General features: G+C 70.4%; 59 protein-coding genes and 1 pseudogene (1 of these 60 cut by a window edge). 43 read left to right on the top strand and 17 right to left on the bottom strand.

Annotation, left to right across the window (positions count from 1 at the left end; genetic code table 11):
* The 4 genes in view from ACF1A1_RS00960 to ACF1A1_RS00945 are tightly spaced (at most 40 nt apart) and all read left to right on the top strand, a layout consistent with a single transcriptional unit that may run on beyond the window.
* Positions 1-1,362: the 3' portion of a glycoside hydrolase family 13 protein gene (locus ACF1A1_RS00960; protein ID WP_391644040.1), read on the top strand. Its footprint begins 267 nt before the window's first position; the window shows 1,362 of its 1,629 coding nt (coding positions 268-1,629); its start codon lies beyond the left edge, outside the window; its stop codon occupies positions 1,360-1,362.
* Positions 1,363-1,402: 40 nt separating this feature from the next.
* Entirely contained in the window at positions 1,403-2,731 is a 1,329-nt protein-coding gene (locus ACF1A1_RS00955; protein WP_391644038.1) for an ABC transporter substrate-binding protein, read from the top strand.
* Between the two features lie 6 nt (positions 2,732-2,737).
* Positions 2,738-4,096 (top strand): ABC transporter permease subunit, encoded by a 1,359-nt coding sequence (locus ACF1A1_RS00950; protein ID WP_391644036.1) that lies wholly within the window; start codon positions 2,738-2,740, stop codon positions 4,094-4,096.
* Positions 4,093-4,932, top strand: coding sequence for a carbohydrate ABC transporter permease (locus ACF1A1_RS00945; RefSeq protein WP_391644034.1), 840 nt, complete (start codon positions 4,093-4,095; stop codon positions 4,930-4,932). The genes ACF1A1_RS00950 and ACF1A1_RS00945 overlap by 4 nt, the downstream gene beginning before the upstream one ends.
* A 64-nt stretch (positions 4,933-4,996) precedes the next feature.
* Here ACF1A1_RS00945 and pgl read toward each other — a convergent pair whose 3' ends face one another.
* From pgl to tkt, 5 genes are read right to left on the bottom strand one after another with little or no spacing between them, the layout of a single operon-like run.
* Entirely contained in the window at positions 4,997-5,779 is a 783-nt protein-coding gene (gene pgl, locus ACF1A1_RS00940; protein ID WP_391644032.1) for a 6-phosphogluconolactonase, read from the bottom strand.
* Positions 5,776-6,903, bottom strand: a complete 1,128-nt coding sequence (gene opcA, locus ACF1A1_RS00935; RefSeq protein WP_391644030.1) for a glucose-6-phosphate dehydrogenase assembly protein OpcA — start codon at positions 6,901-6,903, stop codon at positions 5,776-5,778. The genes pgl and opcA overlap by 4 nt, the downstream gene beginning before the upstream one ends.
* Positions 6,900-8,423, bottom strand: coding sequence for a glucose-6-phosphate dehydrogenase (zwf, locus tag ACF1A1_RS00930; protein ID WP_391644028.1), 1,524 nt, complete (start codon positions 8,421-8,423; stop codon positions 6,900-6,902). Before zwf ends, opcA begins: the two co-directional genes overlap by 4 nt.
* Before the next feature lie 4 nt (positions 8,424-8,427).
* Positions 8,428-9,546 (bottom strand): transaldolase, encoded by a 1,119-nt coding sequence (tal, locus tag ACF1A1_RS00925; protein WP_391644026.1) that lies wholly within the window; start codon positions 9,544-9,546, stop codon positions 8,428-8,430.
* A gap of 33 nt (positions 9,547-9,579) precedes the next feature.
* Positions 9,580-11,688: a transketolase gene (gene tkt / locus ACF1A1_RS00920; protein ID WP_391644024.1), complete on the bottom strand. Its 2,109-nt coding sequence runs from the start codon at positions 11,686-11,688 to the stop codon at positions 9,580-9,582.
* A 398-nt stretch (positions 11,689-12,086) separates the two neighbouring features.
* Between tkt and ACF1A1_RS00915 the strand changes: the two genes are divergently transcribed.
* From ACF1A1_RS00915 to ACF1A1_RS00905, 3 genes are all read left to right on the top strand, one after another.
* Positions 12,087-13,055: a heme o synthase gene (locus ACF1A1_RS00915; protein WP_391644022.1), complete on the top strand. Its 969-nt coding sequence runs from the start codon at positions 12,087-12,089 to the stop codon at positions 13,053-13,055.
* Between the two features lie 108 nt (positions 13,056-13,163).
* Positions 13,164-13,496 (top strand): hypothetical protein, encoded by a 333-nt coding sequence (locus ACF1A1_RS00910; RefSeq protein ID WP_391644020.1) that lies wholly within the window; start codon positions 13,164-13,166, stop codon positions 13,494-13,496.
* Positions 13,497-13,587: 91 nt separating this feature from the next.
* Positions 13,588-14,694 (top strand): amidohydrolase family protein, encoded by a 1,107-nt coding sequence (locus ACF1A1_RS00905; protein ID WP_391644018.1) that lies wholly within the window; start codon positions 13,588-13,590, stop codon positions 14,692-14,694.
* 40 nt (positions 14,695-14,734) lie between these two features.
* Here ACF1A1_RS00905 and ACF1A1_RS00900 read toward each other — a convergent pair whose 3' ends face one another.
* The 4 genes and pseudogenes from ACF1A1_RS00900 to ACF1A1_RS00885 all read right to left on the bottom strand — a co-directional run.
* Positions 14,735-15,745 carry a heme A synthase gene (locus tag ACF1A1_RS00900; protein WP_391644016.1) on the bottom strand — a complete coding sequence of 337 codons (1,011 nt, stop codon included), beginning with the start codon at positions 15,743-15,745 and terminating at the stop codon, positions 14,735-14,737.
* 45 nt (positions 15,746-15,790) lie between these two features.
* On the bottom strand, positions 15,791-16,507 hold the full coding sequence (locus tag ACF1A1_RS00895) for an ABC transporter permease (protein ID WP_391645294.1): 717 nt from the start codon (positions 16,505-16,507) through the stop codon (positions 15,791-15,793).
* Positions 16,508-16,557: 50 nt separating this feature from the next.
* Positions 16,558-17,481 carry an ABC transporter ATP-binding protein gene (locus ACF1A1_RS00890; protein WP_391644014.1) on the bottom strand — a complete coding sequence of 308 codons (924 nt, stop codon included), beginning with the start codon at positions 17,479-17,481 and terminating at the stop codon, positions 16,558-16,560.
* 31 nt (positions 17,482-17,512) lie between these two features.
* A pseudogene (locus ACF1A1_RS00885) lies at positions 17,513-17,952 on the bottom strand (AAC(3) family N-acetyltransferase); the annotation flags it as partial.
* Positions 17,953-18,216: 264 nt separating this feature from the next.
* Between ACF1A1_RS00885 and ACF1A1_RS00880 the strand changes: the two are divergent.
* From ACF1A1_RS00880 to ACF1A1_RS00845, 8 genes are read left to right on the top strand one after another with little or no spacing between them, the layout of a single operon-like run.
* Positions 18,217-18,951: a helix-turn-helix transcriptional regulator gene (locus tag ACF1A1_RS00880; RefSeq protein ID WP_391644012.1), complete on the top strand. Its 735-nt coding sequence runs from the start codon at positions 18,217-18,219 to the stop codon at positions 18,949-18,951.
* The gene (gene sufB / locus ACF1A1_RS00875; protein ID WP_391644010.1) at positions 18,948-20,369 is read left to right on the top strand and encodes a Fe-S cluster assembly protein SufB; all 1,422 of its coding nucleotides are present in this window, start codon (positions 18,948-18,950) and stop codon (positions 20,367-20,369) included. The genes ACF1A1_RS00880 and sufB overlap by 4 nt, the downstream gene beginning before the upstream one ends.
* A 59-nt stretch (positions 20,370-20,428) precedes the next feature.
* Positions 20,429-21,610: a Fe-S cluster assembly protein SufD gene (gene sufD, locus ACF1A1_RS00870; RefSeq protein WP_391644008.1), complete on the top strand. Its 1,182-nt coding sequence runs from the start codon at positions 20,429-20,431 to the stop codon at positions 21,608-21,610.
* Positions 21,610-21,930, top strand: coding sequence for a non-heme iron oxygenase ferredoxin subunit (locus tag ACF1A1_RS00865; RefSeq protein WP_391644006.1), 321 nt, complete (start codon positions 21,610-21,612; stop codon positions 21,928-21,930). Before sufD ends, ACF1A1_RS00865 begins: the two co-directional genes overlap by 1 nt.
* Positions 21,931-21,937: 7 nt before the next feature.
* A complete protein-coding gene (gene sufC, locus ACF1A1_RS00860) occupies positions 21,938-22,702 on the top strand; it encodes a Fe-S cluster assembly ATPase SufC (RefSeq protein WP_128437116.1) in 765 nt (254 codons plus the stop codon).
* A complete protein-coding gene (locus ACF1A1_RS00855) occupies positions 22,699-23,955 on the top strand; it encodes a cysteine desulfurase (RefSeq protein ID WP_391644004.1) in 1,257 nt (418 codons plus the stop codon). The genes sufC and ACF1A1_RS00855 overlap by 4 nt, the downstream gene beginning before the upstream one ends.
* A 16-nt stretch (positions 23,956-23,971) precedes the next feature.
* The gene (gene sufU / locus ACF1A1_RS00850; protein WP_391644002.1) at positions 23,972-24,436 is read left to right on the top strand and encodes a Fe-S cluster assembly sulfur transfer protein SufU; all 465 of its coding nucleotides are present in this window, start codon (positions 23,972-23,974) and stop codon (positions 24,434-24,436) included.
* Complete coding sequence (locus tag ACF1A1_RS00845; protein WP_094214784.1) at positions 24,433-24,765, top strand: metal-sulfur cluster assembly factor; 333 nt, start codon at positions 24,433-24,435, stop codon at positions 24,763-24,765. The genes sufU and ACF1A1_RS00845 overlap by 4 nt, the downstream gene beginning before the upstream one ends.
* A gap of 69 nt (positions 24,766-24,834) precedes the next feature.
* On the opposite strand, the gene ACF1A1_RS00840 is transcribed toward ACF1A1_RS00845, so the two are convergent.
* Positions 24,835-25,242, bottom strand: a complete 408-nt coding sequence (locus ACF1A1_RS00840) for an AbfB domain-containing protein (RefSeq protein WP_391644000.1) — start codon at positions 25,240-25,242, stop codon at positions 24,835-24,837.
* Between ACF1A1_RS00840 and ACF1A1_RS00835 the strand changes: the two genes are divergently transcribed.
* From ACF1A1_RS00835 to ACF1A1_RS00800, 8 genes are all read left to right on the top strand, one after another.
* Complete coding sequence (locus ACF1A1_RS00835) at positions 25,229-25,492, top strand: hypothetical protein (protein ID WP_391643998.1); 264 nt, start codon at positions 25,229-25,231, stop codon at positions 25,490-25,492. The genes ACF1A1_RS00840 and ACF1A1_RS00835 overlap by 14 nt on opposite strands.
* 386 nt (positions 25,493-25,878) lie before the next feature.
* Entirely contained in the window at positions 25,879-26,199 is a 321-nt protein-coding gene (locus tag ACF1A1_RS00830) for a DMT family transporter (RefSeq protein WP_391643996.1), read from the top strand.
* 323 nt (positions 26,200-26,522) lie between these two features.
* Positions 26,523-27,512 carry a 2,3,4,5-tetrahydropyridine-2,6-dicarboxylate N-succinyltransferase gene (gene dapD / locus ACF1A1_RS00825; protein WP_391643994.1) on the top strand — a complete coding sequence of 330 codons (990 nt, stop codon included), beginning with the start codon at positions 26,523-26,525 and terminating at the stop codon, positions 27,510-27,512.
* A 634-nt stretch (positions 27,513-28,146) separates the two neighbouring features.
* Positions 28,147-28,668: a toll/interleukin-1 receptor domain-containing protein gene (locus tag ACF1A1_RS00820; protein ID WP_391643992.1), complete on the top strand. Its 522-nt coding sequence runs from the start codon at positions 28,147-28,149 to the stop codon at positions 28,666-28,668.
* A 355-nt stretch (positions 28,669-29,023) separates the two neighbouring features.
* Positions 29,024-29,782, top strand: coding sequence for a hypothetical protein (locus ACF1A1_RS00815; protein WP_391643990.1), 759 nt, complete (start codon positions 29,024-29,026; stop codon positions 29,780-29,782).
* 15 nt (positions 29,783-29,797) lie between these two features.
* Positions 29,798-30,328: a TIR domain-containing protein gene (locus tag ACF1A1_RS00810; protein ID WP_391643988.1), complete on the top strand. Its 531-nt coding sequence runs from the start codon at positions 29,798-29,800 to the stop codon at positions 30,326-30,328.
* A complete protein-coding gene (locus ACF1A1_RS00805) occupies positions 30,328-31,203 on the top strand; it encodes a DUF4231 domain-containing protein (RefSeq protein WP_391645292.1) in 876 nt (291 codons plus the stop codon). Before ACF1A1_RS00810 ends, ACF1A1_RS00805 begins: the two co-directional genes overlap by 1 nt.
* Positions 31,204-31,617: 414 nt before the next feature.
* A complete protein-coding gene (locus ACF1A1_RS00800; RefSeq protein ID WP_391643986.1) occupies positions 31,618-32,178 on the top strand; it encodes an HDIG domain-containing metalloprotein in 561 nt (186 codons plus the stop codon).
* On the opposite strand, the gene ACF1A1_RS00795 is transcribed toward ACF1A1_RS00800, so the two are convergent.
* Both ACF1A1_RS00795 and ACF1A1_RS00790 read right to left on the bottom strand, forming a co-directional pair.
* Positions 32,166-32,636, bottom strand: coding sequence for an NUDIX hydrolase (locus tag ACF1A1_RS00795; RefSeq protein ID WP_391643984.1), 471 nt, complete (start codon positions 32,634-32,636; stop codon positions 32,166-32,168). The two genes, ACF1A1_RS00800 and ACF1A1_RS00795, sit on opposite strands and share 13 nt — an antisense overlap.
* Before the next feature lie 28 nt (positions 32,637-32,664).
* Positions 32,665-33,396 carry an XRE family transcriptional regulator gene (locus ACF1A1_RS00790; RefSeq protein WP_356671732.1) on the bottom strand — a complete coding sequence of 244 codons (732 nt, stop codon included), beginning with the start codon at positions 33,394-33,396 and terminating at the stop codon, positions 32,665-32,667.
* 156 nt (positions 33,397-33,552) lie between these two features.
* On the opposite strand from ACF1A1_RS00790, the gene ACF1A1_RS00785 reads away from it, so the two are divergent.
* The 13 genes from ACF1A1_RS00785 to ACF1A1_RS00725 all read left to right on the top strand — a co-directional run bounded on the left by ACF1A1_RS00785 (position 33,553) and on the right by ACF1A1_RS00725 (position 41,021).
* Entirely contained in the window at positions 33,553-33,909 is a 357-nt protein-coding gene (locus ACF1A1_RS00785) for a hypothetical protein (protein WP_161368211.1), read from the top strand.
* 2 nt (positions 33,910-33,911) lie between these two features.
* On the top strand, positions 33,912-35,267 hold the full coding sequence (locus ACF1A1_RS00780) for an FtsK/SpoIIIE domain-containing protein (RefSeq protein WP_391643982.1): 1,356 nt from the start codon (positions 33,912-33,914) through the stop codon (positions 35,265-35,267).
* 84 nt (positions 35,268-35,351) lie between these two features.
* Positions 35,352-35,510, top strand: a complete 159-nt coding sequence (locus ACF1A1_RS00775) for a hypothetical protein (protein ID WP_167396220.1) — start codon at positions 35,352-35,354, stop codon at positions 35,508-35,510.
* The gene (locus ACF1A1_RS00770) at positions 35,510-36,178 is read left to right on the top strand and encodes a DUF2637 domain-containing protein (protein ID WP_391643980.1); all 669 of its coding nucleotides are present in this window, start codon (positions 35,510-35,512) and stop codon (positions 36,176-36,178) included. Before ACF1A1_RS00775 ends, ACF1A1_RS00770 begins: the two co-directional genes overlap by 1 nt.
* 22 nt (positions 36,179-36,200) lie before the next feature.
* Entirely contained in the window at positions 36,201-36,392 is a 192-nt protein-coding gene (locus ACF1A1_RS00765) for a mobile element transfer protein (protein ID WP_161368208.1), read from the top strand.
* Between the two features lie 11 nt (positions 36,393-36,403).
* A complete protein-coding gene (locus tag ACF1A1_RS00760) occupies positions 36,404-36,562 on the top strand; it encodes a hypothetical protein (RefSeq protein WP_184564812.1) in 159 nt (52 codons plus the stop codon).
* A 19-nt stretch (positions 36,563-36,581) separates the two neighbouring features.
* Positions 36,582-36,890 carry a SpdD-like protein gene (locus ACF1A1_RS00755; RefSeq protein ID WP_391643978.1) on the top strand — a complete coding sequence of 103 codons (309 nt, stop codon included), beginning with the start codon at positions 36,582-36,584 and terminating at the stop codon, positions 36,888-36,890.
* 93 nt (positions 36,891-36,983) lie between these two features.
* Complete coding sequence (locus ACF1A1_RS00750; RefSeq protein WP_391643976.1) at positions 36,984-37,535, top strand: GGDEF domain-containing protein; 552 nt, start codon at positions 36,984-36,986, stop codon at positions 37,533-37,535.
* Between the two features lie 85 nt (positions 37,536-37,620).
* Entirely contained in the window at positions 37,621-37,806 is a 186-nt protein-coding gene (locus ACF1A1_RS00745) for a hypothetical protein (RefSeq protein WP_391643974.1), read from the top strand.
* On the top strand, positions 37,799-39,172 hold the full coding sequence (repSA, locus tag ACF1A1_RS00740) for a replication initiator protein RepSA (protein ID WP_391643972.1): 1,374 nt from the start codon (positions 37,799-37,801) through the stop codon (positions 39,170-39,172). The genes ACF1A1_RS00745 and repSA overlap by 8 nt, the downstream gene beginning before the upstream one ends.
* Entirely contained in the window at positions 39,166-39,375 is a 210-nt protein-coding gene (locus ACF1A1_RS00735) for a helix-turn-helix transcriptional regulator (RefSeq protein ID WP_391643970.1), read from the top strand. The genes repSA and ACF1A1_RS00735 overlap by 7 nt, the downstream gene beginning before the upstream one ends.
* Positions 39,375-40,616, top strand: a complete 1,242-nt coding sequence (locus ACF1A1_RS00730; protein ID WP_391643968.1) for a tyrosine-type recombinase/integrase — start codon at positions 39,375-39,377, stop codon at positions 40,614-40,616. The genes ACF1A1_RS00735 and ACF1A1_RS00730 overlap by 1 nt, the downstream gene beginning before the upstream one ends.
* Before the next feature lie 159 nt (positions 40,617-40,775).
* Positions 40,776-41,021: a hypothetical protein gene (locus ACF1A1_RS00725; RefSeq protein WP_391643966.1), complete on the top strand. Its 246-nt coding sequence runs from the start codon at positions 40,776-40,778 to the stop codon at positions 41,019-41,021.
* A 102-nt stretch (positions 41,022-41,123) separates the two neighbouring features.
* Here the strand turns inward: ACF1A1_RS00725 and ACF1A1_RS00720 are convergent, their stop codons facing one another.
* The gene (locus ACF1A1_RS00720; protein ID WP_391643964.1) at positions 41,124-41,627 is read right to left on the bottom strand and encodes a hypothetical protein; all 504 of its coding nucleotides are present in this window, start codon (positions 41,625-41,627) and stop codon (positions 41,124-41,126) included.
* Positions 41,628-41,705: 78 nt separating this feature from the next.
* On the bottom strand, positions 41,706-42,629 hold the full coding sequence (dapA, locus tag ACF1A1_RS00715; RefSeq protein WP_391643962.1) for a 4-hydroxy-tetrahydrodipicolinate synthase: 924 nt from the start codon (positions 42,627-42,629) through the stop codon (positions 41,706-41,708).
* A gap of 290 nt (positions 42,630-42,919) precedes the next feature.
* On the opposite strand from dapA, the gene ACF1A1_RS00710 reads away from it, so the two are divergent.
* Both ACF1A1_RS00710 and ACF1A1_RS00705 read left to right on the top strand, forming a co-directional pair.
* Entirely contained in the window at positions 42,920-43,339 is a 420-nt protein-coding gene (locus tag ACF1A1_RS00710) for a phage holin family protein (RefSeq protein WP_391643960.1), read from the top strand.
* Entirely contained in the window at positions 43,336-43,899 is a 564-nt protein-coding gene (locus ACF1A1_RS00705) for a DUF3618 domain-containing protein (protein WP_391643958.1), read from the top strand. Before ACF1A1_RS00710 ends, ACF1A1_RS00705 begins: the two co-directional genes overlap by 4 nt.
* 89 nt (positions 43,900-43,988) lie before the next feature.
* Here the strand turns inward: ACF1A1_RS00705 and ACF1A1_RS00700 are convergent, their stop codons facing one another.
* Both ACF1A1_RS00700 and ACF1A1_RS00695 read right to left on the bottom strand, forming a co-directional pair.
* The gene (locus ACF1A1_RS00700; protein WP_391643956.1) at positions 43,989-45,005 is read right to left on the bottom strand and encodes a YihY/virulence factor BrkB family protein; all 1,017 of its coding nucleotides are present in this window, start codon (positions 45,003-45,005) and stop codon (positions 43,989-43,991) included.
* A 99-nt stretch (positions 45,006-45,104) separates the two neighbouring features.
* Positions 45,105-46,931: an endonuclease/exonuclease/phosphatase family protein gene (locus ACF1A1_RS00695; protein WP_391643954.1), complete on the bottom strand. Its 1,827-nt coding sequence runs from the start codon at positions 46,929-46,931 to the stop codon at positions 45,105-45,107.
* A gap of 249 nt (positions 46,932-47,180) precedes the next feature.
* Between ACF1A1_RS00695 and ACF1A1_RS00690 the strand changes: the two genes are divergently transcribed.
* From ACF1A1_RS00690 to ACF1A1_RS00670, 5 genes are all read left to right on the top strand, one after another.
* Positions 47,181-48,608, top strand: coding sequence for a hypothetical protein (locus ACF1A1_RS00690; RefSeq protein ID WP_391643952.1), 1,428 nt, complete (start codon positions 47,181-47,183; stop codon positions 48,606-48,608).
* A 492-nt stretch (positions 48,609-49,100) separates the two neighbouring features.
* Positions 49,101-50,684, top strand: coding sequence for a TROVE domain-containing protein (locus tag ACF1A1_RS00685; protein WP_391643950.1), 1,584 nt, complete (start codon positions 49,101-49,103; stop codon positions 50,682-50,684).
* Positions 50,685-50,763: 79 nt separating this feature from the next.
* Positions 50,764-51,426, top strand: coding sequence for a GntR family transcriptional regulator (locus ACF1A1_RS00680; protein ID WP_391643948.1), 663 nt, complete (start codon positions 50,764-50,766; stop codon positions 51,424-51,426).
* A gap of 19 nt (positions 51,427-51,445) precedes the next feature.
* A complete protein-coding gene (locus ACF1A1_RS00675) occupies positions 51,446-52,474 on the top strand; it encodes a 1-aminocyclopropane-1-carboxylate deaminase (protein ID WP_391643946.1) in 1,029 nt (342 codons plus the stop codon).
* Positions 52,475-52,876: 402 nt separating this feature from the next.
* The gene (locus ACF1A1_RS00670) at positions 52,877-53,446 is read left to right on the top strand and encodes a TetR/AcrR family transcriptional regulator (RefSeq protein WP_391643945.1); all 570 of its coding nucleotides are present in this window, start codon (positions 52,877-52,879) and stop codon (positions 53,444-53,446) included.
* Between the two features lie 46 nt (positions 53,447-53,492).
* Here the strand turns inward: ACF1A1_RS00670 and ACF1A1_RS00665 are convergent, their stop codons facing one another.
* A complete protein-coding gene (locus ACF1A1_RS00665; RefSeq protein ID WP_391645290.1) occupies positions 53,493-54,704 on the bottom strand; it encodes a TerD family protein in 1,212 nt (403 codons plus the stop codon).
* Between the last annotated feature and the right edge of the window lie 256 nt (positions 54,705-54,960).

Here is a 54,960-nt window from a genome sequence, read left to right as displayed (position 1 = left end):
GCCGCCCGGCGGCTCGGCATCAAGGTGCTGCTGGACATCGTCCCCAACCACTGCTCCAGCGAGCACCCCTGGTTCCAGGAGGCGCTCGCCTCGGCCCCCGGCAGCACGGCCCGCGCCCGCTTCCACTTCGCCGACGGCCGCGGCCCCGACGGCGGCGAGCCGCCCAACAACTGGCACGCCATGTTCGGCGGCCCGGCCTGGAGCCGGGTGACCGAGGCGGACGGCCGCCCCGGCCAGTGGTACCTGCACATGTTCACGCCCGAACAGCCGGACTGGAACTGGCGCAACCCCGAGGTCGCCGCCCACTTCGACCAGGTGCTGCGCTTCTGGCTGGACCGGGGCGTCGACGGCTTCCGCATCGACGTCGCCGCCGGCCTCTTCAAGCACCCGGACCTGCCCGACTCCCCGGACCCCGAGGCCGACGCCCGCACCCGCGACTCCGTCAACCCGCTCGCCTGGAACCAGCCCGAGGTGCACGACGTGTGGCGGCACTGGCGGTCGGTCTGCGAGGAGTACGCCGCCCGCGACGGCCGTGAACGCCTGCTGGTCGGCGAGGTGTCCGTCCCCACCGCCCGCGAACACGCCAAGTACGTCCGCCCGGACGAACTCCACCAGGCGTTCTTCTTCGACCTGCTCAGCGCCCCCTGGAACGCCGACGCCTTCCGCAAGGTCATCTCCGAGGCCATGCAGGACATCGCCGGCACCGGCTCCACGGTCACCTGGGTCCTCAACAACCACGACCAGGTCCGCACCGTCACCCGCTACGGCGAGCCCGCCACCGAGGGCAGCGGCCTCGGCGCCGCCCGCGCCCGCGCCGCCGCGCTGCTGATGCTGGCGCTGCCCGGAGCCGCGTACATCTACCAGGGCGAGGAACTCGGCCTGCCCGAGGTCGTCGACCTGCCCGACGACGTGCTCACCGACCCGATCTTCCGCCGCACCGGAAGCCGTGCCCGGATCCGGGACGGCTGCCGGGTGCCGCTGCCGTGGTCCGGGCAGGCGTCCCCGTTCGGCTTCACCTCCGGCGCCGAGGGCGCCAAGCCGTGGCTGCCGCAACCGGAGTGGTTCGCCGAGCACGCCACCGAGCGGGCCCTCGCCGACACCCGCTCCTTCTGGCACCTGTACCGCGACGGCCTCCAACTGCGCTCCGCGCTGCCCCAGTTGGGCGAGGGCCCGCTCCGCTGGCTGGACACCCCGCCCGGAGTCCTCGGCTTCGTCCGCGGCGACGACCTCGTCTGCGCCGTCAACTTCGGCACGGCGCCCACACCGGCGCCGGTCTCCGGCACCCCCCTGCTGTCCAGCGGCCCGTGCCCGGCCGGGGTGCTGCCCGGCTCGACGGCCGCCTGGTGGGTCAACGACCTCTGACGTTCCGCCAACCCCGATTCTCCGTGAAGGGACATCAACGATGATGCGACGACGTACGACCCTGCTCACCGGCTGCACCGCCCTCGTCCTGGCGCTCGGCGCGACCGCCTGTGGTGGTGGCGGCCCGGTCTCCGCCGGCGGTGGCGACAAGGCACTCAGCGGCCAGACGGTCACCGTGGCCGGTGTCTGGTCCGGCAGTGAGCAGAAGAACTTCCAGAAGGTGCTGGACGCGTTCACCGAGAAGACCGGCGCCGGGACGCAGTTCGTGTCCACCGGGGACAACGTCTCCACCGTCGTCGGCAGCAAGATCGAGGGCGGCAACGCCCCCGACGTCGTGATGGTCCCGCAGGTCGGCGTGCTGAAGCAGTTCGCGCAGAACGGCTGGCTCAAGCCACTGTCCACCAAGACCCAGCAGTCCGTCGACGCCAACTTCGCGCCCGTCTGGAAGAACTACGGCAGCGTCGACGGCACCCTCTACGGCCTCTACTTCAAGGCCGCCCACAAGTCGACCGTGTGGTACAGCCCCGACGCCCTCGCCCAGGCCGGAGTCGAGCCGCCGAAGACCTACGACGAGATGCTGACGGCCGGACACACCGTCTCCGACTCCGGACTCGCCGCCTTCTCGGTGGCCGGCCAGGACGGCTGGACCCTCACCGACTGGTTCGAGAACGTCTACCTCTCCCAGGCCGGGCCCGAGAAGTACGACGCCCTCGCCGCTCACCGGCTGAAGTGGACCGACGCGAGCGTGGTCGAGGCGCTCACCACGCTCGGCAAGCTCTTCAAGGACAAGCAGCTGATCGCGGGCGGCCAGAAGGAGGCTCTGAACACCGACTTCCCGGGCTCGGTGGAGAAGGTGTTCGGACCCAAGCCGGAGGCCGCCATGGTCTACGAGGGCGACTTCGTCGCCGGGGTCGCCAAGGACCAGTTCGGCAAGACGATCGGCGAGGACGCGAACTTCTTCCCCTTCCCGGCGGTCGGGGGCGGCAAGGCGCCGGTGGTCAGCGGCGGTGACGCGGCGGTCGTCCTGAAGGACGGCAAGAATCAGAAGGCCGCCCAGGCCCTCCTGGAGTACCTGGCGACCCCCGAGGCCGCGGCCGTGTGGGCGAAGGCGGGCGGCTTCCTCTCCCCGAACAAGAGCCTCGACCTCGCCTCCTACGGCGACGACGTCACCCGCGCGACCGCCAAGTCCCTCGTGGCGGCCGGGGACTCCGTCCGCTTCGACATGTCGGACCAGGCCCCGGCGGCCTTCGGCGGCACCAAGGGCGCGGGCGAGTGGAAGCTCCTCCAGGACTTCCTGCGCGACCCGTCGGACCCGAAGGGGACCGCGGCGCGGCTGGAGGCCGCGGCGGCCCAGGCCTACAAGGGCTGACCGGTCATGACCGCGACCCTGGTGAAAGAGACCGGTCCGCCGCCCGTCGGCCTCGCCGAGCGCGCGCGGCGCTCGCGGCGGCGCGGCCGCGTCGTCGCCCTGCTGTTCGTCCTCCCCGCACTGCTCCTGCTCGGCGCGCTCGTCGTCTACCCCGTGCTGTTCTCCATCGGCCGCAGTCTCTTCGACGCGTCCGGCACCCGTTTCGTGGGCGGCGAGAACTACACCGAGATGTTCCGCGACCCGGCGACGGTCAAGGCCATCCGCAACACGGCGATCTGGGTCGTCGTGGCGCCGGCCCTGCTGACCGGCCTCGGCCTGATCCTGGCCGTGCTGGTGGAGAAGGTCCGCTGGGCCACGGCCTTCAAGCTCCTGCTGTTCATGCCGATGGCCGTGTCCTTCCTCGCGGCAGGCATCATCTTCCGGCTGGCCTACGACGAGGACCCCGACAAGGGCGTGCTGAACGCCGCCGTCGTCTCCGTCCACGACGCCTTCGAGGGCACGTCGTCGTACCCGACCGCCAGGGCCCGCGACGGCCAGGGCCTCACCAAGGAGGCGGACGGCTCCTACGGGACGAGCGCGAACGTGGCGCCGGGGCACACCGTGACGCTCGGCCTGGTCGGGGTGCTGCCCGACGACCTGCCCGGGGACGCCCGGCCGGCGTACGCGGCGGCGGGCCGCAAGGCCGCCCCCGACGAGCTGAGCGGCGTCGTCTACCTGGACTTCACCCCCGGTGGGGGAGGGGAACAGGGCAAGGTCGACCGGCGGGAGAGCGGGCTGCCGGGGATGAAGGTCGAGGCGGTGCGCGAAGGGAGGACGGTCGCCACGACGAGCACCGCGCCCGACGGCTCCTTCCGCTTCGAGGGGCTGGCCGACGGCTCGTACGGGCTGCGGCTGCCGGCGTCGAACTTCGCCCCGCCGTACGACGGGATCTCCTGGCTCGGGCCGGCGCTCGTCACACCGGCGATCATCGGGGCGTACCTGTGGATCTGGACCGGGTTCGCCATGGTGCTGATCGGCGCCGGTCTGTCGACACTGCCCCGGGACGCGCTGGAGGCGGCGCGGATGGACGGCGCCAACGAGTGGCAGATCTTCCGGCGGATCACGGTCCCGCTGCTGGCACCCGTGCTGACCGTGGTCTTCATCACCCTCGTGATCAACGTGATGAAGGTCTTCGACCTCGTCTACATCATCGCGCCCGGGCCCGTGCAGGAGGACGCGACCGTACTCGCGACGCAGATGTGGCTGGTGTCGTTCGGCGGCGGCAACAACCAGGGGCTGGGGAGCGCCCTGGGCGTGCTGCTCCTGCTGCTGGTCGTCCCCGCGATGGTCTTCAACGTCCGCCGCTTCCGAAGGAGTCAGCGATGAACGCCGTCAGGCGCGGGCTGGGCAACGGACTCGTCCAGGCCTTCCTCGTGGTCGTCGGGCTGGTGTGGATGACACCGCTGGCCGGCCTGTTCCTGTCGTCACTGCGATCCGCCGAGGACACCGCGAAGGGCGGCTGGTGGACGGTGTTCACCAGCCCCGGACAACTGTCCTTCGACAACTACTCGGCGCTGCTGGAGAACGCCGGTATCACCCAGGCGTTCTGGAACACCGTCCTGATCTCGGTGCCGACGACGGTGCTGGTCGTGGTCCTCGCGGCACTCGCCGGATACGCCTTCGCCTGGCTGGACTTCCCCGGACGGGAAGCGGTCTTCCTCGCCGTGGTGGCGCTGCTGGTGGTGCCCGTGCAGATCGGCCTGCTGCCGGTCGCCAAACTCTTCGGGCAACTCGGGCTGTTCGGCACCATCCCCGGTGTCGTGCTCTTCCACGTCGCCTACGGGCTGCCGTTCGCGGTGTTCCTGCTGCGCAACTACTTCGCCGAGATCCCGAAGGAGATGCTGGAGGCGGCGCGGATGGACGGCGGCAGCGAGTGGCGGATCTTCACACGCCTGGTGCTGCCGGTGGGACGCCCGGCCCTCGCCAGCCTGGCCATCTTCCAGTTCCTCTGGGTCTGGAACGACATGCTGGTGGCGCTGCTCTTCGCCGACAGTTCCTCACAGCCGCTGACCGTCGCCCTCCAGTCGCAGATACGGCAGTTCGGCAGCAACATCGACGTGCTGGCGCCGGGGGCGTTCCTGTCGCTGATCGTGCCGGTGGCGGTGTTCTTCGCGTTCCAACGGCACTTCGTGCAGGGGGTGATGGCGGGGTCGGTCAAGTAACGCGAGGAACCCGGGAAGAAGTGGGGCGGTGGAGGTCGACGAGAACCTCCACCGCCCCTTTCCGTCACGGCGAAGCCGGCGGGTACAGCGTGCGTGGGAGCTGGGAGGCGGCTGCCGCGTCCAGGAGCCACAGGGTGCGGGAGCGGCCGTGGGCGCCGGCCGCCGGGGCCTGGATCTCGCCCGCGCCCGAGAGGGCGATGGCGGCCGCCCGCGCCTTGTCCTCGCCGGCCGCGAGCAGCCACACCTCACGGGCCGACCGGATCGCCGGGAGGGTGAGGGTGACACGGGTCGGCGGGGGCTTGGGCGCGCCGCGGACGCCGACCACCGTGCGCTCGGTCTCCCGCACCGCCGGCAGCTCCGGGAAGAGCGAGGCGACGTGGGTGTCCGGACCGACGCCCAGCATCAGGACGTCGAAGGTGGGGACGGCGCCGTGGTTCTCGGGGCCGGCAGCCCGGGCCAGGTCCTCGGCGTAGGCGGCCGCGGCCGCCTCCACGTCGGTGCCGTACGGACCGTCGGACGCGGGCATGGCGTGCACGCGCTCGGGGTCCAGGGGGACGGAGTCCAGCAGCGCCTCGCGGGCCTGGGTGATGTTGCGCTCCGGGTCGCCCTCCGGCAGGAAGCGCTCGTCACCCCACCACAGGTCGAGCCGGCCCCAGTCGACGGCGTCCCGGGCCGGCGCGGCCGCGAGCGCGGCCAGCAGGCCGTTGCCGTTGCGGCCGCCGGTGAGGACCACGGACGCGTGACCCCGGGAGGCCTGCGCGTCCACGACCTTCGTGATCAGACGGGCCGCGGCGGCCTGCGCCATCAGGTCCTTGTCGTGGTGCACGACGAGCTGCGGAGCACTCACTTCGCCGTCGCCTTCTTCGCGGGGACCTTCCGGGCGGTCTTCTTCGCCGCCTGCTGCGCGGGCGCCTTCGCGGCCTCCTCGACGGGCGTCTCCACCGCGACCGGCTCCTCGGAAGCCGCCGGTTCCCCGGCGGCGGCCGACCGCTCGGAAACCGGCGGCTGTCCGGCGGCGGCGGTCTCCCGCTCCCCGGCGGTGGCCGACGCGTTCAGCCGCTCCACCCCGAACCGCAGCGCCGACGCGTACGTGTCGTCCGGGTCCAGCCGCCGCAGCTCCTCCGCGATCAGTTCGGCCGTGTCCCGGCGCTTGAGCGCCACCGCACGGTCGGGCTGGCCCTCGATGGAGAGGGTGGCCAGCGAACCGTCGGCCCGGTCCAGCACGATCGAGCCGCAGTCGGTGGCCATGCGCACCGCCGTGAGCCCGGGCCCGCCGGACAGCGAGCGCTTGACGGGGACGCCCAGCCGGTCGCCCAGCCACATCGCCAGCAGCTCGCAGCTCGGGTTGAACTCCTCGCCCTCCACCTCGACCGACTCCACCTCGCAGGTGATCTGGTCCAGGGCGGCGGCCAGCATGGAACGCCAGGGCGTGATGCGGGTCCACGACAGGTCGGTGTCGCCGGGGGTGTACGCCTTGGAACGGGCCACCAGGTCCCGTACCGGCTGCTCGGCGGCGTAGGTGTCGGTGACGCGGCGCTGGGCCAGCGCGCCCAGGGGGTCGGAGGCCGGGTCGAGGGGCGCGTTCACCGGCCACCAGACGACGACGGGCGCGTCCGGCAGCAGCAGGGGCAGCACCACCGACTGCGCGTGGTCGACCACCTCGCCGTACAGCCGCAGCACCACCGTCTCGCCGGTGCCGGCGTCCGCGCCGACCCGTACCTCGGCGTCCAGACGGGACTGGGTGCGGTCGCGGGGGGAGCGGGAGACGCGCTTGATGACCACGAGCGTGCGCGAGGGGTGCTCGTGCGAGGCGTCGTTCGCGGCCTTCAGGGCGTCGTACGCGTTCTCCTCGTCGGTGACGATCACCAGCGTGAGCACCATGCCCACGGCGGGTGTGCCGATCGCGCGCCGGCCCTGCACCAGCGCCTTGTTGATCTTGCTGGCCGTGGTGTCCGTGAGGTCTATCTTCATGGCCGGCGCCAGCTCCGTCCGTCTCGTTCGAGCATCTCGTCCGCCTCGACGGGCCCCCAGGTACCGGCCGGGTACTGCGCGGGCGTGCCGTTCGCGTCCCAGTACTCCTCGATCGGGTCGAGGATCTTCCAGGACAGCTCGACCTCCTCGGTGCGCGGGAAGAGGTTCGAGTCACCCAGCAGCACGTCGAGGATCAGCCGCTCGTACGCCTCGGGCGAGGACTCCGTGAACGACTCGCCGTAGGCGAAGTCCATCGACACGTCCCGGATCTCCATGGAGGTGCCGGGGACCTTCGAGCCGAAGCGGACCGTCACGCCCTCGTCGGGCTGGACGCGGATGACGATCGCGTTCTTGCCCAGCTCCTCCGTCGCCGTGTGGTCGAAGGGGGAGTGCGGGGCGCGCTGGAAGACCACCGCGATCTCGGTGACGCGCCGGCCGAGACGCTTGCCGGTGCGCAGATAGAAGGGGACGCCCGCCCAGCGGCGGTTGTCGACCTCCAGCTTGATGGCCGCGTACGTGTCGGTCTTCGACTGGGGGTCGATGCCCTCCTCCTGGAGGTAGCCGACCGCCTTCTCGCCGCCCTGCCAGCCGGCCGCGTACTGACCGCGCACGGTGTCCCGGCCCAGGTCCCTGGGCAGCCGCACGGCCCCCAGCACCTTGGTCTTCTCCGCGGCGAGCGCGTCCGCGTCGAAGGAGGCGGGCTCCTCCATCGCGGTGAGCGCCATCAGCTGGAGCAGGTGGTTCTGGATGACGTCACGGGCCGCGCCGATGCCGTCGTAGTACCCCGCCCGGCCGCCGATGCCGATGTCCTCGGCCATCGTGATCTGCACGTGGTCCACGAAGGACCGGTTCCAGATCGGCTCGAACATCGTGTTGGCGAAGCGCAGCGCCAGGATGTTCTGGACGGTCTCCTTGCCCAGGTAGTGGTCGATGCGGAAGACCTGGTCGGGGGCGAAGACCTCGTGGACGATCGCGTTGAGTTCCTCGGCCGACTTCAGGTCGTGGCCGAACGGCTTCTCGATGACCGCGCGCCGCCAGGAGCCGCCCCTCTGGTCCGCCAGACCGTGCTTCTTCAGCTGCTGGATGACCACCGGGAAGGCACCCGGGGGCACGGACAGGTAGAAGGCGAAGTTGCCGCCCGTGCCCTGCGCCTTGTCCAGCTCCTCGATGGTCGAGCGCAGCCGCTCGAAGGCGTCGTCGTCGTCGAAGGTGCCCTGGACGAAGCGCATGCCCTGGATGAGCTGCTGCCAGACCTCCTCGCGGAAGGGGGTGCGGGCGTGCTCCTTGACCGCGTCGTGGACCTCCTGGGCGAAGTCCTCGTTGGCCCACTCGCGGCGGGCGAAGCCGACCAGGGAGAAGCCCGGCGGCAGCAGGCCCCGGTTGGCGAGGTCGTAGACCGCGGGCATCAGCTTCTTACGTGACAAATCGCCCGTGACGCCGAAGATGACCAGGCCCGACGGCCCCGCGATACGCGGGAGCCGTCGGTCTGCGGGGTCACGCAGCGGGTTGCTGCTCGACAAGTTCTCAGCCCTCCGAAGGGGCGAGGCGCTCCAGCTCCGCCTCGGTCGACTTGAGCAGGTCGTTCCAGGAGGCCTCGAACTTCTCGACGCCCTCTTCCTCGAGGAGCTGGACGACGTCGTCGTAGGAGATGCCGAGCTTCTCCACCGCGTCGAGGTCGGCGCGGGCCTGCTCGTAGGTGCCGGCGATGGTGTTGCCGGTGATCTCGCCGTGGTCCTCGGTGGCGAACAGGGTCGCCTCCGGCATGGTGTTCACCGTGTTCGGCGCCACCAGGTCGACCACGTACAGGGTGTCCTTGTACGCCGGGTCCTTCACGCCGGTGGAGGCCCACAGCGGACGCTGCTTGTTGGCGCCCGCCTTCTCCAGGGCGCTCCAGCGGTCGGAGGTGAAGACCTCCTCGTACGCCTGGTAGGCCAGGCGCGCGTTGGCCACGCCGGCCTTGCCGCGGGCGGCCTTGGCCTCGTCGGTGCCGAGCGCGTCCAGCCGCTTGTCGATCTCGGTGTCCACGCGGGACACGAAGAAGGACGCCACCGAGTGGATCCCGGAGAGGTCCAGGCCCTTCTCGCGCGCCTTCTCCAGGCCCGCCAGGTAGGCGTCCATGACCTGGCGGTAGCGCTCCAGCGAGAAGATCAGCGTGACGTTGACGCTGATGCCGTGGGCGATGACCTCGGTGATGGCCGGCAGGCCGCCCATGGTGGCCGGGATCTTGATCAGCGTGTTCGGCCGGTCGACCAGCCAGGCCAGCTGCTTGGCCTCGGCGACCGTCGGCTTGGTGTGGTGCGCCAGACGCGGGTCGACCTCGATCGACACCCGGCCGTCCCGGCCGCCGGTGGCGTCGAAGACCGGCCGCAGGATGTCGGCGGCGTCCCGGACGTCCGCCGTCGTGATCATGCGGATGGCCTCTTCGACGGTGACCTTGCGGGCGGCGAGGTCCGACAGCTGCTGGTCGTAGCCGTCGCCCTGCGAGATCGCCTTCTGGAAGATCGACGGGTTGGTGGTGACGCCCACGACGTGCTGCTGGTCGATCAGCTCGGCGAGGTTGCCGGACGTGATCCGCTTGCGCGACAGGTCGTCCAGCCAGATCGCGACGCCTTCCTCGGAGAGGCGCTTGAGTGCGTCTGTCATGGAATTACATCTCCTACGTGTCGTGTATGGGCGTCAGCGCTGAGCGTCGGCCGCGGATTCCCCGGCCTGGGCGATCGATTCCCGCGCCTTCGCGGCGACGTTCTCGGCAGTGAAGCCGTACTCGCGGAAGAGGACCTTGCCGTCGGCCGAAGCACCGAAGTGCTCCAGGGAAACGATGCGGCCGGCGTCCCCGACGTACTTGTGCCAGGTGAGGCCGATCCCGGCCTCGACCGCGACGCGCGCCTTCACCGACGGCGGCAGCACGCTGTCCCGGTACCCCTGGTCCTGCTCCTCGAACCACTCCACGGACGGCATGGACACCACCCGCGTCGGCACCCCGTCGGCCTGGAGCCGCTCACGCGCCTCCACGGCCACGTGCACCTCGGAACCGGTGGCGATCAGGATGACCTGGGCGTCGCCGCCCTCCGCCTCGAAGAGCACGTAACCGCCGCGCGCCGCGTCCTCGTTGGGCTCGTACGTCGGAACGCCCTGGCGGGTCAGCGCGAGGCCGTGCGGGGCGCCCTTGCCGAAGACCTTGGTGTAGCGCCTGAGGATCTCGCGCCAGGCGATCGCGGTCTCGTTGGCGTCGGCCGGGCGGACCACGTTCAGGCCCGGGATGGCACGCAGGGAGGCCAGGTGCTCGACCGGCTGGTGGGTCGGGCCGTCCTCGCCGAGGCCGATGGAGTCGTGCGTCCACACGTACGTCACCGGCAGGTGCATCAGCGCCGACAGGCGCACCGCGTTGCGCATGTAGTCGGAGAAGACGAGGAACGTACCGCCGTAGACGCGCGTGTTCCCGTGCAGCGCGATGCCGTTCATCTCCGCGGCCATGGAGTGCTCGCGGATGCCGAAGTGGATCGTGCGGCCGTAGGGGTCGGCCTCCGGCAGCGGGTTGTCGGCGGGCAGGAACGACGACGTCTTGTCGATCGTGGTGTTGTTGGAGCCGGCCAGGTCGGCCGAGCCGCCCCACAGCTCGGGGATGACCGCGCCGAGCGCCTGGAGCACCTTGCCGGACGCGGCGCGGGTGGCGACGGCCTTGCCGGGCTCGAAGACCGGGAGCTTCTCCTCCCAGCCGGCGGGCAGCTCGCCCGCGGCGACGCGGTCGAACTCGGCGGCGCGCTCGGGGTTGTTGTCGCGCCACACCTGGAACGACTTCTCCCACTCGGCCTTCGCCTCCGCGCCGCGCTCCAGCGCCTTGCGGGTGTGGGCGATGACCTCGTCGGCGACCTCGAAGGTCCGCTCCGGGTCGAAGCCCAGGACGCGCTTGGTGGCCGCCACCTCGTCGTCGCCGAGCGCCGAGCCGTGCGCGGCCTCGGTGTTCTGCGCGTTCGGGGCCGGCCAGGCGATGATCGAGCGCATCGCGATGAAGGACGGCTTGTCCGTCACCTTCTTCGCTTCCTCGATCGCGTTGTAGATGGCGTGCGGGTCGAGGTCGCCGTCCGGCTTCGGGGCGACGCGCTGCACGTGCCAGCCGTACGCCTCGTAGCGCTTGACGGTGTCCTCCGAGACGGCCGTCTCGGTGTCGCCCTCGATCGAGATGTGGTTGTCGTCCCACAGCAGGACGAGGTTGCCGAGCTTCTGGTGGCCGGCCAGCGAGGACGCCTCGGCGGAGATGCCCTCCTGGAGGCAGCCGTCACCGGCGACGCAGTACACGAAGTGGTCGAAGGGGGACTCGCCGGCCGGGGCCTCCGGGTCGAACAGACCGCGCTCGTAGCGGGCGGCCATCGCCATGCCCACGGCGTTGGCGACACCCTGGCCGAGCGGGCCGGTCGTCGTCTCCACGCCCACGGTGTGGCCGTACTCGGGGTGACCCGGGGTCTTCGAACCCCACGTCCTGAAGGCCTTCAGGTCGTCCAGCTCCAGGCCGAAGCCGGCCAGGTACAGCTGGGTGTAGAGGGTCAGGGACGAGTGGCCCGCGGACAGCACGAAACGGTCGCGGCCGGCCCAGTCGGCGTCCGCGGGGTCGTGCCGCATCACCTTCTGGAAGAGGGTGTAGGCGGCAGGCGCCAGGCTCATCGCCGTACCCGGATGGCCGTTGCCGACCTTCTGTACGGCGTCGGCGGCCAGGACGCGGGCGGTGTCCACGGCCCGCTGGTCCAACTCGGTCCACTCGAGGTCTGTGGTGGTCGGCTTGGTGCTCACCCTGAGTCAGGGCTCCTCTCCACATGTCGAATACCGGCTGCTTCGGGCGCTCGCCCACCGGCTGCCGGTGCACTGGGTGCCCACCGGCCGCTGTCGAGCCTACCCCCGTGAAGACGTGCGTTTTTTCGGGTCGTCCCAGACTGCCGGGCCTCGGGGGGATCCGCCTGCCGACTGGCCCGAATCCCAGTCGGCACATGAATACGGAGCCGCTCATCCGACTGCTCAATCGAGCTTCAGTGCGACCGATGAGCGGGCTGCCGAGAGGGGTCCGGGCACACCCCCGAGGGGCCCCCGGGAACACGACCCCACCCCCGCGGAGGGCGAGGTATGGGCAACGTCTACAGTGGCGTGGTACGCGCGAGCCTTTACCGGGACTTCACACCGGGAGGCTTGCTGGGATGTCTCTGTCAGGGGTGTGCGTGACGGCCGTTGAATCCCGTCCAGCGGGGGTTATCGGGACGAGCCAGAGCCCGAGTCGGCGGCCGGTCGGGGCCCGCGTCAAGGCGTTCGTGGCGCTGACCAAGCCGCGGATCATCGAGTTGCTGCTGATCACCACCGTCCCGGTGATGTTCCTGGCGCAGCAGGGAGTGCCGGACCTCGGGCTGGTCCTGCTCACCTCCATCGGCGGCTACCTCTCCGCGGGCGGCGCCAACGCGCTCAACATGTACATCGACCGCGACATCGACGCGCTGATGGACCGCACCTCGCAGCGCCCGCTGGTCACCGGCATGGTCAGCCCGCGCGAGTGCCTCGTCTTCGGCATCACCCTCGCGGTCGTCTCGACGCTCCTGTTCGGCCTGACCGTCAACTGGCTGTCCGCCTGGCTCGCACTCGGCGCGCTCCTCTTCTACGTCGTCGTCTACACGATGATCCTCAAGCGCCGCACCTCGCAGAACATCGTGTGGGGTGGCATCGCGGGCTGCATGCCGGTGCTGATCGGCTGGTCGTCCGTGACGAACTCGCTGTCGTGGGCCCCGGTCGTCCTCTTCGCCGTCATCTTCTTCTGGACGCCGCCGCACTACTGGCCGCTGTCGATGAGGGTGAAGGAGGACTACGCGCGCGTGGGCGTGCCGATGCTGCCGGTCATCGCCTCGAACAAGGTCGTCGCCCGGCAGATCGTGATCTACAGCTGGGTGATGGTCGCCGTCTCGCTGCTGCTGACCCTGCTCGGCTACACCGGCTGGTTCTACACGGTGGTCGCGCTGGCGGCCGGCGGCTGGTGGCTGTGGGAGGCGCACGCCCTGCAGCAGCGCGCCAAGGCGGAGACCATGGGCGTGAAGCTGAAGGAGATGCGCCTGTTCCACTGGTCCATCACCTACGTCTCGCTGCTGTTCGTGGCGGTGGCGGTGGATCCCTTCCTCCGCTAGGCACCGGTCCTTCGAGAGCCCCCGTAGGGCTGGACGGCCGGGGTGCGTGGTCAAGGCCACGCACCCCGGCCGTCGCCGTTTGATCTACCCGTCGGTAGCATCCTGACCATGGCAGACACCAAGCAGGTTGACGCGAAGGACGGGCGCAAGGTGGCCCGGCTCGCCAAGCGGATCAGCACCTTCTCCACGGCGCACGGCGGCGCCGAGGGCCAGGTCGCGTACCTCGGGGAACGCGGCGCCCGGATCGTGCTGGTCGGCGAGGACGGCGGCTGGGGCGACCTGGTGGCGCCCTCGGTGGAGATCGCTCGCAAGGCGGTGGAGAAGGCCGGGATCACCGTCCACGATGCCTTCGACGGCGAGTTCGCGGCCAAGGTGAAGACGGGGCCGTACGAGTGGACGCGCATGGCCGGGATCCAGGTCGGCGGTCCGTCCAACACCTGAGAGGCGCATGAGCAACACCTGACACCGGGTTCACCCGTTAGGCCGTGTGAGGAGTACGCCCAGCACACGGTCCAGCCGACGGGGGTCCCGGATGATCGAAACGCCGTCCCTGGTGGACCAGTACTGCCACGGCGTCCTGAGAACGGAGCTGGGCCTCGGCACCTTCGAGGCCCAGCTGGCCCGCACCGAGGGCCCGCCCGCCCCCGGCACCACCCTCTTCGACACCCAGACGGGTTTCGCGGTACGGCGCTGGTGCCCCCCGCTCCTCGGCCTGGAGCCGCACTGTCCGCCCGTCCGCTATCTCGCCCGGCGCCGGGAACTCGGCGTGCTGGAGGCGGGCCGTCGCCTGCTGCGCGGCAGCGGCATCACGACATATCTCGTCGACACCGGCCTGCCCGGCGATCTCACGGGCCCCGACGAGCTCGCGTCCGCGGGCGGCGCACAGGCCCGCGAGATCGTGCGCCTGGAACTCCTCGCCGAACAGGTCGCCGACACCTCCGGCACCGTCGAGTCCTTCCTCGCCAACCTCGCCGAGGCCGTGCACGGCGCCGCCGCGCACGCCGTCGCCTTCACGTCCGTGGCCGGTGTCCGGCACGGTCTCGCGCTCGCGCCGGAGCCGCCCGGGCCGGGGGAGGTGCGCGGCGCGGCCGGCCGCTGGCTGGCCGCACGCGCGGTCGGCGGCGAGCTGAGCGACCCGGTGCTGCTACGGCACCTGCTGTGGATCGCCGTCGCCTCGGGGCTGCCGCTCCAGCTGCACGCGGGGCTCGGCGCGCCGGACCTGCGCATCGACCGCACGGACCCGGTCCTCCTGACCGACTTCGTGCGCGCGACGGCCGGCCTCGGCACGGACCTGGTCCTGCTGCACGGCTACCCCTACCACCGCCACGCCGCCCACCTCGCGGGCGTCTTCCCGCACGTCTACGCCGACTCCGGCGCCGCCCTCGTACGCACCGGCGCCCGCGCGGCGACGATCCTCGCGGAGACCCTGGAGCTGGCCCCCTTCGGCAAGATCCTCTTCTCCACCGGCGCCCGGGGCCTGCCCGAACTGCACGTGGTGGGCGCCCGTCTCTTCCGTGAGGCGCTGGGGCGCGTGCTGGGCACCTGGGTCGCGGAGGGCGCGTGGTCGCTGGCGGACGCGCAGCGGGTCGCGGGGCTGGTCGCGGCGGGCAACGCGCGCAGGGTGTACGGGCTGGACTGACGGGCCGGGACGGGCCCCGCCGCTACGGAGCCGTTGCGTCCTACACGCGGGAGGCGAGCGTCGCCTCGGCCGCGGGACCGGTCGGGTCCGGCCCCGTCCCCGGGCGTTCCCGCAGGGCCAGGACCACCCGCACGACCGCGATCCACACCAGGGCCGAGCCGAGCATGTGCAGACCGACCAGGACCTCGGGGAGGTCCGTGAAGTACTGGACGTAGCCGATGACGCCCTGGGCGAGCAGGACCACGAACAGCTCGCGGGTGCGGTGCAGCGGCCCCTCGGGGGCGTCGACCGCCTTGAGGACGAACCACAGGGCGAACGTGAGCGACACCACGATCCAGGCCAGTACGGCGTGCACCTTGCTGACCGTCTCCCAGTCGAGCGGCATCCGCTCGACCTCGCTGGAGTCGCCCGCGTGCGGACCCGCGCCGGTCACGACCGTGCCGACCAGGATCAGCAGGACCGAGGCCGCGACCAGGCACCACACCAGCTGCTGCACGGACCTGCCGACCAGCGGACGGGGCGCCGTGTCTGCCTCCCGTGTGCGCTGCCACATGACCGTGGCGATCGCGATCAGCGCCGACGTCGCCACGAAGTGCGCCGCGACCGTGTACGGGTTGAGGCCGACGAGGACCACGATCCCGCCGAGGACCGCGTTGCTCATCACGACCCAGAACTGCGCCCAGCCCAGCCGGGTCAGGCCGCGCCGGTAGGGCTTCTCCGAGCGCGCGGCGATGATCGCCCAGCCGACCGCGGCGCACAGGACGTACGTCAGCATGCGGTTGCCGAACTCGATGGCGCCGTGGACGCCCATCGCGCTGGTGGCGGTGAGGGAGTCGGCGGTGCACTTGGGCCAGGTCGGGCAGCCGAGTCCGGACCCGGTGAGCCGCACCGCACCGCCGGTGACCACGATGACCACCGACATCACGAGCGCGGCGAGGGCCGCTCGCCGGACCGTCCGGGGGGTGGGGGTCCAGCGTTCGGCGATGAAGGCGAGGGGGTTGCGGACGGCCGCTACGGCGTCGGCGCGGGTCACGTTTGGCACGCGTTCCATCGTAGGGGGCCGCTTGTGCATGCGTTCACGAGGGGTGCCGGTGGCTCATTCCCACCGGAAGAACCTGCCGGCCGCCGCCAGACCCACCACCGCCCACACGGCCAGGATCCCCAGGTCGCCCCACGGCATCCCGGCCCCGTGCTGGAGCACGTCCCGCAGGCCGTCGGAGAGGGCGGAGATCGGCAGCAGGGCCAGGACGTCCTGGGCGCCCGCCGGGAACCTGTCCAGCGGGACGATGACCCCGCCGCCGACCAGGAGCAGCAGGAAGACCAGGTTGGCTGCGGCCAGCGTCGCCTCCGCCCTGAGCGTGCCCGCCATGAGCAGGCCGAGACCCGAGAAGGCGGCGGTGCCGAGGACCAGCAGAAGCAGGACCGCGAACGGGTTGCCCTGCGGCGACCAGCCCAGCGCGAACGCGATCACCGTCAGCAGCACGACCTGGAGGACCTCCGTGACCAGCACGGACAGCGTCTTGGCGGTCATCAGGCCCCAGCGGGGGAGCGGGGAGGACGCCAGCCGCTTCAGGACGCCGTAACGGCGTTCGAAGCCGGTCCCGATCGCCTGGCCGGTGAACGCGGTCGACATCACGGCGAGCGCGAGGATCCCGGGGGCGAGGAAGTCGACCGCCTCGCCCTTGCCCGTGTCGACGATGTCCACCGAGCCGAACAGCACCAGCAGCAGCGTCGGGATGACGACGGTGAGCAGCAGCTGCTCGCCGTTGCGCAGGAGCATCTTCGTCTCCAGCGCCGCCTGGGCCGCGATCATGCGCGGCAGGGGGGCCGCGCCCGGCTCGGGGGTGTAGGTGCCGGTGGTGGTCACGAGCGCAGCTCCTTGCCGGTCAGTTCCAGGAACACGTCCTCCAGGGTGTGCCGCTCCACCGAGATCCGGTCCGGCATCACCCCGTGCTGCGCGCACCAGGAGGTCACCGTCGCCAGCAGCTGGGGGTCGATCTTGCCGATCACCCGGTACGAGCCCGGCGTCAGTTCGGCGGCGGAGGAGTCCGCGGGCAGCGCCTTGAGCAGGGAGCCGACGTCCAGGCCGGGGCGGCCGGTGAAGCGGAGGGTGTTCTCGGCGCCGCCGCGGCACAGCTCCTCGGGGGAGCCCTGGGCGATGACCCGGCCCGCGTCGATGATCGCCACGTCGTCGGCGAGCTGTTCCGCCTCGTCCATGTAGTGGGTGGTCAGGATGACCGAGACACCGTCGGTGCGCAGGTCGCGGACCAGGTCCCAGGTGGCGCGCCGGGCCTGCGGGTCGAGTCCGGCCGTCGGCTCGTCCAGGAACACCAGCTCCGGGCGCCCCACGACGGCCATCGCCAGCGCGAGCCGCTGCTGCTGCCCGCCCGACAGCCGCCGGTACGTCGTCCGGCCGCAGCCGCCGAGCCCGAGCCGTTCGATCAGCGCGTCCACGTCCAGGGGGCGGGCATGCAGCCTGGCGATGTGCCGCAGCATCTCGTCGGCCCTGGCGCCCGAGTACACGCCCCCGGACTGGAGCATCACGCCGATCCGGGGGTGCAGCTCGCGGGCCTGTCTCACCGGATCGAGGCCGAGGACGCGCACGGTGCCGGAGTCCGGCTCGCGGTACCCCTCGCAGGTCTCGATCGTCGTCGTCTTGCCGGCGCCGTTGGGACCGAGGACGGCGGTGACGCCCGGCCGGGCCGTCAGGTCGAGGCCGTCCACAGCGGTCTTCGTCCCGTACCGCTTCACCAGGGCCTGGATCCGGACGACAGGCTCAGTTCGCATGGGTCCAGAGTCTAGGTTCGCGGGCGGGGGCTCAGGTCGGCGGGTGCGGGATCCACCCCCCCGGGGGCGCGGCCGGGTGCCGGGCGGGCGGATGCGCGATCCCCTCTTGTCGGGGCCGGTGCAGCGGCAGCCACCGCTCGGCGCAGGCCACCGCGTCCGCGACCGGGAACGGGCGCGCGTCGGCCGCGCCCACCCCGCCCCGTACGACCGGACGGTCCCGTTCGACGTCATGGCCGAGCTCGTCGAACCGGTCGGCGTCGACGGCCACCTCGGTGACGACCTCCCACCCGCCTCCGGGCGCGGGCCGGCCCACCGCCACGAGAGGCGACTCGATGCGGTATTCCGCCCGGTGGAAACTGGTGCAGCCGTCGTAGCCCGCGCCCGGCAGCAGGACGCGCGCGCCGGCTTCTCCAGCCGGGCGAGGGGGCTGCTCCCGATCTCCGCCGCGCGCGGGCCGAGCGCCGACGAGGAGGGTTTCTCCCGGTTCGTCACCCAGTCGGCGCAGCTCGGCGGCGAGGGTGTCGCGGGTGACAAGTGGGCCGGTCGGAGGGGGTGTGGGCAGGGTTCCGGAGTGTCCTCGAAGCGGGCCTTGGAGGCCGGTGGTTCCCCCGCCGCTCCGATGGACCGGTGATCGTTTCCGCAGGTCAGATTAGGTATGCCTAAGTGACGCAGCGCACCATCCGCCGGTCCGAACGCGGCTTGCCTGCCTCCGAGGAATTACGCAACAATGGCGTTGTGAAAAACGTCGGCGAGGCTCGGGCGACCCCCACGGGGGCCCCTCAGGAGGAGCTAGCGACCGGTGAGCGCTCGACGCGCAACCGGGTCGCGCGGTCCATCCTGGACCACGGGCCGTCGACCGTCACCGAACTGGCCGGACGGCTGGGGCTGACCCCGGCCGCCGTGCGCCGGCACCTCGACGCGCTGGTCGCCGACGACGTCGTGCAGGCCCGCGAGCAGCGGGTGTACGGAGCGCGGACCCGCGGACGCCCCGCCAAGGTCTTCGCCCTCACCGACTGTGGCCGCGACGCCTTCGACCAGTCGTACGACAAGCTCGCCGCGGACGCGCTCCGCTGGATCCAGCAGCAGCTCGGCGGGGACGAGGCAGTCGTCGCCTTCGCGCGCGCGAGGATCGCCGAGCAGGCCGCCGCGTACCGCGAGGCGATCGAGGCCGCCGCCCCCGAGGAGCGCACAGAAGCGCTGGCCAAGGCCCTGAGCGCGGACGGGTACGCTGCTACGGCGCGCAGCGCACCGGTCGGCGAGCAGCTGTGCCAGCACCACTGCCCGGTCGCCCACGTCGCGGAGAAGTTCCCGCAACTCTGCGAGGCGGAGACCGAGATCTTCTCCAAGCTGCTCGGAACGCACGTCCAGCGACTGGCGACCATCGCCCACGGCGACGGCGTCTGCACGACGTTCATCCCCAAGATTTCCCACACCGCATCTGCAAGCACGGCCGGGAGGAACCCCGCATGACTCTCCCCACGGAGACTGCCCACCCCGAACTCGAGGGCCTGGGCAAGTACGAATACGGCTGGGCCGACTCCGACACGGCCGGCGCCTCTGCGAAGCGCGGCATCAACGAGGACGTCGTCCGCGACATCTCGGCGAAGAAGAACGAGCCGGAGTGGATGACCAAGCTCCGTCTCAAGGGCCTGAAGCTCTTCGAGAAGAAGCCCATGCCGAACTGGGGCTCGGACCTGTCGGGCATCGACTTCGACAACATCAAGTACTTCGTGCGCTCCACGGAGAAGCAGGCGGAGTCCTGGGAGGACCTGCCCGAGGACATCAAGAACACGTACGACAAGCTCGGCATCCCCGAGGCGGAGAAGCAGCGCCTCGTGGCCGGTGTCGCGGCCCAGTACGAGTCGGAGGTCGTCTACCACCAGATCCGCGAGGACCTGGAGGAGCAGGGCGTCATCTTCCTGGACACCGACACCGCGCTGAAGGAGCACCCCGAGCTCTTCAAGGAGTACTTCGGCACCGTCATCCCGGTCGGCGACAACAAGTTCGCGTCGCTGAACACCGCCGTCTGGTCCGGCGGCTCCTTCATCTACGTGCCGCCCGGCGTGCACGTCGAGATCCCGCTCCAGGCCTACTTCCGCATCAACACGGAGAACATGGGCCAGTTCGAGCGGACCCTGATCATCGTCGACGAGGGTGCCTACGTGCACTACGTCGAGGGCTGCACCGCCCCGATCTACAAGTCGGACTCGCTGCACTCCGCGGTCGTCGAGATCATCGTCAAGAAGAACGCCCGCTGCCGCTACACGACCATCCAGAACTGGTCGAACAACGTCTACAACCTGGTCACCAAGCGCGCCGTGGCGTACGAGGGCGCGACCATGGAGTGGATCGACGGCAACATCGGCTCCAAGGTGACGATGAAGTACCCGGCCGTCTACCTGATGGGCGAGCACGCCAAGGGCGAGACCCTCTCCATCGCCTTCGCGGGCGAGGGCCAGCACCAGGACGCCGGCTCCAAGATGGTCCACATGGCGCCCAACACCTCGTCCAACATCGTGTCGAAGTCCGTCGCCCGCGGCGGCGGCCGCACCTCGTACCGCGGTCTGGTCGAGATCGGCGAGGGCGCCCACGGCTCGAAGTCCAACGTGCTGTGCGACGCGCTGCTCGTCGACACCATCTCCCGGTCCGACACGTACCCGTACGTCGACGTCCGCGAGGACGACGTGTCCATGGGGCACGAGGCGACCGTCTCCAAGGTCTCCGAGGACCAGCTCTTCTACCTGATGAGCCGTGGTCTCTCCGAGTTCGAGGCGATGGCCATGATCGTGCGCGGCTTCGTCGAGCCCATCGCGAAGGAGCTGCCCATGGAGTACGCCCTGGAGCTCAACCGGCTGATCGAGCTGCAGATGGAAGGCGCGGTCGGTTAGGACCCGCCCCCCAGCAGACGCCAGATTTCTTGACGTAGGAAGAGAGCAGACCGACAGCCATGGCTGAGGCTCAGAACATCCCCGTGGGCTCCACCACCGCGGGCCAGATCGCGGTGGCCGCAGAGTCCACCGTCGCCACGCGCATGAGCGCGCCCCCCTCCTTCGACGTGGCGGACTTCCCCGTCCCGCACGGCCGCGAGGAGGAGTGGCGGTTCACCCCGCTGGAGCGGCTGCGCGGCCTGCACGACGGCACCGCGGTCGCCACCGGCGATGGCGTGAAGGTCGACATCCAGGCCCCCGAGGGCGTCACCGTCGAGACCGTCGGCCGTGACGACGCGCGGCTCGGCAGGGCCGGCACCCCCGTGGACCGCGTCGCCGCCCAGGCCTACTCGGCGTTCGAGAAGGCCGGTGTCGTCACCGTCCCCAAGGAGGCGGTGCTCACCGAGCCGATCCGCATCGCCGTGCACGGCGAGGGCGGGGTCGCCTACGGCCACCAGGTCATCGAGCTGGGAGCCTTCGCCGAGGCCGTCGTCGTCATCGACCACACCGGTGACGCCGTGCTCGCCGCCAACGTCGACTACGTCCTGGGCGACGGTGCCAAGCTGACCGTCGTCTCCGTCCAGGACTGGGACGACAAGGCCGTCCACGTCGGCCAGCACAACGCGCTGGTCGGCCGGGACGCCACCTTCAAGTCGTTCGTCGTCACCTTCGGCGGCGACCTCGTCCGTCTCCACCCGCGCGTCCAGTACGCGGGCACCGGCGGCGAGGCCGAGCTCTTCGGCCTGTACTTCACGGACGCCGGCCAGCACCAGGAGCACCGTCTCCTCGTCGACCACAACACCCCGCACTGCAAGTCGAACGTCGCCTACAAGGGCGCGCTCCAGGGCGACGGCGCCCACGCGGTGTGGATCGGCGACGTCCTCATCGAGGCCAAGGCCGAAGGCACGGACACGTACGAGATGAACCGGAACCTGGTGCTGACCGACGGCGCCCGGGTCGACTCCGTACCGAACCTGGAGATCGAGACCGGCGAGATCGTCGGCGCCGGTCACGCCTCCGCCACCGGCCGCTTCGACGACGAGCAGCTCTTCTACCTGATGGCCCGCGGCATCCCCGCCCACGAGGCCCGTCGCCTGGTGGTCCGCGGCTTCTTCGCCGAACTCGTCCAGCAGATCGGTGTCGACGACATCGAGGAGCGCCTCCTCGTGAAGATCGACGAGGAGCTGGAGGCGTCGGTCTGATGACCACCTTCGTACGCGTCTGCGGGCTGGGCGAGCTGGAGGAGGACACCCCGAAGCGGGTGGAACTCGACGGCACGCCGGTCTCGGTCGTCCGTACCGAGGGGGAGGTGTTCGCCATCCACGACATCTGCTCCCACGCGAACGTCTCGCTCTCCGAGGGCGAGGTGGAGGACTGCCAGATCGAGTGCTGGCTGCACGGCTCCGCGTTCGACCTCCGCACCGGCAAGCCGTCCGGCCTTCCCGCGACGCGCCCCGTCCCCGTATACCCCGTAAAGATCGAAGGGGACGACGTGCTCGTCTCCCTCACCCAGGAGTCCTGAGGCACCCATGGCAACGCTTGAAATCCGAGACCTGCACGTCACCGTCGAGGCCGACAACGCCACGAAGGAGATCCTCAAGGGCGTCGACCTCACCGTGAAGCAGGGCGAGACGCACGCCATCATGGGCCCCAACGGCTCCGGCAAGTCGACCCTCGCCTATTCGCTCGCGGGTCACCCGAAGTACACGATCACCGGCGGCACCGTCACCCTCGACGGCGAGGACGTCCTGGAGATGTCCGTCGACGAGCGGGCCCGCGCCGGCCTCTTCCTGGCGATGCAGTACCCGGTCGAGGTCCCCGGCGTCTCGGTCTCCAACTTCCTGCGCACCTCCGCCACCGCCATCCGCGGCGAGGCCCCCAAGCTGCGTACCTGGGTCAAGGAGGTCAAGGAGGCCATGGAGCGCCTCAACATGGATCCCTCCTTCGCCGAGCGCAACGTCAACGAGGGCTTCTCCGGCGGCGAGAAGAAGCGCCACGAGATCCTCCAGCTCGAACTGCTCAAGCCGAAGGTCGCGATCCTCGACGAGACCGACTCCGGCCTCGACGTCGACGCGCTCCGGGTCGTCTCCGAGGGCGTCAACCGCGTCCGCGAGACCGGCGAGGTCGGCACCCTGCTGATCACGCACTACACGCGCATCCTGCGCTACATCAAGCCCGACCAGGTCCACGTCTTCTCCGGCGGTCGCATCGTCGAGTCCGGCGGGGCCGAACTCGCCGACAAGCTGGAGAACGAGGGCTACGAGGCGTACACGAAGGGTGGCGCATCCGCGTGACACAGCTGCCGGGCCTCCTCGACACCGAGGCGATCCGCAAGGACTTCCCCATCCTGGACCGACTGGTCCACGACGACCGGAAGCTCGTGTACCTGGACAACGCGGCGACCTCGCAGAAGCCGCGCCAGGTGCTGGACGCCCTGAACGAGTACTACGAGCGGTACAACGCCAACGTCCACCGCGGTGTGCATGTGCTCGCCGAGGAGGCCACGGCGCTGTACGAGGGCGCGCGCGACAAGGTCGCGGAGTTCATCAACGCGCCCAGCCGCAACGAGGTGATCTTCACCAAGAACGCCTCGGAGTCGCTGAACCTCGTCGCGAACATGCTGGGCTGGGCCGACGAGCCCTACCGCGTGGACGCCGAGACCGAGATCGTCATCACGGAGATGGAGCACCACTCCAACATCGTGCCCTGGCAGCTGCTGTCGCAGCGCACGGGCGCGAAGCTGAAGTGGTTCGGCCTCACGGACGACGGCCGTCTCGACCTGTCGAACATCGACGAGATCATCACGGAGAAGACGAAGATCGTCTCCTTCGTCCTGGTGTCGAACATCCTCGGCACGCTGAACCCGGTCGAGGCGATAGTGCGCCGTGCGCAGGAGGTCGGGGCCCTGGTCCTGATCGACGCCTCGCAGGCGGCGCCGCACATGCCCCTCGACGTCCAGGCCCTCCAGGCCGACTTCGTGGCCTTCACCGGCCACAAGATGTGCGGCCCGACGGGCATCGGCGTCCTCTGGGGCCGCCAGGAACTCCTCGAGGACCTGCCCCCCTTCCTGGGCGGCGGCGAGATGATCGAGACCGTGTCGATGCACTCGTCGACGTACGCCCCGGCGCCCCACAAGTTCGAGGCGGGCACGCCCCCGGTCGCGCAGGCGGTCGGCCTGGGCGCGGCGATCGACTACCTGACCTCGGTCGGCATGGACAAGATCCTCGCCCATGAGCACGCGCTCACCGAGTACGCGGTGCGGAGGCTGAGCGAGGTCCCCGACCTGCGCATCATCGGCCCCACCACGGCCGAGGACCGGGGCGCGGCGATCTCCTTCACGCTGGGCGACATCCACCCGCACGACGTGGGCCAGGTACTGGACGAGCAGGGCATAGCGGTCCGGGTGGGTCACCACTGCGCCCGCCCCGTCTGCCTGCGCTACGGAATTCCCGCGACCACGCGAGCGTCGTTCTATCTGTACTCCACGCCTGCCGAGGTCGACGCGCTGGTCGAGGGGCTGGAGCACGTACGGAACTTCTTCGGCTGAGGGGCGTGCTGACAAGGTGAAACTGGACTCCATGTACCAGGAAGTCATCCTGGACCACTACAAGAACCCGCACGGGCGGGGCTTGCGGGATGGCGACGCCGAGGTGCACCACGTCAACCCGACGTGCGGCGACGAGATCACTCTGCGCGTGAAGTACGACGGCACCACGATCGAGGACGTCTCGTACGAGGGCCAGGGCTGCTCCATCAGCCAGGCGAGCGCCTCCGTGCTGAACGAGCTCCTCGTCGGCAAGGACCTGCCCGAGGCGCGGAGGATCCAGGAGACCTTCCTGGAGCTGATGCAGTCCAAGGGCCGGATCGAACCGGACGACGCGATGGAGGAGGTGCTGGAGGACGCGGTCGCGTTCGCCGGTGTCTCCAAGTACCCGGCACGGGTCAAGTGCGCCCTCCTGAGCTGGATGGCGTGGAAGGACGCGACGGCCCAGGCGCTGGGCGCCGACGCCGAAAGGAAGACGGCATGAGCGAGACCGTTGAGATGAAGCCGGCCTCGGAGGAGGAACTCCGCGAGGCGCTGTACGACGTCGTCGACCCCGAGCTGGGCATCGACGTCGTCAACCTCGGCCTGATCTACGGCATCCACATCGACGACGCGAACATCGCGACGATCGACATGACCCTGACCTCGGCGGCCTGCCCGCTGACCGACGTCATCGAGGACCAGGCCAAGTCCGCCACGGACGGTCTGGTCAGCGAGCTGCGCATCAACTGGGTCTGGATGCCGCCGTGGGGCCCGGACAAGATCACGGACGACGGCCGTGAGCAGCTTCGGGCGCTCGGCTTCAACGTCTGAGGTCCACCGGCAGAGGAGAGCGGCGGCACCCCTGGGGTGCCGCCGCTCTTCCGCGTTCGCGTACCGGGCTCAGGCGAGCCCCTCCACCAGCCGGAAGGCCGAGTCGGCGCGGTACTGGCCGCCGTACTCGTAGCGCTCCAGCTTCAGCTGGAAGCGATCGTGACGGAGGAAGTAACCCGGGTAGTTCACCGACTCCAGCGCGATCGCGCCCGAGTAGGAGGAGGCGCGGGCGCAGAAGGTGGCGTCCTGCTGGAAGAGGGACGACCCGTCGTTGCGCTGCTTGACCAGGACGAAGCTGCGGTGGCGCAGGTAGGTGCCGTCCGAGGTGACGAAGGAGTGGCAGGAGGAGTCGGCGAGGCCCTTGACCAACGTGAAGGTGGAGTCCTCCCGTTGCTCGGGTCCGGAGCCGATCACATCGAGCCGGACGTAGCCGTTGCTCAGGTGCCAGTAGCGGTCGGGGTAGTTGACCGACTGCACGGACCGCCGCACGACGGCCGGCCGGGAACCGGGCGCGCCCTTGGTCGGCGACGCCGCCGGCGCGGACGGCGTGGCAGACGTACGCGGTGACGAACTGCCCTGCGGGCGCGGCGAGGCGGACGCCGAGGCCGACGCGGACGGCGACGGGCTCCTGTTCCCGGCCGACGGCGAGGGAGAGCCGCTCGCGGACGGCGAGGCGAAGGAGATCAGCCCCGAGGAGGTCTCCTTGTCGGACGTCGTCCGCCCCTGACGAGCGGCCGACGTCCCGTCAGCGGGCTGGTCGTTGAAGGCGATTGCCGTCACGCAGGCCACGATGGTGGCCAGGGCGAGCGCGCCGGCCAGCCACAGCCGTCGCGTTCCGGGTGCCCGGGAGGTGTCCGGGGCCCAACCGTTCTCCCAAGGGTGCTCCAGGGAAGGCCGGGACTTGTTGTCTGGCATGCGCTGTTCCTCTCGCGGCGCCCCTGACGGCGGCCGCGGCTGCGATGGCCCGGTGTGTGAACGGTGAAACAGTAGTGGACGGTGTGACTCGCGAGTAGCTGTTTGGGCGAGCGGTTTCCATAACGTTTTCTCACCGCCCGCCACATGACGTGAGACGCCGTCAGGTGCCCCCGCCCATCGGTGTGTACGCGCGTACACATGGGATACGTGACGCTCGCCGGAGCCATCGCGGCCGAGGTGGCCGCGACGACCGCCATGAAGTACAGCCAGGGCTTCACCAGGCTCTGGCCCTCCCTCCTGACGGCCCTCGGCTATGTCGTCTCCTTCCTCCTGCTCTCCCAGACCCTGAAGTCCGTCGGGATCGGCACGGCCTACGCGATCTGGTCCGGCGTCGGCACCGCGACGATCGCCGTCCTCGGCCTCGTACTCTTCGACGAGGCCCTCACCCTCACCCGGATCACCGGCATCCTGCTGATCGTCGGGGGAGTGGTGGTCCTGAATCTCGGCGGCGCCCACTGATGCCCGGCCGCCCACCCCCGACCGCCGGCGCTTGTTGCACCGCCCCGCCCCGCCCGCACCCCCACCGCCGCCGAGTGGGCCGAGGAGCCGGGGCCCCGGCCACCGCTGACACCGCCTCCGCACTCCCCACCGGTCGCGCTCCATCGCCGCCCAGTGGGTCGAGGCCCGCGGTCCCCTGACCACCGCCGACGCCGCCTCCGCACCCCCCCACCGGTCGCGCCCCCGACTCCCCCCGGCCCGCACCCAGCCCCCACCCCGCCCGCCACCTGAGACACCGCCCCACTGGTTGGCCTCCGCGCCCTCCCGCCGGTTAGGTTTCCCTCATGACCGACACCACTGCTCCTCGCACCACCGGCGCCGCGGCGGCCGGGCTCGCCACCATCGCCGCCGACGGCACGATTCTCGACACCTGGTTCCCCGCGCCCGAGCTGGTCGCGGAGCCCGGCCCCTCCGGCACCGAGCGGCTGTCCGCCGAGCGTGCCGCGGAGCTGCTCGGCGGAGGCGCGACCGCGGCGATCGGCCCGGACGCCCGCCGGGGTGTCGAGGTGGTCGCGGTCCGCACGGTCATCTCCTCCCTCGACGAGAAGCCGATCGACGCCCACGACGTCTACCTGCGCCTGCACCTTCTCTCCCACCGCCTGGTCAAGCCGCACGGCCAGAGCCTCGACGGCATGTTCGGCTTCCTCGCCAACGTCGCCTGGACCTCCCTCGGCCCGGTCGCGGTCGACGACATCGACAAGGTCCGCCTCAACGCGCGCGCCGAGGGCCTGCACCTCCAGGTGACGTCGATCGACAAGTTCCCGCGCATGACGGACTACGTGGCTCCCAAGGGCGTCCGCATCGCCGACGCCGACCGCGTCCGCCTCGGCGCGCACCTCGCCGCGGGCACGACCGTGATGCACGAGGGCTTCGTCAACTTCAACGCGGGCACGCTCGGCACGTCGATGGTCGAGGGCCGTATCTCGGCCGGCGTGGTCGTCGGCGACGGCTCGGACATCGGCGGCGGCGCCTCCACCATGGGCACCCTCTCCGGCGGCGGCAACGTGATCATCTCCATCGGCGAGCGCTGCCTCATCGGCGCCGAGGCGGGCGTCGGCATCGCCCTCGGCGACGAGTGCGTGGTCGAGGCCGGCCTCTACATCACCGCGGGCACCCGCGTGACGATGCCCGACGGCCAGATCGTCAAGGCCCGCGAACTCTCCGGCGCCTCCAACATCCTCTTCCGCCGCAACTCGGTCACCGGCACGGTCGAGGCCCGCCCGAACAACGCGGTGTGGGGCGGCCTGAACGAGATCCTGCACAGCCACAACTGATCACGGGCGGCCGTGACCTGCGGCTGCCTTATCGATCAACGCCGTGACCTGCTGCTGAGCTGTCGGCAGTTGTCGACGTTGGTCACCATTGAGCGCCCTTCCACGGCCCGAGGACGGCCCGGGAGGGCGCTCGTGCATGACTACCGCCCTAGGAGTTCGATTACGCCCGCCCCTGCTGCCGCCGTCGGCTGATCCGACGGCCGCCCAGGGGCGCCGCTGTGTGCTGTCGTCCAGTCTCGTTGATGTCACTGCGGATGTCAGAAGTCGCGCTGTGGGCAGCAGCTAGCGGTTGATCGGGATCTCATGGACGATCTAGCAGTGAGCGGTGGGCACCACGATGTCTCGGATTCGCCGGCGACCCCGGGCTATGCGTAAACGAGATGGTTCCCGGGACCGCGTGGACTACCGTGTAGTTATGAGTCGTTGTACAGCCCCACGCCAGGGGCATCGGACCGCCAGCGGACGTGCGGCGTGCCCCGCGTGCGGCGGCGGAGGCTACGGGTACTCATCGCCCCGGTCCTATTACCCGCCGTCGGCTTACACGTTGCGGAACACAGGCGGGGGCGGCGCTACCAGTGGGGGCAGTTCCAGTAGCGGCCGAACGCGGGCGCCTTGGTCACCAAGCACCTCCTCCGTGACTTACACGGCTGCCGAGGTGAAGGGGCTGGCTCCTGTTCGCGACGCCGCCGTGTTGCGCGCGAGTCAACAGCCAGACCTTCGCGATGTCTTCCTCTGCCACGCATGGGATGACCGACGTGGTGCTGCCAAGGAGTTGTGCCGCCTGCTGGAAGCAGAGGGCGTGTCGGTCTGGTTCAGCGAGAAGGACATCGCATACGGCCTACCGTTCATGCGGGAAATCGACAGGGGCTTGGCGAGGTCCCGTACGGGTCTCGTCCTGGTCACCCCTGCGCTACTGACACGCCTTGAGCACGGTGGCGTCTCCGACAAGGAGCTCTCGGAACTCCTTGCACGTAACCTGCTGCTCCCTGTCGTGCACGGGACGACCTACGGCGCACTTCGGAACGTCAGCCCCCTCCTTGCATCCCGAAACGGGTTCGACACAGCAGAGGATTCGATGGCAGTAGTTGCCACTAAGATCGCCGAGCTAGTCGCCGTTGACGACGACCTGATCGCACCGCCCACGGCGGCGAACTAGCTGTCCGATGGCGCGCCTGGGCGTCGCTCCCCAACTGACGCAAGCCCAAGGCACGCGAGACGGTGGCACGCTCTGCTGCGCAAAGGCCTCGGACAAAGGTCAGTCCGAGGCCTTTGCGCCGGTGCCCCGGCAGGCCTGTGCTTCTGCTGGGCCGGTCCACTGATCAAGGGTCGCGCCACCAGCGAGGCCGGCCGGTCGATTCCGCCGCACCTGACAGGCTGGTCGGCAGTCCGTCATAGTGCCATGCTATGACGCCATCGTGCCCTTGCGGAGAGACGAAGCTACCGAACCACTTGGGCTGACTGCACTTAAAGGTTCCTTCTCACAGGCTGATCGGGGAGGCAAGGGGGAGGGCATGCAAAAGGCTCCGCAGAACCAAAAGAACTGTTTCTTCATCTCGCCTATCGGGGCAGTCGGCTCCGATATACGTCGGCGGAGTGATCAGATACTCAGACACATAATCAGGCCTGCAGCCCGGGAGTGTTCCTACATAGCGACACGTGCAGACGAGATTGACAGCTCTGGCATGATCAGCACGCAAATACTAGAAAGGATCCTTGGCGACGAACTTGTAGTCGCCGATCTTACGGACCAAAACCCGAACGTCTTTTATGAACTCGCGGTAAGGCACGCCACCCGAAAGCCGTTCATACAATTGATAGCTGACGGGCAAGCGATTCCGTTCGACGTGCAGGGCATCAGAACAATCGAGGTTGACCACCGCGACTTGGATAGCGCAGCGGCTGCACGGGAGTCAATTGTGAATGCTATCCGTGCCATCGATGAGGGGCAGCCGGTTGATACGCCTATGACGTACACCTTGGACCTCCAAGATTTGCGAGGTTCGGGAAGAGTTGAGGATCGTGGAATAGCCGACATCTTGGATGTCGTGCAAAGTATTCAACGCCAGCTAGTCAGACCTAACTTCGCGGCTGAGAGGAGCGATCTAGCCGCACTCACCGAAATGGTTACTTCTTGGGTTGAAGGGGGGCTCCTTTCTCGCGCCGAGCTGCTACCCATGAAAGATAGGTTCAGGGGAAAACTGGCGGCTGTATGGTTCGAGAACCTCCTCGAAAAGGCGCCTGTCCGCTATTCTAATGAACCCCCCTTTTGAAAGGAAGAAAATAGGGTGGCTGTGTCTCAAGTCAGAAGAAAGTGCTTCATCTCGTATCACCACCAAGATGAAAGGGAGGTGCGTCAGTTCATCCAAGATTTCGATCATATGCGTGATATTTTTATAGCGCGAGGTATTGGTGCCGGGATGCCGGGCGACGTGCTTGACAGTAACAGCCGAGATTACATTATGAGGCGCGTCCGTGAACTGTATCTCCGTGACAGTACGGTTACGATCGTCATGATTGGTCAGTGCACTTGGGCTCGCCGGTATGTGGATTGGGAAATTGCGTCGACACTTCGTGATGACGTCCGCAACAAGCGCAGCGGTGTATTCGGGATTGTGCTGCCTTCGGCGGCCAATGCCCCCAAGGCTCCACCGCGGCTAGAGGACAACCTGGCTTCAGGATATGCTCAGTGGTATCACTACCCAGCCAGCGCGACGCAGTTGTCTCGCATGATTGAAACGGCGTACTCGGCTCGCGAAACGGTTAAACCGAAAAACGATAGGCTTCTCTTTTCGCGCAATAGAGAGTGTCGCCCGTGATGCCGCCTCAGCTCAAGGACGAGGACCTCCCTGACCTCTTCAAGGCAGCGGACGCGACGTCACTAAACGGTCAGAAGCTCTATCTCCGTGGAACAAAGCTTCGCTTGTCCTTCGCCGTACTGGCTGCAGTTCTAGCTGTGTTCTCGCTTGAGGTGGATGGAAAGTGGGACGTCGCTGCGCTGGGGGTGGCTCTTGCGTTCCTAGCCACGCTCCTTGTCGAAATTTGGCTACTGCTTAGCAAGCCAGAACGTGACTGGTATGACGGGCGCGCTTTCGCCGAATCAATCAAGACTCTGGCATGGCGCTACTCAGTCGCATCAGCTCCCTTTTCAATCCAATCAGAGGCGGAGCAGCACTTCGTTAACGAGATCGGGAAACTGATCGCGGAAGCTCCATCCGATTCGATAGTGGTATCGTCCCCGGTTCATATTACGGAAAGGATGATTGCGCTTCGTCAGGCGCCGCTGGAGGTGCGACGCGAGGTATATTTGAAGGGTCGTATCGAGGACCAGCTGAAGTGGTATTCTAGGAAATCTCGATTCAACGTGCGATTGGCTCGCAGGTGGCGCGTCGCGTTGATAACGATCGAGGGAGTCGGGGTTATCTTGGCCATCCTAAAAGCCGGTCAGGTATTTTCGATAGATTTTCCAGGAATTGCGGCTGCAGTCTTGGGGGCAGGGTCTGCCTGGTTTGCGGTTCGGCAATACGAGTCACTGGGGCGCGCCTATGCTTTCGCGGCCAATGACCTCAGTACTGTGTATGCCAGGCTTCAACACATCTCGGAAGAGGGCGTATGGGCACAGGAGGTGGCAGATGCAGAGGAGGCCATTAGTCGGGAGCACACTATGTGGCGTGCTTCTCGCGGAGCCTCATGACGGACTTTGACGGAAGAGGTCGGCGGAGCGGCTTTGGGCTGGAGCTGCTTTGGGGCGAGTGATCTTGGCCCCGTAAGCTGATGGCGAGTCGGGCAGTCTGTGGACCTGCCCGTTAAAGCACGACGTTGGGGCCAAGATTTTAGAGGCTCGCCCCAAAGTGGCTGCCTAAAGCCGTGGAGCCGACCGCCCCAGCCACAGAGGGTGTCTCCCCACTTCATGCCCGCAGCCGCCGAGCGTGCCGCCGGGCGCGGCCAGCCGGGGCGAAGACAGGAGGCAGGCCGCGCCGCAGAGGCGGCGCGCGCCCGCGCCGTGCGCGGGCCTTGATGAAGTAGGGAAAGTTGTACCGCACCCATGATCGAACCCGCTCGATCGTGGCCTGTCGGCTCACCGCTCGTCTCGGCTACCGTTCCTTGCATGCCTTCTGCACTGGACACGCCTCAGGGAGCGGCCGAACTCGCCGAGTCCCTGCTTCCCCAGCTCGGGAATCGCTGGCTGCACACTCAGGCCGTGGCCGCTCAGGCGCGTGAGGCTTCCGCGGCTGTGTCCGAGGCTGACCGGGATCTCCTCGTCGCCGCAGCGTGGCTGCATGACATCGGTTACGCCCCCGAGCTGCGCGAGACCGGGTTCCATCCCCTCGACGGTGCCCGTCACCTGGAAGCACTGGGTGCGCCGGCGCGTCTGGTGCGGCTCGTCGCTCACCACTCCGGGGCCGTGTACGAAGCAGAGCAGCGCGGTCTGTCGGCAGAGTTGGCCGTCTACGAGCGGGAAGACTCCCCCGTCCTCGACGCGCTGATCTTCGCCGACATGACGACCGGCCCCGCCGGGCAGTCCTTCCCCTTCGACACGCGCATTGACGAGATCCTCGTCCGCTACGAGCCGGGCAGCGAGGTGCACAACGCGATCAGCAAGGCACGTCCTTACCTCCAGGCCGCCGTCGAGCGAACTCTCGACCGCATGGCCGCTCAGCCGATGTAGGGCTCGGTCCGGTCGGCCAGTCCGTGCTCGATCCGCATGCGCATCGACGGGTGGATGTTCAGCTCGTCCAGCCTGCTCGGATCGACGAATGCCACTTCCTTGCTCTCGCTGCTCGTCCGCAGCTGGCCGCCGACGATGCGGGCATGGAAGCAGATCGAGAACTGCTGGCGCACCTCGCCGTCGTCGTAGGCCATGACGTGTCCGGGATTCGTGTAGATCCCGACCAGGCCGGTGACCTCGACGTCGAACCCGGTCTCTTCCTTGGTCTCACGTACAGCCGCGTCGGGCGCTGACTCGCCCAGGTCGATGCCGCCTCCGGGCAGGGCCCACAGATCGTTGTCGGTCTTGTGGATCAGCAGGACCTCACCGGCCTCGTTGCGGGCCACGGCGGTCACGGAGGGGACGAGGCTGTTCGCCTTCGGGGCGTTCGGATCGTTGAAGTAGTCGACGCGTGCCATGCGTTCAGCGTCGCACGTCGGGAGCCGGTTATGCCTTCCGGCCCTGGTCCCACGCGTAGTCGAAGCTGCGCATGTAGTGCCGGAACGTCCGTGCTCCCGGCAGGTACTTGAAGTGCATCACCGGGTTCTGCCCGGCGGGAGCTCCGAGCACGTGGGGGTTCACCAGCACGTCGTCATCGAACCGGTAGATCGAGTTGTAGAGGATCGTGTCGTGCAGCCGGATCTCTACGCCGGGTGTCGACATGGCTGGCTGCAGGTACCGGCGAGTTATCCGCGCTCGCGCCGCCAGGTCGTCGCCGATGCCCTCCTCCTCGCCACGCTGGCGCACGGCCGCGGAGTCCGGGTCGCCCAGCAGAATGCGGACCTGGGCGCCGGCCTTCGCCTTCTCGGCCAACTGGTCCGGCAGGTCCGGGTGACTGTCGAAGAGGAAGAGTCCCGCGTACACCAGGATGTCGACCTGGTCCGTCGCCTTCTCGATCAGGGAGGACCACAGCGGGGCAGGGACGGCACCGCGGTGCGGGTAGTACGTGATCAGCTCCGACGCGCTCGCCTTCTCGGCCTGCTTCTCGACTGACGGCCACACGTAGACCTCGTCGACCCCGAGGAAGCTCGCGGCCTTCCAGCGGTGCCCCCGGTGCGGAGTCCGGTTGGTGGTGATCCAGCGCTCGACGCTCTTGGGATCGACTCCGACGTGTTCAGCGACGGACTGGATCGTCTCGCCCTTCGCCGAAATCGCAGCCCGCAGACGCTCGTTCGCCATGGTGTTCCCTCCTAGGGACCCGTAGGGACGTTTTGACGGTAGCTCAGACGTCCCTAAACGTCCATACGGGCCGTGATGCGTCCACCCCCTCTCGCGGTCTCCTGATGTCACCGACGGGACGTCGGCCAAGAACTCACCACTGCAGGAGACAAGACGATGCGTCAGATCCCCGTGGACACCTCCGCCGCGACCGTGATGGTCGCCAAGACCCCGCAGCCCAAGGTCAAGGACCGCCGTACCGGTGAGATCGCCATGGACGTCGAGTCCGGCGCGAAGCTGATGACGGTCGACGTGATGTTCGCGGCCAACGACGAGGTGGAGATCCTCTCCATCACCGTCCCCGAGCCGGGCATCTCCGGTGAGCTGACCATGGGAACGCCGGTCGCGCTCACGGGCCTGATCGCGCGGCCGTGGGAGAACGACTTCAACGGTCAGAAGCGGCACGGCATCGCCTTCCGCGCGGTCGCCGTCACCTCGCTGGCCGCCGCTGCCTCGAACTCGAAGGCGGCCTGACAATGACCGCCTTCACGGTCGCTCTGGTGCTGGTCGTCGCTGCTGCGGGTCTCCTGCGGTGGCGGCGCCCCGCCTGGTACTGGATGACCTTCGGCGTCACCCTCGCCTCGCTGCGGGTCCTGGTCCGCTACTCCTCCGTCATGGACGCCTGTGGCCTGACGGTCCCACCCCCGCGCTGGCGCCTGGCTCTGGCCCGGGTCACCAACCGGCCCGTGCCGGACTCCCGCCCGCCGCGCATCCTGCGCTTCCGGCCGACCCGTACCGGCCTGGTCCTGCGCCTGGGACTGCGCCCCGGTCAGGACGCCTTCGACGTCGCCGCCGCCTCGGACCGGCTGCGCCACTCCTTCTCCATGTACGGGGTCACGTCGCGGGAGGTCCGCTCGGGTGTCGTGGAAGTGCGGATGACCGGCTACGACGTCCTCAAGCGGGTGCAGATGCCCGCCAAGGTCGACACCCGCCCAATGAGGGTTCCGGTCGCCCTGCGCGAGGACGGCTCGGTGCACTACCGCGACTACCGGGCCGTCCCGCACGCCCTCACGCTCGGCGCCACCGAGTCGGGCAAGTCCGTCTACCAGCGCAACCTGGTAGCCGGGCTCGCCCCGATGGAAGTCGCCCTGGTCGGCATCGACTGCAAACAGGGGGTGGAGCTGTTCCCGCTGGCCCGCCGGTTCTCCGCCCTCGCTGACAACCCCGACACCGCCGCCGACCTCCTCGACGCGCTCGTGTCCCGCATGGAAGGCGTCTATCAGCTCATCCGGGCTGAGCAGCGCATCACCTCCGCCGTGCCCGACGCCGAGATAGCCGCCGACATCTGGGACCTGCCCGACGATATCCGTCCCGTTCCGGTCGTGGTCCTGGTCGACGAGGTCGCCGAACTCGCCCTGTTCGCCAGCAAGGAGGAGGAGAAGCGCCGCGACCGCATCATCACCGCACTGGTCCGCCTCGCCCAGCTCGGCCGCGCGGCCGGCATCTACCTCGAAATCTGCGGACAGCGCTTCGGCTCCGAACTCGGCAAGGGCATCACCATGCTCCGCGCCCAGCTCACCGGCCGCACCGCCCACCGCGTCAACGACGAAACAAGCGCCAACATGGCCTTCGGCGACATCTCCCCGGACGCCGTCCTGGCCGCCATCCAAATCCCCGCCGAGACACGCGGGCTGGCCATCGCCGGGGACTCGACCGGTGGCTGGCACCGCATCCGCGCCCCGCACACCTCGCTCCGCCAGGCCGTGAACACCTGCAACCGGCACGCCGACCGCACACCGGCCCTGCCTGAACTGGCCCCCTTCCGGCCCGAGCTAGTCAGCTCTTCCGAGGCCCCGGTGCCGCTGTCCAAGACGGCTCCCCTCATGGCCTGAGTTCCCCCCGCCCAACGGTCGGTGCGACCGCACTTCGCGCCAGGTCCCTGCCCCTGCCATGTCTAATGAAGGGAGAACCCCGCCATGTGCCCCGACTGCGAGGACTTCGCCCGCACGGTCCTGCTCCTGGGCCAGCTCGCCCTCTACGCCGACACCACCGGCGCTGACCTCGACTTCGTGGACGCCGTCAGCCCTTCCCTGGCCGCCTCACTCCCCGAACCGCCAACCGGGGAGGAGTCCTGATGGCCGCCCGTCACAGCCTGCGCGTCGACGCCGTCCTGGTCCAGGCCGTCATCGCCGGAGCCTTGTCCTTCGCCCATCTGCACGACCTGGCCGCCGCTGCCGGACAGGACGGCTGGAAAGCCTGGGCCTACCCGGTCAGCGTCGACCTGCTCCTGGTCGCCGCCTGGCGACGACTCCGCAGTGAGGGCCCGTCCCGGCTGGCCTGGTGCTGGTTCCTCATCGCCCTGTTCGCCTCGCTCGGCGCCAACGTCGCCACCGCCGGATTCCTCGACCTGGCCGACCCACCCGCCCTGCTCCGCCTCGGCATCGCCGGATGGCCCGCGCTCGCCTTCCTCGGCGGAACCCTCCTCGCGCACTCCGGCGACCACCGGATCCCGGATGCCTCGGCACCCGCCGCAACCCCGGAACCCGATCTCGCCGACGACCGCGAACCGGCCCCCGAACCCATGCCGGACCCGGAGCCCGCCCCGGCCCCAGTGGAGGAGCCGCCGGCGCTTCCGCCAGCCGACCCTCCGCCCGCGGTTCCCGCCGTCCTCATCGACCACGCCCGCAAGGTCGCCGCCGACTACCGCGACCGCACCGGCGCCCCGATCGACACCGACACCCTGCGCGCCCGACTCGGCGTCCCGCCCCACCTCGCCGACGCCATCGCCGCCCAGCTCGCCTGACCCGGAAGGAGAACCATCCGCCATGCCAGCCCGCGACCACTTCCACTCCGTGATGCGGATCGGCCCCGTGCAGATCGGCACCCACCGTGACCGCCACGGCCAGACCAAGTACGCCGCCGTCTGCACCGCTGACCGCTGCGGCTGGTCCGCCGACTACTCCAGCCAGAGCGCCGCCCAACTCGCCGCCCGCACCCACCGCTGCCGCGTCCGCTAGGAGACACCGCCGTGCAGGTCCCCCTCTGGTTCGCCCTCGCCGTCGTCGGCTACCTCGGCGTCAAGTTCCTCCGCCCGCCCTGGTGGCTCGTCGCTGTCCTCCTCCTCGGCGGATACCTCCTCGCCGACAGCGTCCTGGCCCCCGCGATCGACACCGCCCTCAGCAAGTAGCCCCGAAGGGAGAACCGCCATGCTCCGCCCGAAGATCCCCACCATGCCCAGTCCTACCGGACTCATCACCCCGCCCACCGTCGTCGAGCCCACCACCGTGGTCCAGCACCACCCGACGCCCGCCCCTGCGCCGACCGCGTCGACCCGCCCGACGATCCAGCTCACCCCCGGCACAGCCCTCGCCCTGGTGGGCGCTGGTACGGCCGTGGTCCTGGTCGTCGGCACCGTCCTGGTCTCGATGCTCCTGGCCGTCGCCGTCACCGGCGCGTCCGTCGCCGTCTGCGCCGTAGTGATCCGCTCGCTCATCTCCTCGCAGCACCGCCGCTGAACGGTCCCAGGGGCGACGCACAAGCCGCCAAGCACGCCGCCGCTCCTGGGACCGGGTTCCGTCAGCCAACCGCCATCGCCAAGGAGCAACGCCATGGACTTGCACATAGCCGCGAGCATCGTGCCGTTACTGGGTTGGGCCGTGCACGGCGGCATCCTCACCCGCCGTCTCGCCTGCGCCCGCCGCGACCCGCTCACCGGCCTGCACACCCGCGCCGGATGGACCGCCCGCGCCGAACACCTCATCCGCCGGCACCCGGACGCGGCTGTGCTCCTGGTCGACCTCGACCACTTCAAGACCCTGAACGACACCCACGGCCATGTTGTTGGGGACGCCGCCCTCGTCGCCACCGCCGACCGGATGCGCGCCTGGTGCGGACGCAACGGCACCGCTGGCCGCCTGGGCGGGGACGAATTCGTCGCCGTGATCCGGGACCTGACCGCCGCCAATCTCGACGCCCTCACGACAGCGCTGCACCGGCCGCTGCCCTATGACGGGACGTCTCTCCCGCTGGCCGCCTCAGTCGGCGTCTGCCCTGTGGCGGAGCTGCCGGTGCCCCTCCTGACGGACGCCCTCGCCGCTGCCGACGCCGCCATGTACGCGGCCAAGGGCCGCACCCGCCGGGGCTTCCACACCACTCGCTGAGAGGCCGCCGGGTGGCGCACAAGCCGCCAAGCACGCCGCCACCCGGGGCCGTTCCTTCCAACCGAAATCGAAAGGAACCACCATCATGGCCCACCACAGCTCGCCCCCGCCGAGGATCTGCCCGGCCTGCGACGGCTTCGCCTCCGTCGCCGTCACCCTCGGCGGCCGCGACCACCGTGGCCACCTGCGCACCATCACCGCCCACTGCCCGGCCTGCAACGGCCTCGGCGTCACCCGCACCCGCCTTGACCGGGAGGGTGCCCGTGCCTGAGCAGCTGCTCGACCGTGCCACCCTCGGCGACCTGCTGAGGGTGGCTTCGGCCTCTGACTACCACCGCTGGCACGAGCAGATACGCCGCACCGGCGGCTGTGCCGACCCCATCCACCTGACCGGCTGGGTCCTGCACAAGGACAAGACGACCGGCGAGACCCTGCACCACTACTCCACCGAGGGCGAACCGGGCGGGCGACTCCGCCTCGCTTGCGGCAACCGCCGAGCCTCCCGCTGCCCCTCCTGCGCCTGGACGTACGCGGGCGACACCTACCACCTCATACGCGCCGGGCTCGCCGGGGACGACCGCCGCGACGTCCCCGCCACCGTCCGCGACCATCCCCGCGTCTTCGCCACCCTCACCGCACCCTCGTTCGGCCGCGTGCACAACCGCCCGGACCGAGGCGTCTGCCGATGCGGCACCCGCCACACCCCCGAAGATCCCGCCCTCGGCACGGCCCTCGACCCGGAGACGTACGACTACGCGGGCACGGTGCTGTTCAACAATCACGCCGGACAGCTCTGGCAACGCTTCACCAACCGGCTCCGCCGTGAAGTCGCCGCCCGCGCCGGCCTCTCCCAGCGGGAGTTGAAGGAGTCGGCCCGGCTGTCGTACGGCAAGGTCGCGGAGTTCCAGAAGCGGGGTGCGCTGCACTTCCATGCCGTGATCCGCCTCGACGGACCGGACGGCCCTGGATCCCCGCCGCCGACCTGGGCCACGGTCGATCTCCTCTCCGACGCGATCCGAGCCGCTGCAGCTCACTCCTACACCTCGATCTCCGTCCCGGCCGCCGCCGACCAACCGGCCCGGACGTTCCGCTGGGGCCGACAGCTCGACGTCCGGCCGGTCAAAGCCTTTGGGGACGGTTCCGACATCACGGAACAGGCCGTCGCCTCCTACGTCGCGAAGTACGCCACCAAGGCCGCCGAGAACACGGGCACCCTAGACCGCCGCATCGGTGAACTGTCCGAACTCGACCGCCACGGCGTCCCGGACCACACCCGACGCCTCATCGAGGCGTGCAAGCTCCTCGATCCGCTGTACCCGGACCGGCGCCTGTGGGCCTGGGCTCACATGCTCGGCTTCCGCGGCCACTTCTCCTCCAAGTCCCGCCGCTACTCCACCACCCTCGGCGCCCTGCGCCAGACCCGTGCCGACTACCGCGCCGCGCAGGAGCACGCCGCCCTCGGCCTCGAGGACCAGGAGCCGGACACCGTCCTGGTCCTCGCCGACTGGCAGTACGCGGGCCATGGCCACACGCCCGGCGAATCCGTCCTGGCCGCCACCATCGCCCGCGGCCTCCAAGTTAACCGCCAGACGGCCCGCGAGGCGCTTGCCGTTCTGCCGGACGTAGGGGAGTGGTGACCGTGGCAACACGACTGCCCGCCCGATACCTGACCCCTGAGGACCTGGTCGAGCTCTTCGAGCTGCCCAGCGTCGAGACGGTCTACCAGTGGCGCCGCAAGCGCATCGGCCCCCGCGGCTTCCGTGTCGGCCGGCACCTTCGCTACGACCCTGACGACGTTCGCGCCTGGGTCAAGTCCCGTATGGAAGGAACCGCTGCCTGATGGCCGGACACATCCAAGACCGCTGGTACAAGAGCGCTCCCGGCCCGGACGGCAAGCCTGTCAGGGTCAAGGCCGACCGTTTCGGCGTCGGCCACCGCTACCGCGCCCGGTACATCGCGCCGGACGGCTCCGAGAAGTCCAAAAGCTTCCCGGACAAGCAGAAGCGCAAGGCCGAAGCCTGGCTGTCCAACATCGAAGCGGACATGTCCCAAGGTCGGTACATCGACCCGGCGGCGGGCTCGGTGACCTTCGCGCAGTACGCCAAGGAATGGATGGCGGCGCTGACCATCGACCCGGTGACCCGTGAAAGCGTCGAGATTCGTCTCAGGGTCCACGCCTTTCCGTACCTCGGTGATCGGCCCATGGCGTCCTTTCGGCCCTCGCACCTGCGGGCGTGGATGCGACAGCTAGAGGAGACGGGACGTGCGGCGTCCTATCGACGGTCGATCTTCGCCAACGTGTCGGCGGTCTTCACGGCTGCCGTGGAAGACCGGATCATCGCCGAAAACCCGTGCCGGGCCCGCTCTGTCCGGGCGCCCTCCCTCGACGGCCGGAAGGTCAAGCCGTGGTCCCTCGATCGCGTCATGGCCATGCACGAGGCGCTGCCGGACGCTTACCAGGAGATGGTTTCCCTTGGGGCTGGCTGTGGGCTCCGACAGGGCGAGATCTTCGGCCTTGCCGTTGAGGACATCGACTTCCTCAGCGGCACGGTTCGTGTGGTCCGACAGGTCAAGCTCATACGTGGCGTGCAGGCGATCTTTGGCCCGCCGAAGGGTGGCAAGGAACGTCACGTCCCGCTGCCCGAGACAGTCTCCTTCGCGCTGGCGGCCCACATCACGAAGCACGAGCCGGTGGAGGTCACCTTGCCGTGGAAGAGCCCGGACGGCCCGCCCGTCACGGCCTCGCTGCTGTTCGTCAACGCTCGGCGTCAATGGCTGCACCGGTTCCGCTTCAACCGGTCCGTATGGCGTCCGGCTCTCACTTCGGCCGGCATACCGCTTGGACGCGAGAACGGCATGCATGCCCTCCGTCACTTCTACGCCTCCGTGCTCCTGGACGCGGGGGAGAGCATCAAGGCCCTGAGCGAGTACCTGGGTCACCACGACCCGAGTTTCACTCTCCGCACGTACACGCACCTGATGCCGAACAGCGAGGCGCGCACCCGGGCCGCCGTGGATCGCGTCTTCCGGGACCCGGAGAGCACCGATGACGGCCCCGAAACGGCCCCTGAGGCGGGTTGATCGTCTGACCTGCTCATGATTCAGAACAGCCACAACTGATCACCGGCGGCCGCGGCCTGCGGCCGCCTCATCCCTCCGTCCGTCCCCGCGGCCGGCCCCGTACTGCGACGAGCGGTCTCCGTTGGCCGGCCCGGACGGCCCATGGTGGAGAACGATGCCGTGACGACTCAACCAACCAGGGCGATGTGGTGGGCGGAACTGGCGGTCTTCCTCGCCGGTTCCGCCGCGACCCTCGCGGCGATCATGTCTGTGCTGTCGCTGGCATCCAGGCCCCACTCGGTCTCCCTCGGGGCCGGGCCCTCAGCCGTGCTGATCGCCCTGTCCGTCGGGGTCGGCATCTTCGTCAGCGGCCGGTTCAGGGCGTGGGACCTGCGCCGTCGGGCCGCGGCCCTCGCCGCACGGTGAGTGTCATGGGGCGGGCGATCACGGCCCCGTGAGCTTGCGGCGCGTCGGGCAGGCTGCGGACCTGTCCGGCGCGGCGCGACGTCGGGGCCGTGAAACACCAATTCACCCCCGCAGCCGCGCGGCGAACCGCGCCAGCGTCTCGAAGTCGGGTTCCCGCAGTCCGACCCGTGGGTTCACGTAATGCAGGAGAGCCGGCGCGGGGTGATGCCGGGTGACGTACGCCGCGTCGGCGGGTGACTGCTCGTCGTCCACCCAGGCGAAGGGGCGTCCCGCGGCGTGCGCGACGATGGCCTCCGTCTTCCAGTGCACCCCGTCGGGCCGTGTGGCGAACAGTCCCTCGCCGAAGTCCACGAACGGCAGCTCGGGCAGTCCGACCACAGGGGCGATCCAGCGGTTGGCCTCGGCCATCCAGGTCGTCGCCCAGCACAGTTCGTAGGGGAGGGCCAGCAGGGCGGGCCCGTGGTCGGGGTTGAGCCAGACCCGCAGGGGGTGGCCGGGCCGGACGGTGGCCCTGATCGTCGTGTAGCCGGCGGGCCGGCGCTCGGGCTGGGCGGCGTACGGGTTGAGGGGGCCGTCGACGTCGAGGAACAGCAGCGGGCGGCTCATCCGCTCACCGTACGGCGGAGCGGAGGGGGCCGCGCGGACGTTCCTCGCGGCCGCCCGGGTGGGGACGGCGCGTCGTTCTCAGGCGGTCGTGAGCCGGTCGGGGGCGGCGACGAGCCGGTCGTAGGCGGCCCGCAGTCCCTCGCGTGTCTCGTGCCCGGCGGGGCGCAGCGGCGCGCGGACCGGCCCGGCCGGCAGGCCCAGGTCGTCCAGCAGGGCCTTGGCGGTGACGGTGCCGGGCAGACCCGCGGCCATCGTCAACTCGATGAGTTCCATGGCCCGTTGCTGGAGGCGCGCGGCCCCGCCGGTGTCGCCCGCGTCGAACGCGTCGATGATCGACCGGAGTTGCTCCGGCGCGACGTTGGCGACGGTGCTGACGTAGCCCACGGCACCCACCGCGTACAGCGCGAGGATCTGCTCGTCGCAGCCGGCGTAGTACGCCAGCTCGGTGCGGGACAGCACCTTCTGGGTGCCGAGGAGGTCGTAGGAGCAGTCCTTGACGGCGACGACCCGGGGATGCCCGGCGAGCCGGACCAGGGTCTCCGGCTCGATGCGGGTGCCGGTGCGGCCGGGGATGTCGTACAGCATGACGGGCAGTCCGGACGCGTCCGCCACCTCCCGGAAGTGGGCCTCCAGGGCGTCCTGCGGGGGGCGGCTGTAGTACGGGCTGACCACCAGCACCCCGTCCGCGCCGGCCTTCCCGGCGGCGAGGGCGAGGTCGACGGTGTGGCGGGTGTCGGCGGTGCCCACGCCCGCCACCAGGGAGACACGGTCGCCGACGGCCGCGCGTACGGCCCGCACCAGCTCGGCCTTCTCGGCGTCCGTGGTCGTCGGCGACTCGCCCGTCGTCCCGGACAGCACGAGTCCGTCGCAGCCCCCCGCCACCAGCCGCCCGGCCAGCCGCTGGGCTCCGTCGAGGTCGAGGGCGCCCGCCCCGGTGAAGGGGGTGACCATCGCGCAGAGGGCGCGGCCGAAGGGCGGGGCGAGCGGGCGTGTGTTCGTCATGGGAGTAGTTTCGACAGGGCGATCGTGAAGCTCCACTTAAATCTGCTACGAGGTACGGGTAAGCAGTGCTGTGGCGTGCGCGATCGGGCGGGGTGGCGTACGGTGTCGCCCGCGATGACCTCGGTGGGCCCGAACTGGCCGCCCACGCTGCCCGGTTGCCGGTCGGCTCGACTGGTTCCGGGGCCGGTCGGCGAGGGTCGGTGGGGGCGGTCCCGGCGGAACGGCGCAGGGGTAGTGGCGGCCCGCCGGGGTACCCGGATGATTCCGAAACCGAGAGGAGGCGGAACACCGTGACCGGGACCATCCACACCCGGCCCGTCCAGGACGGGCACCACACGGTCGGCGAACTCGTCGGCCAGGCCACCGAGCAGCTTTCCCGGCTCGTACGGCAGGAGATCGCCCTCGCCAAGGAGGAGCTGGCGGAGAAGGGCCGTCGCGCCGGCCGCGGCGGAGGTCTGCTCGGGGCGGCGGGCGCGTTCGCCTACGCGGGCCTGCTCGCCCTCGCCGGCACGGGCGTCGCCGCTCTCTCGCTGGCGCTGCCCGTCTGGGCCGCGGCGCTCATCGTGACGGCGGTGCTGTTCGTGATCGCCGCCGTACTGGCCGTGACCGGCCGCGGCCAGCTGCGCCGGGCCACACCTCCCACCCCCGAGGAAGCTCTCGGCAGCGTCAGGGCGGACGTCGAGGAGATCAGGGAAAGGGCGCACCGATGACGGACAGGAAAGGGTCGGACGGCACGGCGACCGGGGCCGGCGGCACCGCGGACCTGCGTCGGCAGATCGCGGAGACCAGGAGCCAGCTGGGTCGGACGGTGGAGGAGCTGGCCGCGAAGACGGACATCCGGGGCCGGGCACGGGCCCGCGCGGCCGACCTCCGCGACCGTGCCGGCGCGATGACCGTTCAACTCCGCAGCACGGCGGCCCAGGCGACCCACACCGTCCAGGACAAGGCGAAGGGCGCGGGCCACGCCGTCCAGGACAGGGCGAAGGACGCCGGTCACGCCGTCCAGGACAAGGCCAAGGAGACCGGTCACACCCTTCAGGACAAGGCGAAGGAGACCGGCCACACCCTCCAGGACAGGACCACGCACGCCGGTCACGACCTCCAGGAGCGGGCCTCCCGGGCCGGCCACACCGTCGAGCAGCACGCCCCCGGGCCGCTGCGTGCGCCGGTGGGGTTCGCGACGCGGCACCCGGGGCCGGTGCTGCTGGTCGCGGCGGGCGCGACGCTCGTCGCGGTGGCCGTGCTGACACGGCGCAGGGCCGGTCGCTAGAGGCCGGACCGGGCCCGGCACCCCCACCGCGGGTGCCGGGCCCTTCCCCTGCCCGTCTGATCACTCATCCACCGTTTCCCGTGCCCCGCTCACCTGCGCGCCGCCTTCCACATCCCGCCCCCGCGGCGCGCCCCGCACCAGGCCGTCCGCAACCGCGTCGGCCACTTGCGGACGTCCCGGGGCTCCACGTACGGCTCCTCCGCCACCGTCCGTCCACCACGGGCCACCGCCCGCTCGCGGGCCAGCTCGGCGTCGAACTCCAGCCCCAGCAGGATCGCCATGTTGCTCAGCCACAGCCACACCAGGAAGACCACGGCACCGGCGAGGGTGCCGTACGTCCGGTTGTAGAGGGAGAAGTTGGCCGCGTAGACCGCGAACCCGGCGGAGGCGCCCACCCAGATCAGCGTGGCGAGGACGCTGCCGGGGGAGACCCAACGGAAGCCGCGGCCGCGGACGTTGGGGGCCGCCCAGTACAGCAGGGCGATCATCAGCACGACCAGCAGCAGCAGCACCGGCCACTTGGCGACGCCCCACACCGCGATCGCCGCGTCACCGAGGCCCACCAGTCGTCCCGCCCGCTCGGCCACCGGCCCGGTGAAGACGACGATCAGCGCGCTCGCCGCCAGCATCAGCATCAGCGTCACGGTCAGCGCCAGCCGCAGCGGGGTCAGCTTCCACACCGGGCGGCCCTCCGGCAGGTCGTACACCGCGTTGGACGCCCGGATGAACGCGGCGACGTACCCGGACGCCGACCACAGGGCGGCGAGCAGGCCGACGACCGCGAGCACGCTCCCGGTGCCGCCGCTGTCGCCGAGCTGGACCACCGCGTCCCGCAGGATCTCCCGCGCGGGCCCCGGTGCCAAGTCTCCGATGTTGTCGAGGATCTGATCCGTGGCCCGCTGCCCCACCACTCCCAGCAGGGACACCATCACCAGCAGCGCCGGGAACAGCGACAGCACGCCGTAGTACGTCAACGCGGCGGCACGGTCGGAGAGTTCGTCGTCGAGCAGTTCCTTCGCCGTGCGCCGCGTCACCGCCCACCACGACCGTGCGGGCAACCGTCCGGGACTGTCCTGGCCGTCCCTGTCGTCCGTGTCTTCGTCCATGAGCTGCGGGTCTCCCGAAAACGGGCCGCGAACCGCGTGGAGGGGCCGGCCGAACGCGGTGTTCGGCCGGCCCCGGGGACCCCGTGAGGACGACGACGGCTACGGCTTGAAGCGCAGCACCTGCGGGTCGTGGTCGCTGATCTGGTCGTTGAACTCCGCGTTGATGTGCACGCTGTCGTACTCGAAGTCGCAGCCGCGCCGGATCGACGGGCTGACCAGGATCTGGTCGAGGACCTGGCTGTTGCCCTGGTAGACGTACGAGTAACGCTCGCTCTTCGGCAGCGACTTGATCGCCGACCACAGCTCGCCGTCACCCTCGAGGACCTCGGTGGTGCCGGAGAACTCGAAGTCGTTGATGTCGCCGAGGGCGATGACGTCCGCGTTCTTCTGGGTGTCGAGGATGTCCTTGACGAAGGCGTTGACGAGCGCCGCCTGCTGGTGGCGCTGGGTCTCGGAGCTGCGCGCCACCGGCTGGTACTGCGCGGTCAGCCCCTGGTCGCCGCCCTTGGAGTTGAAGTGGTTGGCGATGACGAAGACCGTGCGGCCCCGGAAGGCGAACTCGCCGACCAGCGGCTTGCGGCTGGACTTCCAGGCCGCGTTCGCCGGGTCGATCCGGCCGGGGGAGACCGTCAGCGCCGCCTTGCCGCGCTCCTCGGTGACGCCGGCGGCGGTCGTGGCGTCGCCGCCCGCGCGGTCGGTGAAGGAGACGCGCTCCGGGTTGAACAGGAACACCTGGCGGATGTTGCCGCCCGGCTCGCCGCCGTCGGTGTTGTCGGCCGGGTCGATCGAGCGCCAGTCGTACCTCGGGCCGCCCGCCGCGACGATCGCGTCCGTCAGCTTGGCCAGCGTCCGGTCGGCGGCGACCGTGCCGTCGTTCGTCGCGCCGTTGTTGTCCTGGATCTCCTCCAGGGACACGATGTCGGGCGACTTCAGGCTGTGCACGATCGCGGAGGCGTGCTCCTCGAAGGTGGCGTCGCCCGGGTCGAGGTTCTCGACGTTGTACGTCGCGACGGCCAGCTCGCCGTTCTTCTGCTTGCGCGTCGTCTCCCGCTCCAGACCGGCGCTCTTCAGGGTGCCGATCCGGTTGGCGACGAGGGTGTAGCCGCCGAACTGGTTGTAGTCCAGCGGGCCCGCGGTGGCGCCGGTGAGCGTGTCGCCGACGTTCGCCGCGGGGAAGTCGGCGACCTTGCCGAGCGACTGGATCTGCAACCGGCCGGTGTTCTGGGAGTCGTAGGAGCCGTAGACCGTGCCGCCGCGGCGGTTGCGGTTCTCCCACGGCTTCACCGTGACCCACAACTCGGTGTACGGGTCGGTGGCGCCGACCACCCGCACGTCGCCGACCTGGACGTTCATGCCCTCCAGGGACTCGTAGTAGTCCAGGGCGTACGTGCCCGGCCGCAGGGTGAGGCCGTTGATCGAGTTGTTCGCGGCCGGGTCGCCCGCCGGGGCGTACGCGGCCGGGACCGACCTGGCGTCGACGACGGTCGCCGCCGGGACCGGGTTGCCGCTGGAGACCACGGTCACCGTGGGGCGGACGATCTCCGTCACCGCCTGGTTGCCGGACGAGGTGCCGCCCGGGACGAACTCCGAGACGGTGCCGGAGACGGTGACCGCGTCACCCACGGCGACCTTCGGGGTGGAGCTGGTGAAGACGAAGACGCCCTCGCTGGTGACCGGGTCGGCGTCCGGGTTCGGGTCCTGGATCCAGAAGCCCTTGGAGGAGCCGTAGGCGCGTACGCCGGTGACGATTCCGGTCACGTCCGTGACCTGCTTGCCGGCGTACGGCGAGATGCGCGTGGTGCCCTGGATGTCGTGGATGCGTACGGAGTCCGCGTGCGCGGGCGCGGCGATGACGACGGTGGACGCCGCGGAACACACGGCGGCGACGGTGAGCGCGGCGAGGCGCGCGGAAGTCCTGCTAGGCAACGGGTTCCCTCCGGGGACGTGCATGAGCGCCGGGACGAGGGTGAGGCGTGGGCGCGGCGACGCGCGTAGAAACCAGTGAACACCTGTCCCCCCAACTTCTACGCGCGTCAATCTCCTGCCTGGCCAGGCCACTTGTCAAGGTTTCGGCCATGTACGGCCGCTGGCCGGGAGATGAACCGGGCGGCATGGGTGGATATCCGTCTAGGCTGAGCGGTTGAGTGGCACGACGCGTCCTAGGAGAACCAGCCGATGTCAGACAGCTCCCCCCTGCCGCCCGTACGGCTGCACCCCGAAGCGGAGCTGGCGCGCGACGCGCTGTCCACCCCGTTGCTCTCCCGCGCCGCCCGTCTCGCCCGCTGGGCCGGACCCGACACCCGTGTCGACGCCGGTGGCGGACTCGTCGACGAGCAGTTGCCGGCCGCCGCCGAGGCGCTCGGACTGACCGGCGACGAGGCCGCCGCGCACGCGAGCGAGGCCTGGCGGATCGCCGTGGACGCCGGGCTCGTCGCCGTCGCCGACGAGGAGGCCGGCACCGTCACCGCCGGCGACGACCTCGCCCTGCTGACCGGCGGCTCCCCGCACGACGTGCTCGCGGTCTGGCTCGCCGCCCTCGAGGCGGTGCTCGCCGACGCGAGCGTGCCCGACCTCGACGACCTGATCGAGGCCATGGACGAGGGAGGAGAGGTCGACTTCTCCCGGCTCGACTGGGACCCCGAGGGCGAGGCCGCCTTCCTCGACGGCGTGCTCGCCAACCTCTACCTGCTCACCGTCACCGAGGACGGCCCCGGCGACGGCCCCGTGCCGCTGCCCGCCCTCGCCGCATCCATGATCGTCCCCGGTGACACGGGCGAGCCCACCAACGACATGCTGGAGCAGGTCTCCGACGCGATGATGCGCCTCGACGACCAGTTCCGGCTCCTGGAGCCGATCGGGCTCGTCGCCTACCAGCCCGTCGACGAGGCCCTCATGGGCGACCCCGAGGAGGAGCCCGCCGCACCCGTCGACGAGACCGACGTCTCCCGCTACGGCATGGTCCGGCTCACCCCGCTCGGCCTGTACGGCCTGCGGGCCCGGCTGCTGGAGGCCGGATTCCAGGCCCCGACCGTCGGCGACCTCGCCGACAAGGGCGCCGACGCCCTCCTCGACGGCAGCGCCTCCTACGGGCCGCGCTCCGCGCGCGCCGAGACCGAGCAGTGGCTGGCCCGCCGCGAACCCGTCGCCGCCGCACGGGAGTTGCTCGCCGCCGCCCGCGGCTCGGACGCGGGCGCGCCGCTGCGCCGGCTGCGCTGCCAGCAGGCCCTCTCCCTCGTCGGCGGACAGGCCGAGCCGGCGGTACGGGAGGTGCTCGACGATCCCGAGCTGGGCGGTCTCGCCCGGGTCTGGCTGAGCGAGCTGGGCGCCGCCGACGTACCGGCTCCCTCCGAGGAGCTCGTCTTCTGGCTCACCATCGACACCGTGGCCGCCCAACTGGCCGCCGAGGGCAACTCCGAGGAACTCCAGGGACTCGTCGAGGGGCTCGCCCAGCAGCACAGCGGCTTCTTCTCCGCGGCCTGGCGGGTGGAGCACCCGGCCACGGCCGACGTCCTGGAGGCGATGGGGCGGCTGCACCCGGACAAGAGGATCGCCAAGGAGGCCCGCAAGGCCGCGTTCAAGGCGCGGTCCCAGCAGGGCGGGTGAGGGCATTTCCTCCGGCGCGGTGAGGGCCTGGCCTCCGGCGCGGTGAGGTCCTCTTCTCCGGCGCGGTGAGGGAATTAGTTTCCGGTGCGTGGAGGAGGGCCGGTGGGAGCCCCCTGCTCCACTCCGCTGCGGCCCGGGCCGACAACAATTCGTTCGCGGCCCGCGTGCCGCGCCTCCTACAGTGAGATCACGACAGCGCACCTCCCGGTGCGAAGGCGGCGGTTACTTCTTCTGTCCAAAGAATCCCGGCCGCAGCCGACTTGATCTCGGGAGGCGCGGCATGCGGTGGGTGCCCGGTGCGCAGGCAACGGTTACTTCATTGGATCGGACGGCTGCGGGTTCGAATCCCGTCATCGACTTCGGGTCGGTGTAGCTCAATCGGTAGAGCATCTGGCTGAGTCCGTCGCCGACTCCTGATCTCGGGCACCCTCCCTCTGCCGCGCCTCTCTCCGAACAGACAGCAGTGGACAAAGAATTCGGGGGGAATTCAGCATGGCGCGCTTCAACATCCGTGCCGCCAGGGCGCAGCCCACTTCCGGTGTGAGGACCACGGGCCGCGTCCTGCGGACGCGCGAGGGCGGCCGGGGCCACGAGCGGGACGCACGCTCCGAGCTCTTCCTGCTCGCGGTGTCGCACTTCGTGACACAGCGGACCTTCTACGAGAACGGCACCGACCGCGACGACCGGTTCGTCCGCCTCGTGCGCGAACTCGCCGTCTCCGACCCGTCCTGGACGGCCGGCCTGCTCGGCTGGCTGCGCGGCGAGGGCAACCTGCGCACGGCGGCCGTCGTGGGCGCCGCCGAGTACGTCAGGGCACGCCTGGCGGCGGACACGACCGACGGTCCGTCCAACCGGCGGGTCGTCGACTCGGTGCTCCGGCGCCCGGACGAGCCCGGTGAGCTGCTCGCGTACTGGACCGCGACCTACGGCCGCAACGTCCCCAAGCCCGTCAAGCGCGGCATCGCCGACGCCGTACGGCGCCTCTACAGCGGCACGTCGCTGCTGAAGTACGACACCGCCTCCAAGGGCTACCGCTTCGGCGACATCCTCAACCTCGTGCACGCGGCGCCGGACCCGGACAAGCCGTGGCAGGGCGAGCTGTTCCAGTACGCCCTGGACCGCCGGCACCACCCGGACACCGCCGTGCCGCCCGCGTCCAGCCGGGTCCTGACCGCGCACCGCGAGCTGATGGCGCTGCCGGTCGCGGAGCGGCGCGCGGTCGTCACCTCCGAGGGCGGCGCCGAGCGGCTCGCCGCGGCCGGGATGACCTGGGAGGCGCTGGCGGGCTGGCTCCAGGGGCCGATGGACAAGGCGGCCTGGGAGGCGGTGATCCCCTCGATGGGTCCGATGGCCCTGGTCCGCAACCTGCGCAACTTCGACGAGGCCGGTGTCTGCGACGAGGTGGCGGCCCAGGTCGCGGCCCGGATCAGCGACCCGGCGGAGGTCGCGCGCTCACGGCAGTTCCCCTTCCGGTACCTCGCCGCGTACCAGCACGCGCCGTCGCTGCGCTGGGCGTACCCGCTGGAGCGGGCGCTCGGCCACTCGCTGGGCAACGTGCCCGCGCTGCCCGGCCGCACGCTGGTGCTCGTCGACCGCTCGGGCTCGATGTTCTTCTCGCGGCTGTCGGACCGCTCGGACCTCAACCGCGCCGACGCGGCGGCGATCTTCGGTACGGCGCTCGCGCTGCGGGCGGCGGACGCGGATCTCGTCGAGTTCGGGACCGGCAGCAACCGCGTGGCGTTCCGCGAGGGCGAGTCGGTGCTGAAGGTCCTGGAGCGCTTCGGCGACCTGGGCGGCACCGACACGACCGGGGCGGTACGCGAGCACTACAGGAAGCACGACCGGGTGCTGATCGTCACCGACGAGCAGTACACGTTCAGCCGGCACGGCTCGCCGACCGAGCAGGTCCCGGCCTCGGTGCCGGTGTACACCTGGAACCTCGCCGGGTACCGGGCGGGCCACGGCCCGTCGGGGGAGGGGAACCGGCACACGTTCGGAGGGCTGTCGGACGCGGCCTTCCGGATGGTGCCCCTGCTCGAAGCATCACGGGACGCCGACTGGCCGTGGGCCGTCTGACCGCTCCCGGCACCCAGGGGCCCGCACTCCGGTGCGGGCCCCTTTTCTCGGAGCCGATTGATATCTAACATTTCAGTTCGTGGAGCCTCTACGACCCGTGCCCCGCACCCTCCTCAGGGAGCGCGCGTACGCCGCCATCCGGGACGCCATCGTGACCGGCGCGATCGAGCCGGGCGCGGTGGTGCGTGACGCCGATCTCGCCGAGCGGCTCGGGCTGTCCCGGGCGCCGGTGCGGGAGGCCTTCTCGCGGCTCGTGGACGAGGGGCTGCTGGAGAGCAAGCCGCAGAGCTACACACGGGTCACCCCGGTCGTCGCCGCCGACGTACGGGACGCGGCGGCCGTGGTCGGGGCCATGCACGAGCTGGTCACCCGGATCGCCGTGCCCCGGCTGTTCGCCGCGGACGTCGAGGCGATGCGCGCCGCCAACGAGCGGTTCGCCGCCGCCGTGGGCGCCGGGGACGTGGACGGTGCCCTGCGCGCGGACGACGAACTGCACGACGTCCTGGTCCGGGTCGGCGGCAACCGCGCGGCCGCCGCCACGGTCGCCCGCTACACCCCCCTCATCCGGCGGCTGGAGCGACGGCGCTTCGGCGAGGGCGGCACCTGCCGTTCGGCCGGGCTGCACGACCGGCTGATCGAGGCGTGTGCCGGCGGTGACGTGGACGAGGCGGTCCGGGTCACGGCGGAGATCTGGCGCACCCTGGCCGACCTGGCCGAAACCGACGACCGACCCTGCTCCTGACCCCGTTCCGGGAGGCCCCATGTCCCTCGCCACGCCGTTTCCCGCGTACGAGCGCTACCCGCTCCTCTTCGGCCCCTCGCCGGTGCACCCGCTGCACCGTCTGACGGAACACCTCGGCGGAGCCTCCCTGTGGGCGAAGCGGGAGGACTGCAACTCCGGTGTCGCGTACGGCGGGAACAAGACGCGCAAGCTGGAGTACCTGGTCGCCGACGCGCTCGCGCGGGGCTGCGACACGCTGGTGTCGATCGGCGGGGTGCAGTCCAACCACACCCGGCAGGTCGCGGCCGTCGCCGCCCGCGCCGGACTGAAGTGCGTGCTGGTGCAGGAGAGCTGGGTGGAGTGGCCCGACTCCGTGTACGACAAGGTGGGCAACATCCTGATCAGCCGGCTCGCCGGGGCCGACGTACGGCTGGTGCGGGCCGGGTTCGGCATCGGCTTCAAGGAGAGCTGGGAGCAGGCGCTGCGCGAGGTCGAGGAGGCGGGCGGCAAGCCGTACCCCATCCCGGCCGGGGCCTCCGACCATCCGCTCGGCGGTCTCGGCTTCGCCGGCTGGGCCTACGAAGTGGCCGAGCAGGAGCGGGAGTCGGGCGTCTTCTTCGACACCGTGATCGTCTGCTCGGTGACCGGGTCGACGCAGGCGGGCATGGTCGCCGGGTTCGCGGCGCTCGAGGAGGCGGGCGGCCGGCCCCGGCGCGTGATCGGCGTCGACGCCTCCGCCAAGCCCTCCGAGACCCGGGCGCAGATCGCCCGCATCGCCGACCGCACCGGCCGGCTCATCGGCGTCGAGCGGGAGTTGACCGAGGCCGACGTCGAGCTGGACGAGCGGTACCACGCCGGTGTCTACGGCGTCCCCGACGAGGCCACCCTGGAGGCGATGAGGCTCGCCGCGCGGACCGAGGGCATGGTCACCGACCCCGTCTACGAGGGGAAGTCGATGGCCGGGATGATCGACCTGGTCGCACGTGGCGAGATCGGCCGCGACTCCACCGTGCTCTACGCCCACCTGGGCGGGCAGCCGGCGCTGAACGCGTACAGCGCCCTGTTCTGAGCCGTGCCCGCGCGATCGGCGGAGCGGCGCCGAACGCGCGGGCCCGCGTCGTGGGAGACGATCTCCGCGGCGCGGGCCGCGCCGGGAGGGTCTCCACCGGGGGTGTACGTCCCGTCCCGGGTAGCCGTGCCGGACACCGCTCCCGGCCTCCTGGCCGGGGCAGGCCGCGCCGGATGCCGGGCGGGCGACGTCGACGACCGGTGGAGCCGACGCCGGCCCTCGGGTGGGCGGTGGCGATGACGGGGAGGACGGCATCCGGCCGGGCGCTCCCCGTCTGGTGTCCCCGGGTGAAGTGGTGGAGCATGCGGGCAGCACGAGCTGCCCGGAGAGAGGGGCGGGGGCTGTCTCCGTTCGGTCTCCGACGACTGCGCAGAGACTCCCCGGTCCGCAAGGAGTAACTGGATGACGCAGGTCAAGCCCATGCGCGCGGACGCTCGCCGCAACTACGGGCGGTTGCTGGAGGCGGCGGCGGAGGCCTTCGCCGCGCAGGGGGAGGGCGCGTCCCTCGACGACATCGCCAAGCGGGCGGGCGTCGGTTCCGGCACGCTGTACCGGCACTTCCCGACGCGTCAGGCGCTGCTGGAGGCGGCGTACGTCGACCGGGTCGAGGCACTCGCCGCGCGCGCCGACGAGCTCGGCGAGGAGCTGCCGCCGGGCGAGGCGCTGGTGGCCTGGCTGAACGAGCTGTGCGCCGGCACCCTCCAGGTCCGCGGGATGAAGGCCCTGCTCGGGTCGGCCGTCACGGACGGCGGCGTCGCGGCGGTCTCCTGCGGCACGCGGGTGCGGGACGCGGCGACCCGGCTCGTCGGGGCGGCGCAGCGGGAGGGGACCCTGCGGGCGGACGTCGAGCCCGTCGAGGTGCTGCGGCTGGCGCACGGTGTGTCGACGGCGGCGGAACTGGCGAACGGGGACGGCGACTGCATCCGGCGGTATGTGTCCCTGCTGACGGAGGGGTTGCGGGCCGGGCGGTGAGGGCGGCGGCGGGCTCCCCCTGCCGGGGGTGCCCGCCGCGGTGCCGTCAGAGGGCCTGGGCCGCCGGCTTCACCATGTTCCGCACCGTCCGGGCCTTCACGAACTCGCCCATGGCCGTCATCTCCCACTCGCCGGTGAACTGGCGGATCAGCTTGGCCATCATCACGCCCGTCTGCGGCTCGGCGCTGGTGAGGTCGAAGCGGACGAGCTCCTCGCCGGTCGCGGCGTCCAGCAGGCGGCAGTAGGCCTTGGCGACCTCAGTGAACTTCTGGCCGGAGAAGGAGTTGACGGTGAAGACCAGGCCCGTGACCTCCTGGGGGAGACGGCCGAGGTCGACGGTGATCACCTCGTCGTCGCCGCCGCCCTCGCCGGTGAGGTTGTCGCCGGAGTGCTTGACCGCGCCGTTCACGATGGACAGCTTGCCGAAGTAGCAGCTGTCGATGTGGTTGCGCTGGGGGCCGTAGGCGATGACCGAGGCGTCCAGGTCGATGTCCCTGCCGCGGTACGCCGGCTCCCAGCCGAGGCCCATCCTGACCTGCGAGAGCAGCGGGCGGCCGCCCTTGACGAGGGAGACGGTCTGGTTCTTCTGCAGGCTGACGCGGCCCTTGTCGAGGTTGATCTTGCCGGCGCCGGGGGCGGGCGGGGCGGGCGGCGCGGGCGGGGCCGGGGGAGCCGCCGGGGTGGACAGCGGGGGCGCCGGCGGGGTCACCGGCGGTTGCATGGTGGGCGTGGGCGGGGCGACCGGCTGGGCCGGGGCCGGCGCGGGCTCCTCCACCGTGACGCCGAAGTCGGTGGCGATGCCGGCCAGGCCGTTGGCGTAGCCCTGGCCCACCGCGCGGGCCTTCCAGGCGCCGTTGCGCAGGTAGATCTCCACGACCACCAGCGCGGTCTCGGTGCCGAGCTGCGGGGGCGTGAACGTGGCCAGGACGCTGTTGTCGTCCGCGTTGCGGACGGTGGCCGTCGGTTCGACGCCCTGGAAGGTCTGGCCGGCGGCGTCGGGGCTCGCGGTGACGACGATCTTCTCGATGCCCGGGGGGAGGGCGGAGGTGTCGACCGTGATCGCGTCGGGGGCGGTGCCGCCGCCGGAACGGTACGTCACGCCGGGGCCGCTCGGCTGGTTGTAGAAGATGAAGTCGTCGTCGGAGCGCACCTTGCCGTCGGCGGTGAGCAGCAGGCCCGAAACGTCGAGCCGTACCGGGGCGGCGACGTCCACCGTCACACGGGCGACGGGGAGAGGGATGTTCGAGCCGGGGGTCATAGCTGTCATGCCCCGTGAACGAGCGAGGGCGTTTTACCGTTCCCTTACCGTCCCCATTCGGTCGGGCCGGCCGCATGGGAGGTGGCCCCCGGCCCTGCGGGCGGATCCTCCACGGGACCACCACGATCTCGCGGCACGGCGGCGGGGGGGGCCCGGGGGGGGCCCCCCCCCCCCCCGGGGGGGCCGGGGGGGCGGGGGGGGCCCCATCGGCGGGTCGCCGCCGCCCTGGCCGCCCCCGTCGGCGGGCGCGGGGGTG

The organism is Streptomyces sp. NPDC014995 (genome assembly GCF_043080745.1).
Taxonomy (GTDB): domain Bacteria; phylum Actinomycetota; class Actinomycetes; order Streptomycetales; family Streptomycetaceae; genus Streptomyces.
This window is presented reverse-complemented; position numbering and strand designations above follow the sequence as displayed.

Bases quoted from the DNA above. Each gene is read 5' to 3' on its own strand.
- ACF1A1_RS00955 (WP_391644038.1), top strand. From the start codon at position 1,403: ATGATGCGACGACGTACGACCCTGCTCACCGGCTGCACCGCCCTCGTC.
- ACF1A1_RS00950 (WP_391644036.1), top strand. From the start codon at position 2,738: ATGACCGCGACCCTGGTGAAAGAGACCGGTCCGCCGCCCGTCGGCCTC.
- ACF1A1_RS00945 (WP_391644034.1), top strand. From the start codon at position 4,093: ATGAACGCCGTCAGGCGCGGGCTGGGCAACGGACTCGTCCAGGCCTTC.
- opcA (WP_391644030.1), bottom strand. From the start codon at position 6,903: ATGAAGATAGACCTCACGGACACCACGGCCAGCAAGATCAACAAGGCG.
- tal (WP_391644026.1), bottom strand. From the start codon at position 9,546: ATGACAGACGCACTCAAGCGCCTCTCCGAGGAAGGCGTCGCGATCTGG.
- ACF1A1_RS00915 (WP_391644022.1), top strand. From the start codon at position 12,087: ATGTCTCTGTCAGGGGTGTGCGTGACGGCCGTTGAATCCCGTCCAGCG.
- ACF1A1_RS00910 (WP_391644020.1), top strand. From the start codon at position 13,164: ATGGCAGACACCAAGCAGGTTGACGCGAAGGACGGGCGCAAGGTGGCC.
- ACF1A1_RS00905 (WP_391644018.1), top strand. From the start codon at position 13,588: ATGATCGAAACGCCGTCCCTGGTGGACCAGTACTGCCACGGCGTCCTG.
- ACF1A1_RS00900 (WP_391644016.1), bottom strand. From the start codon at position 15,745: ATGGAACGCGTGCCAAACGTGACCCGCGCCGACGCCGTAGCGGCCGTC.
- ACF1A1_RS00895 (WP_391645294.1), bottom strand. From the start codon at position 16,507: ATGATCGCGGCCCAGGCGGCGCTGGAGACGAAGATGCTCCTGCGCAAC.
- ACF1A1_RS00890 (WP_391644014.1), bottom strand. From the start codon at position 17,481: ATGCGAACTGAGCCTGTCGTCCGGATCCAGGCCCTGGTGAAGCGGTAC.
- sufB (WP_391644010.1), top strand. From the start codon at position 18,948: ATGACTCTCCCCACGGAGACTGCCCACCCCGAACTCGAGGGCCTGGGC.
- sufD (WP_391644008.1), top strand. From the start codon at position 20,429: ATGGCTGAGGCTCAGAACATCCCCGTGGGCTCCACCACCGCGGGCCAG.
- ACF1A1_RS00865 (WP_391644006.1), top strand. From the start codon at position 21,610: ATGACCACCTTCGTACGCGTCTGCGGGCTGGGCGAGCTGGAGGAGGAC.
- sufC (WP_128437116.1), top strand. From the start codon at position 21,938: ATGGCAACGCTTGAAATCCGAGACCTGCACGTCACCGTCGAGGCCGAC.
- ACF1A1_RS00845 (WP_094214784.1), top strand. From the start codon at position 24,433: ATGAGCGAGACCGTTGAGATGAAGCCGGCCTCGGAGGAGGAACTCCGC.
- ACF1A1_RS00830 (WP_391643996.1), top strand. From the start codon at position 25,879: ATGGGATACGTGACGCTCGCCGGAGCCATCGCGGCCGAGGTGGCCGCG.
- dapD (WP_391643994.1), top strand. From the start codon at position 26,523: ATGACCGACACCACTGCTCCTCGCACCACCGGCGCCGCGGCGGCCGGG.
- ACF1A1_RS00815 (WP_391643990.1), top strand. From the start codon at position 29,024: ATGCAAAAGGCTCCGCAGAACCAAAAGAACTGTTTCTTCATCTCGCCT.
- ACF1A1_RS00805 (WP_391645292.1), top strand. From the start codon at position 30,328: ATGCCGCCTCAGCTCAAGGACGAGGACCTCCCTGACCTCTTCAAGGCA.
- ACF1A1_RS00800 (WP_391643986.1), top strand. From the start codon at position 31,618: ATGCCTTCTGCACTGGACACGCCTCAGGGAGCGGCCGAACTCGCCGAG.
- ACF1A1_RS00795 (WP_391643984.1), bottom strand. From the start codon at position 32,636: ATGGCACGCGTCGACTACTTCAACGATCCGAACGCCCCGAAGGCGAAC.
- ACF1A1_RS00790 (WP_356671732.1), bottom strand. From the start codon at position 33,396: ATGGCGAACGAGCGTCTGCGGGCTGCGATTTCGGCGAAGGGCGAGACG.
- ACF1A1_RS00785 (WP_161368211.1), top strand. From the start codon at position 33,553: ATGCGTCAGATCCCCGTGGACACCTCCGCCGCGACCGTGATGGTCGCC.
- ACF1A1_RS00780 (WP_391643982.1), top strand. From the start codon at position 33,912: ATGACCGCCTTCACGGTCGCTCTGGTGCTGGTCGTCGCTGCTGCGGGT.
- ACF1A1_RS00775 (WP_167396220.1), top strand. From the start codon at position 35,352: ATGTGCCCCGACTGCGAGGACTTCGCCCGCACGGTCCTGCTCCTGGGC.
- ACF1A1_RS00770 (WP_391643980.1), top strand. From the start codon at position 35,510: ATGGCCGCCCGTCACAGCCTGCGCGTCGACGCCGTCCTGGTCCAGGCC.
- ACF1A1_RS00765 (WP_161368208.1), top strand. From the start codon at position 36,201: ATGCCAGCCCGCGACCACTTCCACTCCGTGATGCGGATCGGCCCCGTG.
- ACF1A1_RS00755 (WP_391643978.1), top strand. From the start codon at position 36,582: ATGCTCCGCCCGAAGATCCCCACCATGCCCAGTCCTACCGGACTCATC.
- ACF1A1_RS00750 (WP_391643976.1), top strand. From the start codon at position 36,984: ATGGACTTGCACATAGCCGCGAGCATCGTGCCGTTACTGGGTTGGGCC.
- ACF1A1_RS00745 (WP_391643974.1), top strand. From the start codon at position 37,621: ATGGCCCACCACAGCTCGCCCCCGCCGAGGATCTGCCCGGCCTGCGAC.
- ACF1A1_RS00730 (WP_391643968.1), top strand. From the start codon at position 39,375: ATGGCCGGACACATCCAAGACCGCTGGTACAAGAGCGCTCCCGGCCCG.
- ACF1A1_RS00720 (WP_391643964.1), bottom strand. From the start codon at position 41,627: ATGAGCCGCCCGCTGCTGTTCCTCGACGTCGACGGCCCCCTCAACCCG.
- dapA (WP_391643962.1), bottom strand. From the start codon at position 42,629: ATGACGAACACACGCCCGCTCGCCCCGCCCTTCGGCCGCGCCCTCTGC.
- ACF1A1_RS00705 (WP_391643958.1), top strand. From the start codon at position 43,336: ATGACGGACAGGAAAGGGTCGGACGGCACGGCGACCGGGGCCGGCGGC.
- ACF1A1_RS00700 (WP_391643956.1), bottom strand. From the start codon at position 45,005: ATGGACGAAGACACGGACGACAGGGACGGCCAGGACAGTCCCGGACGG.
- ACF1A1_RS00690 (WP_391643952.1), top strand. From the start codon at position 47,181: ATGTCAGACAGCTCCCCCCTGCCGCCCGTACGGCTGCACCCCGAAGCG.
- ACF1A1_RS00685 (WP_391643950.1), top strand. From the start codon at position 49,101: ATGGCGCGCTTCAACATCCGTGCCGCCAGGGCGCAGCCCACTTCCGGT.
- ACF1A1_RS00675 (WP_391643946.1), top strand. From the start codon at position 51,446: ATGTCCCTCGCCACGCCGTTTCCCGCGTACGAGCGCTACCCGCTCCTC.
- ACF1A1_RS00670 (WP_391643945.1), top strand. From the start codon at position 52,877: ATGACGCAGGTCAAGCCCATGCGCGCGGACGCTCGCCGCAACTACGGG.
- ACF1A1_RS00665 (WP_391645290.1), bottom strand. From the start codon at position 54,704: ATGACCCCCGGCTCGAACATCCCTCTCCCCGTCGCCCGTGTGACGGTG.